Genomic DNA, 55,812 nt, shown 5'->3' with positions numbered 1-55,812 from the left:
ATCTGCAGGTTGGCCGGCAGGTTCACAGTGACCGGTTGGCCGAGCATGTGGTCGAGCAACAGCGCGGCAGCCGTTGGGGTGGTGGTTCGTTCGACTAGACATCCGTTGCCAAGACAACCAATAGGCCCCGCCGGTGACAGGAGTCATTCCGCACCGGAGGACACACACCCTACCTGCCTGCTGACCGAGAGGTCGGCAGGCTTTTGTTTTTCCGGCCTAATCTCGTCTGATTTCTCCGCCATCAATGGCGAACTGGCGGAAAGTTCAAGCTTCCCGCGGCGGGCCTGTTTTGTGTCTTGAGATCTCGTCGCAGACAGGCTGTTTTTGCTTCCGTCACCCAGGGTATATCTTTGTTTGGTCACCTGTCCGATCACAAAACACCTAGAACCAACATCGTGCTCATGCCTCTCTTCTCGACCTCCACGCGTCGTGGCGCGGCCCTCATCGAATACGGCCTGCTCGTCGGCCTTGTGGCCGTCGTCGCAAACGGCTCAGTCAGCACCCTTGGTGAAGAGATCGACGGGACATTTGCGAACGTGACAGCCGAGCTTTCTTCGAACACGGCAGGCGCCTCGACCGAGGCTCCGGCCCGCACGCCGGTTGCCATGGCGCACGGGACCTAACCCCCAGCCTGTGCGATAAATGTTGAAATATCGCGTCGCTTAAAGTCGACGTGCGACCTTCATAGGGTGTGAAGAAGTCGGGTCGTTGCGAAGATTGATGCCCTAGCATCCAGAAGTAATACTGCCGCTTTTTTTAAGAGGCCGAGCGCTAACAGCCCCCAGCCATATAGGACCCAAGGAGCTTGCCCTCTTTATGCTTGAGGCTCATGCTAGCGGCAGAGCCGCAACCGATTAGAACCAATGTGAATGCACCGATAAATTCGGCGATAGGCTTTTGCATAGTATTCCCTTCCCCGATCCGACACGCTGGCCGTTTGGTTTGAACAGGCGCAATATGCAGAGGATTGGCCGGTAAAATCATGGGAAAAAGTATGGCTGGGTTCCCGAAACGCCTGTCTAAAGCGTTTTTGACCAATTGCCGGACATAGCCCGACCCACAAAAAAGGCCCCGCTGTTTCCAACGGGGCCTGATTTGAATTCTTTAGAAGGGTTTAGTCCTCGGACTTCTTCTCTTCTGTGATCTCTGCGCCAGTTTCCTGATCGACAACTTTCATCGACAGGCGAACCTTGCCGCGGTCGTCAAAGCCCAACAGTTTGACCTTGACCTCTTGGCCCTCTTTGAGGACGTCCGATGGGTGGTTCAAGCGGCGGTTTTCGATCTGGGAAACGTGGACGAGGCCGTCACGCTTGCCAAAGAAGTTCACGAATGCACCGAAGTCGACGATCTTGACGACTGTACCGGTGTAGACTGCGCCTTCTTCTGGCTCGGCGACGATCGAGTGGATCATCTCGTATGCCTTGGCAATCGAATCTGCGTTGGCCGAAGCGATCTTGATGATGCCGTCGTCGTTGATGTCGACTTTGGCGCCGGACACTTCAACGATTTCACGGATCACTTTACCACCCGAACCGATGACTTCGCGGATTTTGTCGGTTGGAACCTGCATCGTTTCGATACGTGGTGCGTGTGCCGAGAATTCGCCAGCCGAGCTGATCGATTTGTTCATCTCACCCAAGATATGCAGACGGCCTTCTTTGGCTTGAGCCAAGGCTTTCTCCATGATGTCTGGCGTGATGCCTGCGACTTTGATGTCCATCTGCAGCGATGTGATACCAGCTTCGGTACCTGCTACTTTGAAGTCCATGTCGCCGAGGTGGTCTTCGTCACCAAGGATGTCTGTCAGGATCGCATAGTCGCCATCGTCTTCGAGAACGAGACCCATCGCAACACCAGCAACTGGTGCTTTGAGCGGCACACCTGCGTCCATCATGGACAGCGAGCCACCACAGACCGACGCCATCGAGGACGAGCCGTTGGATTCTGTGATCTCGGACACCAGACGGATGGTGTATGGGAAATCGGTGGCTGCTGGCAGAACGGCCTGAAGGGCGCGCCATGCGAGTTTACCGTGGCCGATTTCACGACGGCCGGGAGGGCCGAAGCGACCAACTTCACCAACCGAATAGGGTGGGAAGTTATAGTGCAGCATGAAGTTCGAACGATACATGCCCTGAAGCGCGTCGATCATCTGTTCGTCGTCGCCGGTACCCAGAGTGGCCACAACGAGGCCCTGAGTTTCGCCGCGTGTGAACAATGCCGAGCCGTGTGTACGTGGCAGGAGACCTGTCTCGCAAACGATGTCACGAACTTCGTCAGTCTTGCGACCGTCGATACGCTTGCCGTTTTTCACAACGTCGCCGCGCAGAACGCCGGACTCGAGCTTCTTGAGAGCGGAACCGAGGTTCTCGTCTTCGAGCTGCTCTTCTGTGAGGGCTGCTTTGATCGCGTCTTTGGCAGCGGCAACAGCGGATGTGCGTTCTTGCTTGTCAGTGATCGCATAGGCATCGCGCATTGCGTCTTCGCCAGCAGCCTTAACCGCAGCAAAGAGATCAGCGTAGTCCGGTGCTTGGAAGTCGAATGGCTCTTTGGCGCATTCTTCTGCCAGAGCGATGATGAGGTCGATCGGTGTCTGGATCTGCTCGTGAGCAAATTTAACAGCGCCGAGCATCTCTTCTTCGGTCAGCTCATACGCTTCGGATTCAACCATCATCACGGCATCTTTGGTGCCGGCAACAACAAGGTCGAGACGCTGCTCTGGCTTGTTGCGCAGATCGTGCATGTCGTCGAGCTCTGGGTTCAGGATGTATTCGCCATCTTCAAAGCCAACACGGCAAGCCGAGATTGGGCCCATGAACGGAGCGCCCGAAATTGTAAGAGCGGCCGATGCTGCGATCATCGCAACCATGTCAGGGTCGTTGACGAGGTCGTGCGACAGAACGGTACAGATGACCAGAACTTCGTTTTTGAAGCCGGGCACGAACAGCGGGCGGATCGGACGGTCGATCAGGCGGCTTGTCAGTGTCTCTTTCTCGGTAGGGCGTGCTTCGCGTTTGAAGAAGCCACCGGGAACTTTACCAGCTGCGTAATATTTTTCGTTGTAGTGCACGGTGAGGGGGAAGAAATCCTGACCGGGCTTTTGCTTTTTCGCAAATGTGACGTTGGCCATAACGGACGTCTCACCATAAGTGGCGATAACCGAACCGTCTGCCTGACGCGCAACTTTGCCTGTTTCGAGTGTCAGGGTTTCTTCGCCCCACTCGACTGACTTTTTCACTTCTTTAAACATCTATCGTTTCCTGTTTGGGCCATGCTCGGCGTTCCGAGTGCCCTATAAATTGGCGGCCCCATTGCCGCCGATCCCTGTCCTTTGCACGGCGTCGGGATCGAACGCCACGTCTCAGATATGTGGCGCATACAGCAGTTTGATCGTTTTGGAAAGCGTTGCGTGATTCGGGCCTAGGGGGCGGTCGCGAGATCAAGAAGCGCGCTGACAGTGACAAATTCGTAGCCGTTGTTTTGCAGCCCAGTCAGGATCGCGGGCAATGCGTCACGGGCCGTTTGGTTCGTGCTGAACATCGTGTGCATCAAAAGGATCGATCCGGGGCGGGCCGTCTCAATGACATGTGCTGCGTAGGCGTCCGGATCATTGGCCAGATCGGCATGCCCGTCGGGTTCCATATCCCACATGATCGTCGGGCGGTTTTCAGAAGCAAGATAGAGCGGCAGCATGACCAGTTTTTTGCCAAAGGGTGGACGAAACGGGATGGGCCCTGTGTAGCCTGCGTCACGAATGGCTGTGTCGGTTCTTTCGATCTCTGATTTGATACGACTGCGAGACATCAGCATCAGGCGAGGGTGCGACCACGAATGGTTTCCGATCTCGTGGCCAGCATTGATGATGGCGCGGGTTTCAGACTGTTGTGCATCGATGCTTTGGCCGACCAAAAAGAACGTGGCTGTGGCCTCTGCGTCTCGGAGCATTTGTAACGTGGCAGCCGTATGGGCGGCTGTGGGTCCATCATCAAACGTCAGGGCAATGACCTTTTGATCCGTTTCAACCCAAGCGACAATTTCACCAAAGAGCTGAAAGCTGCGCGAACGGCTGACCTGATACGCAGCCGCAGCGACGATCAAAGCGCCAAGGACAATGCAAAAGATCCATGTTTTCCACATGCCTTAGTTTAGCGTGGGGCGGTGCAAGCTGTCGAGATTGTCAGAGCGGCTTGGTTTGCCATAGGCGGACTTTGATCCCGCCGTGCGCGACAACTGGCCCAGCCGGTAGGAACGGCAGGCCTGTGGCCTTGGCGAGGCTGGGTTCCGAGGTGACAATGGCGACGCGCCAGCCGCAGAATTCTGATTTCATTCGCGTGCCAAAGGACGCGTAGAGACCGTAAAGTGGTTTCTTGTTTCCAATGCGCCCGCCGTATGGTGGGTTCGAAATGACGAGGCCCGGCTGATCGGTCGGGGGGGTGATGTCGCTGATCGGCTTTATGTCGAACTGGGCGGCGACGCCTGCACGCTCGGCATTGGCGATGCTCATTCGGATGGCACCGGCGTCGCGGTCACTGCCGAATGTCGGCGCGGTTTGCGGAACGGCTGTGCCGTGCAATGCGTCGAATTGATCGGGGTCGTAGTTTTGCAGGTTTTGGAAGGCGAATTCGCGTGAGCGGCCCGCGTCCATTTTTGACGCGATCTCGGCGGCCTCAATGGGAAAGGTGCCAGAGCCGCACATCGGGTCATACATCGGTGCCGTGCCATCGTAGCCCGCGGCCCGCAGAAACAGGGCGGCGAGGGTTTCGCGCATTGGTGCCTTGTTCACTTGTTCCTTGTGACCGCGTTTGTGCAGGCTCTCGCCCGAGGTATCGAGGCTAAAGGTACACAGATCGTCTTCGATCCGAACGCGAATGGTAAAGTCGGCCTCTTTTGCGATGGTTGCGCCAATGGTTTCGACCAGCGCTGTTTCAACCCGCTGTGTCGCGGCCTTGGCGTGGTAAATGCGTGATTTGCGGCATGTCGCATCGACACGGACGCTGGCCCCTTGGGGGAGCAACTCTGTCCAAGGAATTTTGTGGCTGCGTTTGTCGAGCTGGGCAAGGTGCATTGCACGGAATTCGGCAAAGCGGGCGAGGATGCGCGTGGCACCGCGCAGGTGCAGGTTGGCGCGCCAAACGGTCTGCCAGTCGCCGTTGACTGTAACGCCGCCAGGGATGGCTGATGTGACATCTAGCCCAAGTTCGGTTGCCTCGTCGGCGAGCAGAGTTTCAAGGCCGGGGGCGGTGATCAGAAAGATGTCAAAGCTGTCCATGGGCGCGGTGTATAGGGTTTTGTTAGAATGGGAAACTGTGCGCTGGGGGTGAAACGCAAAACGCCCGCCATAAGGGCGAGCGTCTCGATGTTCGTTTCAAACGGGGTAGTGCACTTAGCGGCGCAGGCCCAGACGTTTGATCAGGTCTTGGTAGCGTGCTTCGTCTTTACCACGTGTGTAGTCCAAGAGTTTGCGGCGAAGTGCGACCATTTTCAACAGACCGCGGCGACCGTGGTTGTCTTTTTTGTGTGTCTTGAAGTGCTCTGTCAGAGTGGCGATACGCGAGGACAGAATTGCGATCTGTACTTCGGGTGAGCCTGTGTCGCCTTCTTTGATGGCGAACTCTTTCATGAGGCGCGCTTTTTCTTCAGCTGTAATCGACATCGGGGTCTCCTTTAAAGGTTAGAGGAATGGCGCAAGCCGGGATGTCGTCCAGCAGGGCCCATGGAGGTGCACCCGTCCCGAGATGGGGCAGATGCGCGCGTATAGGATTGATTCTATAAAAAGGGAAGCGTTTTCAGCGTTCGTTTGGTTGCTAGGCCACCAGCGGGTCATTGATATCGAGAATTTGGATCGCCGTGTCGGGCAGTTTTTGGACACCATTCAATGTAGCCACGATCTGACCGTTGAGCAGAACCCCGAGATTGCCGTTGGTTGTTGCGACCGCAACATCGGGCAGACCTGTCGAAAGATCGTAGGCGATGATCAAAGAATCCTCGGTGGTATCAAAGTCTTTGATGGTGGCGTTTTGTCCTTTTGAAATCCAATCGCCAACGACAAAGTTATCATTGCCTGAGCTGCCGTGGGCGATGTCGTCGTTGGACGCAATCAGCGTATCGTCGCCACGGCCGCCATTTAGAAAATCCTGCTGCGCGTCTGATGTTTCTTCGCGGCCGTCAATGGTGTCGTCCCCAATTCCTCCTTGGAGCGTGTCATTGCCAACCCCGCCGATCATGATGTCATCGCCAGATCCGCCGAGCGCCATGTCGTCGCCTCCGCCGCCGATCATTGTGTCGTGCCCATCACCACCATTTAGTGTGTCGTTGCCAGCGCCGCCATCGAGATGGTCGTCCTGCATATGTCCGTAGAGCGCATCGCCGTCTTCGCCCCCGATCAAGGTATCGGTGCCGAGACCGCCGTGCAGCACGTCCATTCCGGTGCCGCCAATCAACGTATCATCGCCGCCCTCGTCATCGAGGTGATCATTGCCTGCGCTGCCGTCGACAGTGTCGTCGGTGTCGCCAGAGTAGATGATATCGCATTCATCGGTTCCGTATTGAATGGTGTCTGTTTCTGGAGTTTCAGCGGCTGGCTCTGGATCAGGGTCGTCTGGATCGGTGGTGCTGCTGTCTGGATCAGCCTCGGTCCCGATTTGTGTGCCAACCTCTGGGTCGTCCGTCTTGGTGTCTTGGGGCACGACGTCGTCGGCTTCGGCGCCAGTGGTCATCGACAGGCTGGTTACAGCCGCGCCTGCCATGGCGATACCGAGTAATCCAAGAATGGCGAACATCAAGCGCCCCTTTTGCTAAAAAAACACTACCCAGACGTCGCGCGATCAAGGCGCGGGGTAAGAGGCGCAAGGGCCACCACAGTCAGATCGATTTCTAGTTGGAAAACGGTGGGTATGGTTAACGAGCCGCTAAGGGTTTGCCCAAGGGCGCGGCTGTTCGGTGTATGCGATGTAGAGCGGATGTTTGGGGTGGCCGGCCTTGGTCAAACCAAGGTGAAAGAGCGGCAACAGCGTGTCTCGGAGCAGTTTTTCGACCGTGCGCCCGCGATCAAGATGTTCGCCGTGCGCGCCCCATGCGGTAATGATTTGATCGGCCCAAGCGGCACCGTCGAGCAAGGTAGCATCGTTGTGGAGGCCAATGGGCTCGGCGGCGGCGCGCATGTTGCGCGGGTCTGTATCGCGCCACGCAAAGATGTTGGTCACACGAAAGCTGCCAAACCCAAGCGTGCGCGCACGACGTTCGCACCGCTCGACCGTGGGGTCGTTTTGCACTTCGGTCGCGGTTGATGGGTTCAACATAACAAAGAGCGCGCGCTTGCCGGTTTCGTCCCATGTGCGGGTTAAGGCGTAGCGGTATCGTTCACAGTCTGAATAGAGTGCGGTCGACGGTGCGTCGTCTTTGATATGTGTGCGTGTGATCATCGTCAGAGCCTCCGGCAGGAGTGTTGCGGAAAGAGACTAGAGGTTGAACACGCGGGTCGGGTGGATTTCGCCGGACTTGAATGTCCCGACGGCGATGGGCGTACCGTTGTGCGAGGTCCAGATCGTGTCGCCGTAGTCGGCGTCATTGGCAAAGACCAGCGCAGGGTTGCCGTTTTTCAAGCGCGCGACACTCGCCTCGGGGCAGGGCGCATGCATCAGGTCGGTGAGGCCCGCCTCAAGGGGCAACAGGCGGTCATCCATATCCGTCGTCTTGGCATGCTCGTCGAGCATTTCGAACGGCATCGTGTCCGTCAGGTCAAAGGGGCCGGACCAAACGCGACGCAGGGATTGAACGTGACCAAAGCAGCCCAAGCTGGCGCCTAGATCACGTGCGATTGCGCGGACGTAGCCACCTTTGCCGCACACGAGGTGTAGAATTGCGGTGTCGGTGTCTGGGCGGTCGATGAGCGTGAGTTCTTCGACATAAAGCGGACGAGCGGCGATTTCGAATTCTTCGTCATCGCGGGCGCGTTTGTAGGCGCGTTCCCCGTCGATTTTGACGGCAGAGAACTTGGGCGGAACTTGTTGGATGTCGCCAATGAATGCACCCAGCGCGTTTTTGATGTCGTCATCTGTCGGGCGATGGGCCGAGGTGTCGATGATTTCGCCTTCGGTGTCGTCAGTATTCGTGGCCGCGCCTAGGTTGATGGTGAAATCATAGGCTTTGGTCGCGTCGGTGATGTAGGGGACGGTTTTAGTCGCCTCGCCCAGCGCCACAGCGAGAATGCCCGTCGCGTCAGGATCGAGCGTCCCCGCATGCCCCGCCTTTTTAGCGTCAAAGGCCCATTTGACTTTGTTCACGACGGCTGTGGACGTCATGCCTGCGGGTTTATCAAGGATGAGCCAGCCGGAGATGTTCCGACCTTTGCGTTTGCGTGCCATGTGGGTGATTTACTCGGTTACTGCGACGATGGGGCCCATGCGGGGGCCACGGTCGGATCGGTTGAGGTCAGTGGCATGAAGGCGGCTGACGCGGCCATCAAAGTAAAGTGCGTTGGGCAGGTTAAGCCGGTCGCGAAACAGCGTGCCAAAGTCGTGGAAATTGACCGTGTCGTTAGAGATCGCGAAAACCGCGCGGTCACCGTTGGCTGTGGCGCCAACGCCGTTGCGGATATTTTTCGATGTGCCGTCTGGCAGAAAACGCGGGTGAAGATCGCCGTCGATTACCAACATAGGCCCTGATTGGGTGCCGCTGGGGCAGTCTGGCTGGTCTGCTTCGAAGGCAAGTGTTTCGTAAACCATCGCGCGAGTGTCGGTGATGCACAGCAACCCGTTGGGCAAGAGGCCAAAGTTACCAGGGCCAGGGTTTGTGATCAGGCGCATCCGGTCGGCGCCGTCTTCGCGGTAAAAGCCGACGGGCGCGCGGTTGTCGTGATACATGCCCGCGTTCATAGCAAACACCAGCGATTGAACATCCAGCGACGCTGCGATATTGGCAAAGCTGCCGTAAGGCGTGCCAGTGGCATCATCGAGATAGAGCGACAGGTTTTCTGTCGTCGCATCAACGGTACAGATTGAATAGCTCGAACCCTTGTGGTCGATATCTTCGCACGTGACCGCCGCAGCAGGGGCGGCAAGCATGGCGATGAGGATCGACCAGAGCGGCTTCATTCCGTGTCGTCCGGTTTGATGAGATCAGCCTGAACCCGCGCGTCGGCGAACATCGCAGCCGTCGCGTCCATTTGGTCGTAGGTTTTGTCGATCAAGAACCGCAGATCGGGCGTCATCTTGAGCTTGGTCACTTTGCCGACAAGGCGGCGCAGTTCGTATTTGTTGCGTTTCAGAGCTGCGATCGCTTCGTCACCGCCTTTGCCGCCCAAGGGCAGGACAAAGCAGGTCGCGATTTGCAGGTCGGGCGTCACGCGCACCTCGCCTACGGTGATCGACATGCGGTTGAGATCGGGATCATGAATGTCGCCACGCTGCAGCGCATCGGACAAGGTCCGGCGGATCAATTCACCAACACGCAGCTGACGAGTGGAAGGCGCGCGGCCTTCGGGGGATGAGTTCTTAGCCATTTGCGTGATTTAGGGGGGAATCGCGCATTTGCCAAGCGAGGCTTTGCCAATGAGGCGAGGCTTTGCTAGGGGAACGGGACGTAATGGAGAGATAAGATGACGGATTTGCCGGGTGTTGTGATCACGGGTGCCTCTGGCCGGATGGGTCAGATGCTGATTCAAACAGTCACGCAGAACGACGCAGTTCGGCTGGTTGGGGCTGTAGAACGCAGCGGTCACGACTGGGTTGGGCGCGATGTTGGGGCCGCTATGGGCGGCTCTGATCTGGGTGTTGTTGTGACGGATGATGCGTTGGCCGCGTTTTCCAAGGCGCAGATTGTCATCGACTTTACGGCACCGGTGGCGACGATCGAATTTGCGGGTCTCGCAGCGCAGGCGCGCGCGGTACATGTGATTGGCACCACAGGCATGACGGACGACGACATTGCCAAGCTGGAGCCCGCATCCCGCCATGCCGTGATCGTACGTGCCGGAAACATGTCGCTGGGTGTTAATCTGTTGGTGCAACTGACCAAAAAGGTTGCGGCGGCGTTGGACGAAGATTTCGACATCGAAGTGATCGAAGGCCACCACAACATGAAGGTCGACGCCCCGAGCGGAACGGCCTTGATGCTGGGCGAGGCTGCGGCCGAGGGGCGCGGTGTTGCCCTCAATGATGTGCGCGACAGCGGACGCGATGGGATCACTGGTGCCCGCAAGCGGGGAGACATTGGCTTCACTGCTATTCGTGGAGGAGATATAGTAGGCGAGCATGATGTGCTTTTTGCTGCGGCAGGCGAGCGGATCGTGTTGCGGCATATGGCAACGGACCGCGCGATTTTCGCTCGTGGTGCTGTAAAGGCGGCGCTGTGGGGGGTGAACCAATCACCGGGCGAGTATGACATGCTGGATGTATTGGGGTTGGCCGAACCCAAGTAGTGCGTCTGCTGTTATGATATAGTGATCTGATACGCGTATTGTGGCGTATCATTATTAGTAAAAAATGGTTGTTTAAGATGTTTCGAACGATCGCATTGGGCGCATTGATCGCCACGACCCCCATGATGGCGCACGCGCTGACCAAGGTTGAGGACAGATCAGAGTTTGTTTCTCTTGTTGAGGGGCGGACACTGGCGCGGTCGTTGATCCAGCTGAATGTTCTACCGAATGGCCAAATTGAGGGCCGTGGTGCAGGGCGCGATGTGACGGGCACTTGGAACTGGGACGGCGGTTATTTCTGCCGCGATCTGTTCTGGGGCAAACGCGAGCTGGGCTATAATTGCCAAGAAGTCAGCGCAGATGGTGGCACTATCCGGTTTCAATCGGACCGTGGTGCTGGCGATATCGCGGATTTTACGTTGAAATAGGTGGACGAGGTCCGAGCGCGCGATTAAAAATCGACCGCGATACCTTTCTTTTCCCAATCACCAAAACGCACAGGCTCTGGGCCGTCCCGACCACCCAGTTCTTTGGGGAGGGCTTGTTTTGCCTCTAAAGCGCGCCGTTCTTCGGCCTCGGCCAGCGCGCGCTGGGCTGCTGGAGGCAGATCGTTGGGTGTGTTAGTCGGAGTGTCGGTCATGACGGTTCCTTGTCTCGGTGATATGTCTGATATACGTCGCAAGCGGACCCCTGCAAGAGGACGGATCACCTGATGGCCCAAACTGGATACGCCCCACGCCGCGCAGCGGTGCATCTGCTCGATCAGATTATTGACGAAGGTCGCCTGATGTCCGAGCTGATTGGCGGCGGTGCGCTCAAGCATTTGGACGCGGGTGACACGGCGCGCGCCCAGCGTCTGACTGTCGAAACCCTGCGGGGATTGGATCGCGCGGACCGGATGCTAAAGCCGTTTCTCAAACGCAAACCCGGCGGTACGGTGATGAACGTCCTGCGTCTGGGGACGGTAGAGATCTGTGCCGAGGGTGCAGCGGCGCATGGCGTTGTGAATTCGGCCGTTGAAATTGTCAGCAAGAGCCAGCGTACGAGTGCGATGAAGGGTTTGGTCAATGCGGTGTTGCGCCGAGTGGCCGAGCAGGGTTCTGAGAAATGGAACCGGCTTCCTGTTCCTAAACTGGCCAACTGGCTGCGCAGCCCGTTGGTTGACGGCTACGGGCGCAAAACAGTCGAGGCGATGGAGGCTGCGCATTTTGCGGGTGCCCCTCTCGATCTAAGTGTCAAAGGTGATATCGCTGCTGTCGCCGAGGCTGTGGGCGGCGTTGTGCTGCCAACGGGTTCGGTGCGCCTGTCAGACTACGGCCAAGTGTCAAAGCTGGCGGGTTTTGAGGCTGGCGATTGGTGGGTCCAAGATGCCGCGGCGGCCATTCCAGCACGCATTCTCGCCCCTCAAAGTGGCGAGCGGGTTTTGGACATGTGTGCCGCACCGGGTGGTAAAACGATGCAAGCGGCGGCAATGGGCGCCCAAGTCACAGCGCTGGATCTGTCCGACAGGCGCATGGCTCGTGTTTCAGAAAACCTATCGCGTACAGGATTGGATGCAGAAATCGTCGTAGGAGACGCGCTGGATTTTTCTGAAGGCGGTTGGGATGCGATTTTGTTGGATGCGCCGTGCTCGGCGACAGGGACATTGCGGCGCCACCCAGATTTGCCCTTGGCCAAGGACGGATCAGAATTTGGCAACCTGATCGACATGCAAGGCGCGTTTCTGGATCACGCGCTGAGCCTGCTGAAACCAGGTGGCCGGTTGGTGTTTTGCACCTGTTCGCTCTTGCCTGACGAAGGTGAAGTGCAGATTGACGAAGCGTTGGAACGGCATCCTGATTTGATTGTGGATCGTGACGCTGTGCTGGTCCAAGGGGTCGATTCTGCGTGGCAAACCCAAGAGGGTGGGTTGCGTCTGAGACCTGATTATTGGGCTGATCAGGGCGGGATCGATGGATTTTACATGGCGTGCCTGCGAAAGCCTGCGTGACTCAGCGCCGTTTGGCAGGTATGGTTTCATTAATAAGGTCCTAGACGGGCCATCCCGTGCGAAACGCATAAACGAGGCAAGCAGTGCCCAGATACGACAGTTGGTCCGCCCGCCGAACAGGTTGGATGCACCGCGTTCATGCGTGGCGTGCAAGCCGTGCGCGTGCGGCGACCGGTTTCAAATCACAACCTGAACCGCGCACGATCGGGCATTTTGCCAAAGGGCGTCAGCTAGTTGCGGGTAATTTCCTTTTTGCAGGGCATCTGGTGATTGAGCCGGACGCATCTGTTTGGGACATCGACGTTCCTGACGACGCGTTTGAGCAAGATTTGCACGGGTTTGGCTGGCTGGATGATTTGGCTGCCGTCGGCGATGCCAAGGCCTGTGCTACTGCACAAGATTGGGCGTTCCAGTGGATCGACCGATATGGCCCGGGCAAAGGGCCGGGATGGGTGCCTGATTTGACAGGCCGCCGATTGATGCGGTGGACCCATCATGCGCTGTTCCTGTTGCGGGGACGTGACAAGGTAGACAGCGAAAAGTTCTATCGCAGCCTTGCACAACAAACGATTTTCCTAAGCCGCCGTTGGAAGACCACTCATAGCGGTCTGCCACGGTTTCAGACTCTCACTGGTTTGATCTATGCGGGGCTGTCTCTCGAAGGGATGGACGCGCATGTCGCGCCAGCCGTTGATGCTTTGTCGCGCGATTGTGCAAGCCAGATTGACGAACAGGGCGGAATACTGACCCGCAACCCCGAAGAACTGCTTGAGGTTCTATCGTTGCTAACGTGGGCTGCAGATGCATTGACGGACAGCGGCCAAGAGCCGGCAGCGGCGCATCTTGAGGCGATCCAGAGGATCGCGCCAACGCTGCGGGTGCTGCGACATTCGGATGGCGGGCTCGCGCGGTTCCACGGTGGTGGTCGCGGTTTAGAGGGGCGTTTGGACCATGCGCTGGCGGCATCCGGTGTCAAAGCGACACGTGCCGAAGGTTTGAGCATGGGATACGCGCGGATCAGCGGTGGGCGCACCAGCGTTGTCGTTGATGCAAGTGTCCCGCCAGCAGGGGCCGCGTCATACAATGGCCATGCGTCGACCACAGCGTTCGAGCTGACGTCTGGTCGCAGGCCAGTGATTGTAAATTGCGGATCGGGTGCTGTGTTTGGTGAAACATGGCGGCGTGCGGGACGTGCAACGCCTAGCCATGCGACATTGGGCATCGACGGGTTTTCTAGCTCGCGTCTCGGGCCGTCGCGCTGGGTGCTGGGCCGCCAGCAAGAGCTGTTAGTAGATGCCCCGAGCGATGTTCCGGTGGAATGGAGCGATGTCCCTGATGGTGTACGGCTTGAAGTGGCGCAGGACGGTTACCGCAAGACGCACGGCTTTACCCATGCGCGGACATTCGAGCTGACCTTTGATGGACGGGCGATCGCGGGTGAGGAATTGCTGGCCACGCTTGATGATCATGACGAGCGGATTTTTGACACCCGGATGGACGAGGTGCAGCTGCAAGGCATTCCGTTTTCTATCCGCTTTCACCTGCATCCAGACGTTGATGCGACACTGGATCTGGGCGGGACTGCAGTTTCGATTGCCTTAAAAAGTGGCGAAGTTTGGGTTTTTCGGCAGGACGGAAGCGCGGAAATGACGCTTGAACCGTCAGTTTATTTGGAAAAAGGCCGATTAAGGCCCCGTGGATCGCAACAGGTGGTTTTATCCTCGCGCGCAATGTCCTATGCGACGCGCGTCCGTTGGTCGTTGGCCAAGGCACAGGAGACGCCAAATGCGATCCGTGACTTGCACCGCGACGACGAGTTTGATCTAGGGGACCCACATGGCTGATCTGCACACCATCTCTCGCGCGTTGCTTTCTGTATCTGACAAAACCGGACTGGTTGAGTTGGGCAAGTCCTTGGCGGCACGCGGGGTCGAGCTTTTGTCGACTGGCGGATCGGCCAAGACATTGCGTGAGGCTGGTTTGGACGTTCTGGATGTGGCCGAGATCACAGGGTTCCCTGAAATGATGGACGGTCGGGTCAAGACACTGCACCCGATGGTGCATGGCGGTCTGTTGGCCCTGCGCGATGACAAAGGCCATGTCGCAGCGATGGAAGAGCACGGCATCGGTGCCATCGATCTGTTGGTTGTGAACCTCTATCCGTTCGAGGCGACCGTTGCGGCGGGTGCGGATTATGACACTTGCATCGAAAACATCGACATTGGTGGCCCCGCGATGATCCGCGCAGCAGCCAAGAACCACGGATTTGTAAGTGTTGTGGTGGATGTCGAGGACTATGACGCGCTATTGGCCGAACTCGATGCCAATGACGGCGCCACGACATTGGCGTTCCGTCAGGGTCTGGCACAGACTGCTTATGCCCGCACAGGAGCCTATGACGCTGCGGTGTCCACATGGATGGCGAACGCCATTGGCGAGGCCGCACCGCGCCGCCGCGCTGTTGCTGGCACGCTGGCACAGACATTGCGCTATGGCGAGAACCCACATCAGGCAGCGGCCTTCTACCTAGATGGAACGGACCGCGCCGGTGTCGCGACTGCGGTTCAACATCAGGGCAAAGAGCTGTCTTATAACAACATCAACGACACTGACGCGGCGTTTGAACTGGTAAGCGAATTCGCACCCGAAGACGGGCCTGCAGTTGCGATCATCAAGCACGCAAACCCATGTGGCGTGGCCCGTGGTGCGACATTGATCGACGCTTACAAAGGCGCGTTTGACTGTGACCGGACCAGCGCGTTTGGCGGGATCGTTGCGCTGAACATGCCGCTGGACGCCGAAACGGCAGAAGAGATGGCCGGAATTTTCACCGAAGTTGTCATCGCACCCGGTGCGACAGACGAAGCGCGTGCGATTTTTGCCGCGAAAAAGAATTTGCGCTTGCTGACGACAGACGGCTTGGTCGATCCAAAGTCTGCGATGCTGACAGTCCGTCAGGTTGCTGGTGGCATGTTGGTTCAGGACAAAGACAACGGACACATCGGTCTGGATGACCTCAAGGTTGTGACCAAGGTCGCACCGACTGATGCGCAGTTGGCCGACATGCTGTTTGCATGGAAGGTCGCCAAGCACGTCAAATCAAACGCGATTGTCTACGCCAAAGACGGCGCAACTGTGGGCGTTGGTGCCGGACAAATGAGCCGCGTCGACAGTGCGTTGATCGCCACGAAAAAGGCCGAGCGTATGGCCGAAGGTTTGGGGCTGGCACAACCGCTGACGATTGGGTCGGCTGTTGCGTCTGACGCGTTCTTCCCATTTGCGGATGGATTGATGGAAGCGGCGGCTGCGGGCGCGAGCTGTGTCATTCAACCGGGTGGGTCAATGCGTGACGATGAAGTGATTGTAGCAGCGGACGAGGCTGGTCTTGCGATGGTATTTACAGGTATGCGCCACTTTCGGCATTAATTGACGACGCCCTCTGGGGGGAAGAAAGGGCAGGCCATGCGGCTGACATTTTGGACAGGTTTCTGGGTGTTCCTTGTGGATCAGATCAGCAAATATGTCGTGGTGCATATGATGGAGCTTCAGTCGAAGCTCTCGATTGATGTATTTCCACCGTTTCTTAATCTGCGGATGGCGTGGAACGAGGGCATCAACTTTGGCTTGATGGCGAATGAGAGCGAATGGTTGCCTTGGGCGTTGATCGCGCTGGCGCTGGCGATTTCGGGTGCTGTGCTGATTTGGGTGTATCGTGAGAACGGCAGCCGATGGACCTTTATTTGGGCGGGCGTTCTGGTTGGCGGCGCGATTGGCAACGTTGTTGACCGTATCATCTATGGGGCTGTTGCGGATTTCCTGAATATGTCGTGCTGTGGAATCGACAATCCGTTTGCATTTAACGTGGCAGATGTGGCTATTTTCGTTGGAGCCGTCGGTCTGGTTCTCACCACTGGCGATGGCAAGAAGAAACCTAGCAGGTGACGGGCCTCTCACCTTGCGTTAGAGAGGGTCAGGGTAAGGAGACGCAGTGATGTTCGGCAAAGCAATTTTGGCACTGACAGCCTGTTTGGTTTTGACTGCTTGTGGCGGGGGCGATCGTGGTTTGCGCACGTTGTCTGGCACAGAGGGTCCTGATGAATTTTCTGTCCAACCTGCGCGGCCTTTGGAACTGCCAACAGACGCAAGCCTAGCTGCACCTACGCCGGGTGCTGCGAACCGCACAGATGCGTCGCCACGTGCTGACGCGATTGCGGCATTGGGCGGAAATCCCGCAGCAGTGTCACGGGGCGGTGTTCCGTCGTCTGACAGTGCGCTGGTCGCACGCGCAAGCCGTTATGGCGTGACCCCCGGCATTCGGTCAGAACTGGCCGCAGCCGATGAACAGTTCCGCAAACGTCGTGGTCGGGTCAGTCTATTTGGCTTTGGCCGCGATCGTTATTTCAAAGCCTATGCGCGCCAGTCGCTCGACGCCTACGCCGAACTGCAACGTTTTCGGAACCTCGGGGTTCGGACGCCTACAGCGCCGCCCCAGTAAACCTGTTCTCACAAGCGCGTAAGATCACTTGAACAAGTGGGTCTGTGACGTAGGTTAGTCACAGGACAACAAAGGATGATCCATGAAGCGTTTGATTGCGGGTGCCGCCGCTCTGTTGGCAATTGCGACCGTTGGGCAGGCGGATGAAGCCGTCACTGACTATGTTCTAGACAATGGGATGCAAGTCGTCGTGATCGAAGATCACCGTGCGCCAGTTGTGGTGCATATGGTGTGGTATCGGACCGGATCAGCAGACGAGCCGGTAGGCGCATCAGGCGTTGCGCATTTTCTAGAGCACCTGTTGTTCAAGGACACCGAGAACCTAGCTGATGGTGAATTTTCGGCAGTGGTCAGCGCCAATGGCGGCAGCGACAATGCCTTTACCAGCTACGACTACACCGCCTATTTCCAGCGGGTTGCGGCGGATCGGCTCGAATTGATGATGACGATGGAGGCGGACCGCATGGTCAACCTGCGTCTGGATGAGAATGACATTGCGACAGAGCGAGACGTCATTCTGGAAGAACGCAACCAACGCACAGACAGCAGCCCCGGCGCGTTGTTCAATGAACAGCGCCGCGCGGCCCAGTATATGAACCACCGCTACGGTGTGCCGGTGATTGGCTGGCGCCACGAGATGGAAACGCTGTCGTTGCAAGACGCGCAGGATTTCTACGACACCTATTATGCGCCCAACAATGCGATCCTCGTGGTTGCAGGTGATGTGGAACCCGAAGAGGTAAAGGCGCTGGCTGAGACCTACTATGGTGTGCTGCCTGCAAACGAAGCGATCCCCCAGCGTGAACGCCCATCCGAGCCGCCACAGCGATCCGAACGCCGTTTGGTGTATGAGGATTTGCGTGTGTCGCAGCCCTATGTGACCCGTACCTATTTGGCGCAAGAGCGCGACAGCCGCGTCCAAGAGGAGGCCGCAGCCCTTACCATTTTGGCGCAATTGCTGGGTGGAAGTAACTTTACCTCGGTCTTGAACAACAAGCTGCAGTTTGAGGACCAAAAGGCGGTCTACACCAGCGCGTTCTACACAGGCATGTCGCTGGATGCGACGACCTTTGGTCTGGTTATCGTTCCGGCCGAAGGTGTCAGCTTGCAAGAGGGCGAAGATGCGTTGGACCAAGCGGTGGCTGAGTTCATCGAAGAAGGTGTCGACGCAGATCAACTTGCGCGGATCAAGATGCAGCTGCGCGCGGGTCAGATTTATGCACGTGATGATGTGAACGCGGCGGCGAACCGCTATGGCTCGGCATTGACCCAAGGGTTGACCATCGCCGATGTTCAAGAGTGGCCCGATGTGTTGCAGGCGGTGACAGCAGACGACCTGATCGCCGCGGCAAAGCGTGTTTTTGACCGCAAGGCTGCTGTGACAGGCTGGATGATCAAAACCCAAGAGGACCTGAACTGATGATGATGCGTTTTATTGGTGCGGTATTTGCCGCTGTGATCGCGCTGCCTGTGGCGGCTGAAACCGAAATCCAAGAGGTCGTGTCGCCCGGCGGAATTACGGCGTGGCTGGTTGAAGAGCATTCGATCCCTTTCACCTCGATCGAAATCAGGTTCCAAGGTGGTGCATCTCTGGATGAGCCAGGCAAACGTGGTGCGACCAATCTGATGGTTGGCCTTCTCGAAGAGGGAACGGGCGATATGGATGCCCAAGCCTTTGCCGAGGCACGCGAAGCATTGGCGGCGACCTATATCTTTGGCGCCTATGACGATTCGTTGACGATTGGGACCAAGTTTCTGAGTGAGAACGCGAATGAAGCTGTAGCCCTGTTGAAACAGGCCGTTGTGTCCCCACGGTTTGACGAGGTCGCACTAGAGCGGGTTCGTGCGCAGGTCATTGCTGGCATCAAATCAGATGCTCAAGACCCAGATGCGATCGCGCGGGTTCGGTTCAATGGGGCGGCCTTTGGTGACCACCCTTACGGCACGGATAGCAGCGGCACGATTGAAAGCGTCGAGGCGCTGACCCAAGAGGATTTGTTCACGGCACACCGCAATGTTCTGGCCCGTGATCGGCTGTATGTGGCTGCGGTTGGCGATATCACCCCTGCGGAATTGGGCGCGATGTTGGATGATCTGTTGGGAGATCTACCCGCAACAGGTGCACCAATGCCAGAGCCGGTTGAATTTGCATTGGACGGCGGCGTGACAGTGGTTGATTTTAAGACACCGCAATCCACCGCGTTGTTTGGTCATTCAGGCATTGCGCAAGAGGACGATGATTTCTTTGCCGCATATGTCCTGAATACCGTTTTGGGCGGTGCTGGGTTTGAGAGCCGGTTGATGAACGAAGTCCGCAAGAAGCGCGGCCTGACCTATGGGGTCGGCAGCTATCTCTTGGCCAAGGATTACTCTGCGACGGTGTTGGGTTCTGTTCGATCGTCGAACGACCGCATTGCCGAGGCCATCGAAGTGATCACAGCCGAATGGGGGCGCATGGCAACCACGGGTGTGACGCCAGAAGAGCTGACCAATGCCAAGTTGTTGCTGACGGGTGCCTATCCGTTGCGATTTGATGGAAACACCCAGATTGCGATGATTATGGTCGGTATGCAGATGCAGGGATTGCCAATTGATTATATCGCCACGCGCAACGAGCGTGTCGATGCTGTGACGCTAGAAGATGTGAACCGTGTGGCCGCAGAATTGCTGCGCGCAGAAGATCTTCATTTCATGGTTGTGGGCGAGCCGGAGGGATTAACGTCAACCAACTAAAGACGTGGCAGAATCGGGGCGGATCATGCTAATTCTTGTGGCATGGCCGCCACTGACCCCAACATAAGCGAAAATCGCCCTGTTATCAGACAGCTAGACGATGCTGCGATCAACCGTATCGCTGCGGGTGAAGTTGTCGAGCGACCCGCGTCCGCCGTCAAAGAGCTGGTGGAGAACGCGGTTGATTCTGGTGCGCGTCGGATTGACGTCAGCTATGCGGATGGGGGTAAATCGCTGATCCGCGTTGTTGACGATGGATGCGGCATCGAAGCTGCCGATCTGCCGCTCGCGTTGTCCCGCCATGCGACGTCTAAAATTGATGGTTCGGACCTGTTGAATATCCACACCTTTGGTTTTCGCGGCGAGGCGTTGCCGTCGTTGGGTGCCGTTGGGCGGCTTTCGATCACCAGCCGTGCGACGGGTGATGCCCATGTGATCAAGGTCGAAGGCGGCACGATGCAACCTGTGCGACCAGCGGCTTTGTCGGCAGGTACAACGGTCGAGTTGCGGGATTTGTTTTATGCGACACCCGCGCGCCTGAAATTCATGCGATCTGATCGGGCCGAAGCGCAAGCGATTGGCGACGTCGTCAAGCGGATCGCGATGGCCGAGCCGTTTGTCGCGATCACCCTGCGCGATGTCACAGGTGGTGGCGAAGGGCGCGTGGTTTTTCGTGCAGACGCGGAACAGGGTGATCTGTTTGATGCCTTGCATGGGCGGCTAGCGCGGGTCTTGGGGCGCGAATTTGCCGAGAATTCGATCCTCGTTGATACAGAACGCGAAGGGTTTCACCTAACCGGGTACGCAGCACTGCCAACCTATTCGCGCGGCTCGTCAGTGGCGCAGTATCTGTTCGTGAACGGCCGTCCCGTGCGAGATAAAATGCTCTATGGGGCGCTGCGTGGGGCCTATTCCGATTTTCTGAGCCGCGACCGGCATCCCGCTGCGGCGCTGTTCATTGATTGCGATCCGACGCTGGTCGATGTGAATGTGCACCCAGCAAAATCCGAGGTGCGGTTCCGCGAACCAGGCATTGTGCGGGGATTGATTGTAAGCGGGTTGCGTCACGCACTTGCGGATGCAGGGCACCGCGCCTCGACCACGGTTGCGGGTGCAACGCTAGGGGCCTTTACCCCCGAACCGACGGGCGCCCGTGTGTATCAAATGGACCGCCCGACCGCAGGTTTTGCGATAGCGGCCCAAATGGCGCCGCAAGTTTTCGAAGAGGCGGCAGCGGTGTTCGCGCGTGTTGATGAGACGCCGCAGGTTGTCGAACAGGATCACCCGCTTGGGGCGGCACGTGGTCAGGTCCACGAGAATTATATCATCGCGCAGACCAAAGATGGCATGGTGATCGTCGATCAGCACGCAGCGCACGAGCGGTTGGTCTACGAGCGATTGAAGAACCAAATGGCGGAGAACGGTGTTGCGGCGCAGGCCCTGCTGATCCCTGAGATTGTAGAGCTGAGCGAGAGCGATTGCACCCGTCTGATGGAGGTCGCTGGAGATCTCGCCAAACTGGGCCTGACCATCGAGCCCTTTGGTGGTGGTGCCGTTGCTGTGCGCGAAACGCCTGCGATTTTGGGCGAGGTGAATGCCGAGGCGATGCTGCGGGATGTCTTGGATGAGTTGGACGATGTGGGCGACAGCCAGCTGGTGCAGGCCAAGATCGAAGCGATCCTGAGCCGCGTTGCCTGTCATGGATCCATCCGATCGGGGCGCTGGATGCGCGCCGAAGAGATGAACGCGCTGTTGCGCGAGATGGAAGCGACGCCGCATTCGGGTCAATGCAACCACGGACGGCCGACCTATGTAGAACTCAAGCTGGCCGATATTGAACGGCTCTTTGGACGGACATGATCGAGATTTCTGGAACAGTTTACGCGTGGGATGATCCCGTCGTGATCGCGGCTTTGATCGGTGCAGCGATTGTTTTGCTGGTTCTGGTCTTGCTGACCCTCGCAGTACGGCGCGCAGGACGGTCTGCCGAGGCTGTCAATTTCGTAGCAAGCCAAATGGGGCGTTTGGGCCAAGATGTTCAGACCTTAGGGCAGGGGCAACAGACCCTCGCGGGTAGCCTGCAAACAGTCAGCGACACGCAGGCCCAAGCACAGGTCAACGCAATGCAGACGATGGAAGCGCGGCTGGCACAGGTTCAGGCGCAGATGGCTGAGCGGTTGGCGGACAATGCAATGCGGTCTCAGCGCGCGATGACCGAAATGCAAGAGCGCATGAAAGAAAGCCTGCATGGCAGTTCGGTGAAAACCACTCAGAGCCTGACCCAACTGCAAGAGCGTTTGGCGACGATTGATAAGGCGCAGACCAACATTGAAAAGCTGTCGGGCGATGTGCTGGGGCTGCAGGATATTCTGTCGAACAAGCAGACCCGCGGTGCCTTTGGTGAAATTCAGCTGAATGATATTGTCAGCAAGGCGCTGCCGTCGGATGCCTATGCGTTTCAACACACGTTGAGCAATGGCAAGCGGGCTGACTGTTTGATTCATTTGCCGAACCCTCCGGGGCCGATTGTGATCGATGCGAAATTCCCGCTTGAGGCGTACGAAGCGTTGGTCGCTGCTGAGACAAAAGATCAACAAGTGCGCGCATTACGTGACCTAAAGACTGCGGTGCAGACACATATCAAAGCGATTTCGACCAAGTATCTTATTGAAGGCGAGACCGCCGATGGCGCGTTGATGTTCCTGCCGTCCGAGGCCGTATACGCCGAACTTCATGCGCGTTTGCCCGAGGTCGTGCGCGAAGGGTTTGCAGCGCGTGTTTGGATCGTGTCACCGACCACCTGTATGGCGACGCTGAACACGATGCGCGCCATTCTCAAAGATGCGCGGATGCGTGAACAGGCTGGTGAAATTCGCAAGACGCTGGCGTTGGTCAACCGAGACGTTGAAATGGTGTCCGAGCGGGTCGGAAAACTGCAAACTCATTTCCGTCAGGCGAGCGAGGACATCGAAGGGATCGGTGTGGCTGCAACCCGCGCCGGCAAGCGGGCCAAGCGGTTGGACAACTTTGATTTTGAAGAGCTGCAAGACGATACCGTCGTTCCGATGGTCACAGCCAAGGATTGAGTTGCCCCGCCCCAAGCGGCGCGATAGCGTGAACCCATAGTTAACAGGAGTTGCTCCATGACGTATCGTTCGACCAATTTGATCGCCCTTGGGTTCTGCGCGCTCGCAATCGCGGGCTGTGCTGATCTAAAGGCGCAAATCGCTGCCGATGCGAAAGAGGTGCAGGTCGCGTCACAGCGTCCGATCGTGGACCTCTACTATGAAGCGCAGGGGCGGCCTTTTGACAATGGGCCGATCTCGATCGTGGCGGATGATGACGGTCAATTGGATTTGATGCAGGTCTATCCCTGCGGTGGTAGCACAGCCTGTTTGAACGGCCCACGCGGGCGTCGCCTGAGCGTGAGCCAAGGGCTAGAATACACCGTCATTCGCGGGATCGAACCGGGGCACGACTATTACCTGTCTCCGGGTGGAGACGGATTTATCAATGCACATGGCCGACGCCAGACGTCGCTGGCGTGGGAATAAGATTTAGATTTTCAGGAATGGCTGCGCGATACGGGGCAAGAAACTCTTGAACCGCAGTGGCGCGTCGGTTGCAGCCAGACAGATGCATGGCTCGCCGTCTTCTGCGATGGGCTTGTGATGCATCTCTTCGTTTGCGACCTCGATGTCACCTGCGCCAAAGCGGTCCTCTTCGTCTCTGAACGCACCCTTTAGAACCAGTGTCAGTTCTGTACCGCGGTGACCGTGATCAGGCAGTTTTGTCCCCGCAGGAATGCGCAGCAGACGCACAGACGCCGTTTTAGACGTCTTGATGATCGCCTGAGATACACCTCCGCCGACGCGGCGCCATTTCACATCGTCGAGCGAACCGACATAGTCGTGCAACGGTGCGGGCAAATCCGACTGTTTCGCCAACCGCTTGGGTGTGGCGTCCATCTTGGCAATACGCGCCATCGTCTCAGCGAGGCTGGACTGGTTCATTTGGACCGCATCGACGGTTTCCATCACGTCGCCGCCGACCGCATCAAACGCCGCCAGGCGCGCGCGACATTCGTCGCACATAGATACATGTGTTGCGACAACGAGGTTGAATGCCTCGGGGAGGGTGCCTGCGGAATAAGCCATCAGCAGGGCATCGGTCAGGTGGTGCTTAATCTCGGTCATTCTCGGTTCACTTCATTGCGTGGCGCAGGCGTTCCAGCGCTAACCTAATTCTCGATTTGATCGTGCCAAGCGGCAATCCGGTTTCTTCCGCGATTTCGCTATGTGACAAATCGCCAAAGTAGGCGCGTTCGATCAGTTCTCTTTGTTTGGCGGGCAGCTTGGCCAAGGCCGCGCTGAGTTGGTCGGTCTCTTGTTGTAGCGATAGAATATCGCTCTGGTCGGGTTCCGCTTCTGGACCCCACCATAAATCTTCGGGCTCTGGCCTGCGCTGTTTGCGCAAGGCGTCGATCTTGCGGTTTCGCGCAATCGTAAAGATCCAAGTCGACACACTGGCGCGGCCGGGATCAAACATATGAGCCTTGGTCCAAAGGGTAGCCATGACCTCTTGGGTGGTTTCCTCTGCCAAAGTCGCATCGGCACCTGATTTCATCAGAAACGCTTTGACCCGTGGCGCAAAGTGGGCAAACACCTCGGCGAACGCAGTTTGATCCTGATGGCTTTTGATACGCTCGATCTGAGCGACCCATTGCATCCGTGCTGCGGCCTGCGGCTTTTGCTTTTGTGGGTTCACGGCTTCGGCTTCGTCTTTCTTCATTGAGTCCAACGTGAGCTGGGCGATCACCCCCGAGGGTGTTTCGCGTTCAGGCTGGGTATTCGTTGTCGTCAACATGCATTGTTTACGGCTGCTATGCGAGGTTGGATCAAAATTTATGAGAAACTTTTCTAGCATTTAATCCGTGACTGAACTTGGGCCGTAAGACTATAAAGACGAACGCGCCAAAGGAGCCGCTGAATGCCATTTGAGACCGGGACGACTGCGCCTAAGAGAATTGCAGTGATCGGAGCGGGGATCTCGGGCATGGGGGCGGCGCATATGTTGGCGCAATCCCATACCGTCGTTCTGTACGAGGCCGAACCGATGATTGGGGGCCATGCCCGCACGCGTCTGGGCGGGCAGAACCGCGACCAACCGGTCGATACCGGCTTTATCGTCTTTAACTATGCGAATTATCCACATCTGGCCGCATTATTTGCCGAGCTGGGCGTGCCAGTGGTCAAAAGCAACATGAGCTTTGGCGCGTCGATTGATGGTGGCCGGCTGGAGTACGGTTTGGCGGGTCTCGGCGCGTTGTTTGCGCAAAAGAAAAATGCGCTGGATCCGCGGTTCCTGCGGATGGTCCGCGACATTCTACACTTTAATAAGAACGCCCTGTCGGTTGCACAGGATCGCAGCCTGACGATCCGTGATTTTCTGGCCAAGCTGGGAACGGGCCCGTTTTTCCGCGACTACTATTTGTTGCCGTTGACCGGCGCGATCTGGTCGACCCCGACTGAACAGATCATGGAATTTCCTGCACATGCGATGATGCAGTTCATGGAGAACCATGCGCTGTTGAGCGTCACGGGACAGCATCAATGGTACACTGTTGATGGCGGCTCGATTGAATATGTTCGCAGACTTGAGGCCGCTATGATCGCGCGCGGCGTCGATATTCGGTGTTCCACTCCGGTCCAAGAGATTACGCGTAATCCCTCAGGTGTTTTGGTGAAAACCTTTGGCGCCGAAGCCGAGCCGTTTGACGAAGTGATCTTTGCCACACATTCGGACGATAGTCTGCGTATGCTTGGCGATCCGACCGTGGAGGAGCAGGCGGCCTTGGGGGCGGTTAAATATCAACCCAATGACGTGGTGTTCCATTCGGACGCGGGCATCATGCCGAAACGTAAACAGGTATGGTCGTCGTGGATGTATACCGAGGCGGGTGAAAAGACGACGGGTCAGATCGACCTGACCTATTGGATGAATTCGTTGCAGCCGTCGTTGGTCAAAGACGATTTCTTTGTCACCTTGAATTCAACACGTCCGATCCAAGAGGATTTGATCTGGGATCAAGTTACGCTGCGGCACCCCGTCTACGATCTTGGCGCGTTGGCTGCACAACAGCAGGTCGTCGAGATGAACGGTCAAAACAGAACGTGGTTTTGTGGAGCTTGGATGAAGAACGGTTTTCACGAAGATGGTCTATCGAGCGCGGTTGATGTGGTTGAAGGGATCAATCTCGCAGCGTCGATGGCCGTGGCTGCGCAATAAACGGCTGTGGTGTCGGGCGTCGATCATATCTCGGGTCGGACCTTTCACGGGCGACGCGGTGGGATTGAGAACGCGTTCACATATTCTATCGATTACGTTTTGCTGGATGCCGAGGCCGAGTTGGTGACGCCGTCCATGTTCGCACGCAACACGGGCGCGATGATGTCCGTTCAAGACGTGGATCATGGTGGCCCTTGTGGCGATGGCCGTGGTGCACCTTGGGTCCGTGATGTTCTCGCCGCGCATAAATTGGACGCGCCCGCGCGTATTATGTTGTTGGCCCAACCGCGACTGTTGGGACATGTATTTAACCCAGTTAGTTTTTGGTTGTGCTACTCGGACGAGGGTGCACTGAGTGTTGTCATTGCCGAGGTTTCAAACACCTTTGGTGATCGGCATTCCTATTTGTGCTACCACGATGACCAGCGCCCGATCGTGCGGATGGATACGTTGACTGCGGCCAAAATTTTCCATGTCTCGCCATTCCAAGATATCGAAGGCGGCTACGAATTCCGCTTTGATATTCGAGAAGACAAAATCGGGATCTGGATTGACTATAGCCGTGGAAATGGCGGGTTGATTGCGACGTTGACTGGCGAACGAGCCCCGCTAACCAACCGCAGCATTTTGTGGGCCGCATTGCGCAGGCCCTTTGGATCGCGGCGGGTCTTGGCATTGATCCATTGGCAGGCGCTCAAAATCTGGGCCAAAGGTGCGCGGTATCGCCCCCATCCAAAACCACCCAGCGACGAGGTTTCGCGGTGAATGCGTTGCGCGCGGCATGGGGCGAACGCCTGCCTGCTTATACGCTATTTGCCGCAATTTTGTCCGGTGCAGGTTTGCCGATCTACATCTACGCCCCCAAGTTCTATTCGGATAGCTATGGCGTCAGTCTGACCAGTCTCGGGGTGATCTTATTCGGTTTGCGTTTGTTTGATGTGATCCAAGATCCGTTTCTGGGATGGGTCAGCGAACGCATTCGACACACCCGTAAATTGTGGACAACGGGCGTCGCATGCATTCTGGCCATTTCGATGATCGGGCTCTTTGCCATTGCGCCGCCGATCAATCCCGCCGTTTGGTTTGCGATCACGATCACAGGGCTGTTTTCGGCATTCTCGTTTCTGACCATCAATTTCTATGCCCAAGGTGTATCCAAGGCAGGAAGGGCCAAAGGGGGGCATGTGCGGCTCGCGGCTTGGCGCGAAACAGGGGGCCTGTTTGGTGTCTGTGTGGCTGCTGTTGTCCCAACGCTGTTGATCGATGTGACCGCCTGCCCGTTTGCGATGTTTGCATATGGATTTGCTGTGGTGACGTTGATCGCGGCAGTTTTCATGTGGCGCGAATGGACCGCGCCGCCGGTCGCCGAGGCGACGCCGGTCAAGGTGATCCTAGCGGACCGGTTGGCGCGGCGTTTGCTGATCCTTGCGCTGGTCAATGCGACCCCGTTGGCTGTGTCGTCGACGCTGTTCCTGTTTTATGTCGAGGGACGGCTCAAAGCTGTTGGATGGGAAGGGCCGCTGTTGGTCTTGTTCTTTCTTGCGGCGGCAGTGTCGGCGCCAATTTGGTCTGCGCTGGCCGCTCGATTTGGCGAAAAGCGTGTTTTGCTGTCGGCCATGGTTCTTGCCGTGCTTTCGTTTGGGGTTACGCTGACCTTGGGGGCTGGCGATGTCGAAGCCTTTGCCGTGATCTGCGTGCTGTCGGGCGCGACGATTGGTGCGGACCTCACATTGCTGCCTGCGCTCTTTGCGAAACGTATGGCGGCTGTGGCCCCGAATGGTGGCCAAGGGTTTGGTCTATGGTCGCTTGTGTCGAAATTCACACTCGCCTTTGCAGCTGCGACACTTTTACCAATATTAGAATGGTCTGGTTTTCAATCCGGCACGAATAACCCTGTGAATGCACAAACGATGCTAACGCTGCTTTATGCGGGTGCGCCGTCTATATTGAAACTTGTGGCGATTGGGTTGCTGGCCGTCACATCACTCGAGGATTGAATTGATGACTGTATTTTCATTTGTCTTGGGTGCGGTAGCTGCGGCGGCAATGGTCATGATCGTGCTGCGTCTTGCCTCGTTCAAATCTCAATCGCCGGATGACTACGCGGCTGAGGCAAATCAGTTTGATTTGCGCACCCACCTCAATGGCCCTATCCAATGCGAAGGCATGATTTATGGCCCGCTTGGGCGTGTCACATCGCGGTTCGTCGCGGACATGGACGTGACGTGGGAAGGTAACGTTGGAACGATGACCGAAACGTTTCGGTATGACAGCGGCTCGACCCAAGACCGTATGTGGAAACTAACGCTGGGCAACGATGGTTCGATCAAAGCCGAAGCACCTGATGTCATAGGCGTAGGGCGCGGTATGCAAGAAGGTTCGGCGGTTCAGCTGAAATATAAGATCAAGCTGAGCGACGATGCAGGTGGTCATGTGCTGGATACGACCGATTGGATGTATCTGCTCGAAAACGGTACGATCATGAACCGCAGCCAGTTCCGCAAGTATGGTATCAAGGTTGCCGAGCTGGTGGCGACAATGCGGCCCAAGGTGGCGGCGTAAGGCAAGGCTGACATGAAAGACTGGACAGGAAAACGCTACTGGCTTGTTGGAGCAAGCGAGGGTTTGGGGCGTGAGTTGGCGTTGACCATGTCGCGTGCTGGCGTTGAGGTGATCGTAAGCGCCCGTTCCGAGGACCGCTTGAAAGACTTGGTCGATGAACTGCCGGGCAAGGCGAGCTATGTAACTGTTGATGTGACCGACCGCGCGGCCGTAGAGGCGGCGGCCAAGGATGTCGGGCCGATCGACGGCATGGTCTATCTTGCGGGTGCGTACTGGCCGATGAAGTCCGGAGAATGGGACAACGAAAAGGCCGAGATGATGGCAGAGGTCAATTATCTGGGCGCAAGTCGCGTCGTGGGATCTGTCATCAATGACATGGTTGCGCGAGACGCGGGGCACATTGTTTTGACGGGCTCCCTGTCCGGTTTTCGCGGTCTGGCTGGTACGATTGGCTACGGTGCATCCAAAGCGGGGATCATGTATCTGGCCGAAGGGATGTATGCGGATCTGCGCAAAACAGGCGTACAAGTCCAGTTGGCAAACCCCGGATTTATCAAGACACGTCTGACCGACAAAAACGAATTCAACATGCCGTTCATAATGGAGCCCCAAGATGCGGCCCAAGAGATGTTCGAGCACATGAACGATGACGCGTTCAAAAAGAGCTTTCCCCGCGTATTTTCGTGGTTATTCCGCGGCAGTCAATTTCTGCCTGACTGGCTATACTATCGGATTTTTGGAGCGTAATCCGCGCATCCGTTTCGTTTTGGAAACGCATTGGCGGTTTTGGAGCCTGTCCTGTCGCAGTTGGCTGACTGGATTTTGAACAGAACTGGTTTAGACTTGGGCCTCTAAAGGGAGCCCTTACTATGTCTGACGTGATTCAATTTACCCTAGATGGTGAACAGGTAACTGCCGAGCGCGGTCAGACAATCTGGGAGGTTGCCAATGGTCGTGGCCTGATCATCCCACATCTGTGCCACAAGCCTGCACCGGGGTATCGCCCTGATGGTAACTGTCGCGCATGTATGGTCGAGATCGAAGGCGAGCGTACGTTGGCAGCATCTTGTATCCGCGAACCCAGTGACGGCATGGTCGTCGTGACCAACAACGAACGCGCCACAAATGCACGTCGGACTGTTGTCGAGATGTTGGTTGCTGACCAGCCAGAGCGCGATGTCGCCCATGACAAGTCGAGCCACTTATGGGACATGGCCGACATGAATGGCGTCAGCGAGAGCCGTTTCCCGAAGTTGGAAAAGGGGCGCATTCCCCTGCTGGATGACAGCCACGTTGCGATGAGCGTGAATTTGGATGCGTGTATTCAATGTGGTTTGTGCGTGCGCGCCTGCCGCGAGGTTCAGGTGAACGACGTGATCGGTATGGCGGGTCGTGGTCATGACGTCTATCCGACATTCGACATGGCAGACCCAATGGGTGCCTCGTCTTGCGTGGCGTGCGGTGAATGCGTTCAGGCCTGCCCAACGGGCGCGTTGATGCCCGCTACTGTGACTGACGAAAACCAAGTCGGCGACAGCATGGATTTCGACAAAGAAGTCGAAAGCATTTGCCCGTTCTGTGGTGTTGGTTGTCAGGTCAGCCTCAAGGTCAAAGACGACCGTGTGAAATACGTCGAAGGTATCAATGGCCCCGCCAACGAAGGTCGCTTGTGCGTTAAAGGGCGCTTTGGCTTTGACTACATCCACCACGAGCACCGTTTGACCAAGCCGCTGATCCGCCGTGACGATGCGCCTGCAAAGGGGCTGAATGTTGATCCGGGCAACTGGGGTGACACGTTCCGCGAGGCGACGTGGGATGAGGCATTGGATTTTGCAGCAGGTGGTTTGGCCAAGCTCAAGCAATCCAAAGGTGGCGCTTCGGTTGCGGGATTTGGTTCGGCCAAATGTACCAACGAAGAAGCATATCTGTTCCAGAAAATGATCCGTCAGGGCTTTGGCCACAACAACGTCGATCACTGCACACGTCTGTGTCACGCGTCGTCAGTTGCGGCATTGATGGAAAACGTTGGATCGGGTGCTGTGACCGCGACGTTCAACGAGATCGAGAACGCCGATGTGGCGATTGTCATCGGGGCGAACCCGATTGAGAACCACCCTGTTGCGGCGACCTATTTCAAGCAGTTCACCAAGCGCGGTGGCAAGCTGATCGTTATGGATCCACGCGGTCAGGCGCTCAAGCGTTTTGCCTCACACATGCTGCAATTCCGTCCGGGTGCGGACGTGTCGATGCTGAACGCGATCATGCATACGATCGTCGAAGAAGGTCTGTACGACCAGCAATACATCGACGCCTACACGGAAAACTGGGAGGCTGAAAAAGCCCACCTTGCTGATTTCACGCCAGAGAAGATGTCGGATATTTGTGGTATCGAACCTGAGTTGTTGCGCGATGTTGCGCGTACCTTTGCTGGTGCAAAGGCGGCGATGATTTTCTGGGGTATGGGTGTGTCACAGCACATTCACGGCACGGACAATTCGCGCTGCCTGATATCGCTGGGTCTTATGACCGGTCAAATCGGTCGCCCGGGTACGGGTCTGCACCCGCTGCGCGGTCAGAACAACGTCCAAGGTGCGTCTGACGCGGGCCTGATCCCGATGTTCCTGCCAGACATGCAGAGCGTTGTGGATGACGGTGTTCGTAGCGCCTTTTCCGAGATTTGGTCCAAAGAGGACGGCGTCAACGAGATACTGGATTCGAACAAAGGCCTGACCGTGACCGAGATCATGGATGCGGTCCATGATGGCGACATTGATGGCATGTATATTCTGGGCGAGAACCCAGCGATGTCGGACCCCGATGTGGAACACGCACGGGATGCGCTGGCAAAGCTCGAGCATCTTGTCGTCCAAGATATTTTCCTGACTGAGACTGCGAACTATGCAGATGTGATCCTGCCAGCGTCGGCGTTTGCCGAAAAGACGGGAACGGTGACGAACACGAACCGTCAGGTTCAAATGGGTCGCCCTGCGGTGTCGCCTCCGGGTGAGGCCCGCGAGGATTGGTGGATCGAAGTTGAATTGGCCAAGCGTCTGGGTCTTGGGTGGACATACACGCATCCATCCGAAATCTTTGCTGAGATGGGTCAGTTGATGAAGTCGTTCAACAACATCACGTGGGAGCGTCTCGAATGTGTCAACGCAGTGACCTATCCGTCGCTGACGCCGGATGATCCGGGCCAGCCGATTGTGTTTGGGGATGGTTTCCCGCGCACCGATGGTCGGGCGAAATTTACGCCTGCGTCGGTCATTGCCCCTGATGAGGCTCCGGATGCGGACTATCCCATGATCCTGACAACAGGTCGTCAGCTCGAGCATTGGCACACAGGTTCCATGACGCGCCGTTCCAAGGTTTTGGATGCGGTTGAGCCCGAGGCAAACTGTTCGCTGCACCCGTCAACACTGCGCAAATTGGGCGTCGCTCCAGGTGAGCATGTAACGTTGAGCACACGGCGTGGGTCGGTGATGATCATGGCGCGAGAGGATCGTGCAGTGGCGCCGGATATGGTGTTCTTGCCCTTTGCCTTTGTCGAGGCGGCCGCGAACATCCTGACCAACCCTGCTGTTGACCCCTATGGCAAAATCCCTGAATTCAAATTCTCGGCTGTAAAGGTTGAGGCGGCGACACAAATCGCAGCTGAGTGATCGGCGGCCTTTGGCGCGGCTTGCACTTGGTTAAAGACAGGTTGCGTTTCGCTGGCTAGGCTTAGTCCCGACAAAAGGGAGTGAGTGTTATGCGTGGGTTTTTGACAACCTCGGCTTTGGTGATGGCAATGGCCGCACCGGCGGTCGCCGATGATGCGGCGTTCTTGTTGGGCGTCTCTCGGTACGACAACTATGATCGGGTGGCGCGCGCGACGTCCATTCTGGGTTCGGTTGACGGTCTCAAAGATCAGGGTTTCGAGATATTCCAGCTGGGCAACGGCGATTGGACTGATGTGCGTCGCAATTTGCGGGGCTTCGCAGCAGAGGCCGAAGATGCATCGCGTTTGGTCGTGATCCTAGCGGGTCAATTTGTGACCGACGGAAATCAAACATGGCTGGTGACCAAAGAGGCAAGCAAACCTGCAACGTCGGTGTTGGCGGGGCAGGATGCGATCCCTATCGAAGCATTGATGCAGGTCATTTCTCAGACAGCGGGTGATGCCGTGATGGTTCTGGGGCATGATGGCCAAACGGACGAGGTGACCCGAGGGTTACGCGAGGGTCTTGGTCCTTTGGACATCCCTCAGGGGGTGACTGTGATCAAAGGTGACGTGCGCAGTGTCGCGCGATTTGTCACCAATACGCTGCCTCAGTCCGGTGCGAATCTGGATCAGGCGATAGCGAGTGATGATGCACTGTCTGCTGAGGGGTATCTGCCGCGCAACTACACTTTTCTAGAATTGGTGTCCGAGGGGTCCGAAGATGGCGGGCGTGATCCGGTGGTTGTGCCGACGACTGATCTGACCGAGCTGGAAGATGCCCGTTGGGGTGAGGCGCAAAACCTCGACACAGAAGACGCGTACCGGACGTATCTGCGTCTGCATCCCCAAGGCCGCTACGCGGTCCAAGCGCGAATTGCGATCGACAAGATTGTAAGCGAGCCGTTCCGCGATGCGCGATTGGCCGAAGAGGCGCTGACCCTTTCACGCGACCAGCGGCGCGACATTCAAAGAGATCTGACGATCCTCGACTATAACACCCGAGGCATTGACGGTATTTTTGGTCCGGGATCACGCCGTGCGATTGCCAATTGGCAGCAACAAAACGGGTTTGAGCAAACAACATATATGAATGCCGCGCAGATTCGGAGATTGGACAACCAAGCGAGCCGTCGGTCAGCCGAGCTAGAGGCCGAAGCCGAGCGCAAACGCCAAGAGCAATTGCGCGCTGATCGGGCGTATTGGAACATCACAGGCGCGCAGGGCGACGAGATCGGATTACGGTCCTACATCGAGCGGTATCCAGACGGTGCGTTTTCCGAAGAAGCCAAAGAGCGGCTGGCTGCAATCGAAGAGGACAAACGGGATCGGGCAGATCGCGAAGATCGTGCGCAATGGAACCAAGCCCGCAGCAGCCACACGGTTGCAGCATATCAAACCTATTTGCGGAGATTTCCGGGCGGCGCGTTTCGCAATGAAGCCCAAGCACGGATCGCCGAATTGCAGCGGGATGACAGTGGCGAAGAACGCCGCAGGCAGTGGATCGCCCAAGAGCGTGCGCTGGGTCTGAACGTGATTACCGCACGATTGGTAGAACGTAAGTTGGCAAGTCTGCGGCTAGAACCCGGTCGGGTTGATGGCCGGTTTGATGGCAACACCCGTCGCGCGTTGCGTCGCTATCAACAGGCACGTGGATTGCCAGTAACAGGGTATATGAACGAAGCAACGGCGGTGCGGTTGCTTGCGGATAGTGTAGGCGGGATCGATTGATCCTGCCGACGGTCCCCGCCCATCAAAGTTAGCCACGAAAAAAGCCGCCCCAATCAGGAGCGGCTTTTTTAAGCTTGGTACGCTGCCCGGGACTTAGCCCTGACGTGCTTTGAACCGGCGCTGTGTCTTGTTGATAACGTAGACACGACCCTTGCGGCGAACAACGCGGCAATCACGGTGCCGGTTTTTCAGCGAGCGGAGCGAGTTTCTGACCTTCATAACGGTCTCCTTGGCTTCGCGGCGCGGCGGGGCGCCTGTTTCGGTTCGACCCCAAGCGGGGCCAGTGAAATTCATGGTGGGCACTACTGGGATTGAACCAGTGACCCCTTCGATGTCAACGAAGTGCTCTACCGCTGAGCTAAGCGCCCATGAACACCTGATCGACCACCCTGTCCTACATAAATAGGACGCGGAGAGCCGCGTCGGTAGCGGCGTCTATAATTAGAGTCGGGATGGGGATCAAGAGCTTTTGGTGGTTTGTTAGTTTGCGTTATATAAGAGACAGGTAAGGAGTCCTGAATGACCAAGTTCACCTATGATTTGAGACGGCCAGACGCAAGAACGACATCCGTTGTTTTTGCATCACCTCATAGTGGGCGTGACTATCCTTGGACGTTTGTTCGTAAATCAATTTTAGATGAACGAGAGATACGGTCGTCAGAAGATGCATATGTCGATCGGGTGTTTGATCGTGCACCGTCTTTTGGTGCGCCGTTCCTCGTTGCGGGTGCGCCGCGGGCCTATGTTGATTTGAACCGCGCGGCGGACGAACTGGACCCAGCTGTTGTAATGGACGTTAGGCGCGCCACTCATAACCCGCGGATCGCCAGCGGGTTGGGCGTGATCCCACGTGTCGTCGCCAATGGTCGTGCGATCTATCGGGGCAAGCTTAAGCTGGACGAGGCGCATTACCGCATCTCTACCTATTGGCGCCCATATCATGACGCGCTCCAATTTTTGTTGGATCAAAGCCGGAACCTTTTTGGGCAGGCTATCTTGATCGACTGCCACTCAATGCCGCACGAAGCGTTGGATAATGGTGTGCCCCAAAGTCAGCCGCGTCCTGACGTGGTTCTAGGTGACAGGTTCGGCGCAGCAGCATCGCCTGAAATTGTCGACCGGGTCGAGGCAGCGTTTGTTGCCGTGGGGCTAAACGTGGCGCGCAACATGCCGTTTGCGGGGGCCTACATCACCCAGCACTATGGTCGCCCCACGAAAAACCAGCATGCCGTTCAAGTCGAGATTGATCGGTCTTTGTACATGAACGAACAGACGATCCGCCCTAACGCAAATTTCGAGACGTTCCGCGCGCAGATGCAATCGGTCATGGCCGAGATTGTTCAGATTGGACAAAACGGCATCAAAGTGGCTGCGGAATAGTCACCGCAGCGAACGACCTTTTACAATCGCATCGACCCCAAATTTTTCGCGGATTTTATCGGCCGCGCGTTCGGCCTGACCCCGTTTGTTGGCATCAGGATCTAGCAAGTCACCGGTGAGATCGGCCCCATCTTCGGAAACGAGATCGGAAATGCCGACACCAAGCAACCGGTAAGGTCCCTGATCCCCAACCTGATCGAATAAATCCCGCGCTGTCCGGTAAATCCTATCCGCCATTTGCGTCGGGCTGCGCAGTGACAGCCGTTTCGACAACAGCGTGTGGTTGGCGCGTTTCAGTTTCAGGTTCACGACGCGCCCCGCCTTGCCCTTGGCCTTGGCGCGGGCAGATACTTTTTCCGCCATGCGCCAGATATGGCCGTCTAGGATGTCGACGTCATTGGTGTCATCGTGAAACGTGGTTTCGTTGGACAGCCCTTTGACAGGGGTATTGGCGGAAACCGGACTGTGATCTTGGCCGCGCGCGAGGTGCCAAAGCCGCACACCCATCCCGCCGAAACGGTCGGAAAGATCACGCCGATCCCATCGGTGCAGATCGGCAAAGGTTCGAATGCCACCCTTTTCCAGCTGAGCCTGTGCAGCGGGACCAATGCCCCAAATCAGGCGGACGGGCTTGTCCCACAAAAACTCTTGGGTCTCGGCCTTGCCAATAATTGAAAATCCGTGTGGCTTGTCCAAGTCGGATGCGACCTTGGCGAGGAATTTATTGTGGCTGAGGCCAATTGACCCTTTGATGCCAACTTCTTCCTTCATGCGTTTGACCAAACGGGCGAGCATTTTTGCAGGGGGCGCTCCGTGCAACTTTTCGGTGCCAGAGAGATCCATGAATGCCTCGTCCAAGGACAATGGTTCGATCGAGGGGGTGAGTTCCTCCATCAACGCGCGAACCTGTTTGGAAACCTCGACATAGACATCCATGCGGCCGCGTACGACGACAGCCTCTGGGCATAGTTTGAGCGCTTGGAACATTGGCATGGCGGACCTGACGCCACGAATTCGGGCGACATAGCAGGCCGTTGAAACAACGCCGCGCCGTCCACCGCCGACAATGACAGGCTTGCCCTCAAGCGCTGGGTTGTCACGTTTCTCGACACTCGCATAGAAAGCATCGCAATCCATATGAGCGATCGACAGGTCATAGAGTTCGGGATGTGCCAAGATGCGTGGGCTGCGACAAGTCGGGCAGCGGGCGGCATCCTCAAAGAGGGCAAGACAGTCGCGGCAGAGTGCTGGCATGATAGCAAGGTATGCCATTTGAACGCGCACATCAATTGCTCGCAATCGGGAAGGGGATCAAATGACCGAACCAAAAACACCGTGCCGCACGCCTGCCGAGGGTCGTGATGGCGTCACAAACATCCCAACATGGAAGTTTGAATTGATCCGCGGTTATATCCTCGATCTTGCGCGCGAGGCTGGCGATGCGGGGGCCGCATTTTCAGATCTCAAGGATGCAGTAGCGAAGCGCCTGACAGATGACGAACGTGCGCGACTTGGGTCTGTTGGCTGGTATGCCACGACCGTCAAACTCGAGATGGAAGTCGCGGACGATATTGAACGGATCGCCGGTGTGTCACCGCAGGGATTTCGGATCGCCTAAGCGCAGTGTTTGTTTTGAGCAGCGACAGACGGTAAGCACGGCAGATGAGTTCCGATCCGACACGTCTCTTGCGCCCTATTCTAATCGTCGTCCTGTTGGCCGTCGCTGGGATTGCATTGTTCTGGGCGAGCGTTGGGTTTTTCCGTGCCGAAGAGATCACGCGCGCTAACGCCCGTGCGACGCTATACCAGTCGCAGGTGGTGTCTGAAATCGAACGGTTCGAGCATTTGCCGTTCATTCTATCCCAAGATCCTGCCGTTCGTGCGGCTGCTGCGGGTCGGGGTCGTGTCGCGCTGAATGATCGATTGGCGGGTTTTGCAGACCGCGCTGGGCTAGAGGCCATCTATCTGATGGACCGGACGGGCGAGACGGTCGCGGCGTCGAACGCGGGACGGACTACATCCTTTTTGGGACAAAACTATGGGTTCCGCCCGTATTTTCGCGCAGCGTTGGATGGGGATCAGGGCGTGTTCTACGGCATCGGTGCAACCACACTGCGTCCGGGGTATTTCATCGCGGCCCCGGTACCTGAACCAACCGGTGATGTGGCGGGTGTCATCGCGATCAAGCTGGACCTCGGGCGATTGGCCGAGACATGGGCAGATGGTGGCGAACGGGTTCTTTTGGCCAATGCTGACGGCGTTGTTCTGCTCGCGTCTGATCCTGCGTGGCAATACCAAACGCTGACGTCGTTGACCGAGGGCAAAATCGCAACCATCCGCGCGGCCCGTCAGTTTAGTGACCAACCTCTGGATCCATTGGGGTGGGACCGTGATGGGTTGACTGCAACGTTTGAAGGTCGCGAATATTATCTGGCCGAGGTTTCGATCCCCAATCGAGGCTGGCTGCTGATTTATCTTGCCGATGAGCGGGCCGTTTTGTTGCGAGCGTCCTTTGCAGTGGTCGCGGCATTGGCGGTTGTTCTGTTGATGCTGGCGCTGTGGCTTGCGCAGCGATCACAACGGACGATGGTGGCGTTGCGTGATGTCCAGCAGATCAACGCGCAGCTGGGACAAGAGATTGAAGAACGGCGCGCCGCCGAGAGGCGCCTGAAACGAACCCAAGGTGAATTAGAGAGAGCCAGCAAACTCGCGGCTCTTGGCCAGTTGGCCGCGTCTGTCACCCATGAGTTGGGGCAACCTATTGCGGCGATGCGAAATCATTTGATCGCGGCTGAAATCGGTGGGCGGGCTGTTCCGCCTGCGCTTGGCGGTTTGGTCACGCGCATGCAAAAGACGACCGAGCAGCTAAAGTTCTTTGCGAGGTCTGGATCCGATGAAATCGTCGAGGTTGATCTCAGGAACGTGGTTGAGGCCGCGCTAGAACTGTTGGCGCCAAACGTCGCGGCCAGCGGCGCAACGGTCGACGCCCAATTACAGACTGCCTTGGTCCGTGGAAACCAGTTGCGGCTGGAACAAGCGGCGACAAACATTCTGCGCAATGCGCTGGATGCGATCGCGGATGGGATTCTCGAGATTAGGGTCGAAGCGGGTGATGTGGCTCAGATCGTTGTGCGTGACGATGGTCCGGGTTTGGGTGATGTCCCGCTCGAGGATTTGACAGAACCCTTTTACACCACCCGTGCGTCGGGCGAAGGTATGGGGCTGGGTTTGGCGATTTCAGTTGAGATTGTACGCGAGCATGGCGGGCAGATCACTGCTCGCAATCGGGACGAAGGTGGCGCCGAATTCACAATCAACCTGCCCCTAGCTGAGGATATCACATGAGTTACCGCGTTGTTGTGGCCGATGATGATCGCGAAATGCGTGCCTCTCTCGAGGACCTGCTCGAATCTGCGGGATGGGACGTTCGAAGCGTTAACCGCGCCGAGCGGGTCGCAGAGATGGCCAAGCAGTTTTCACCGGATGTTATTCTGACGGATGTTCGGATGCCGGGGCAGGGCGGTCTGTCGCTGCTCGACGTGCGGCCAAGTGATGCGCCGCCCGTTGTCGTCATAACCGCGCATGGCGATATTCCTATGGCCGTGGATGCGATCCACGCTGGTGCCTATTCATTTCTGGAAAAGCCATTTGATCCAAGGCGTCTATTGACGATCCTAGATCATGCCGCCGAACAGCACCGGCTGAGCCATCAAAGTGCACGGCTTCGGCTTCGTTTGTCTGAGTTGTCGGGTCTTGATCGCGTGTTGTTGGGGGAAACGCCCGAGGTGCGGGATTTGCGCGAGGACATTCTAGACCTCGTTGATGTGCGTGGCCCTGTGATGCTGCGCGGTGAGACGGGTACTGGCAAAGAGCTGGTCGCGCGTGCGCTGCATGATTTGGGGCCAAACGCTGTGGGCCCGTTTGTCGTGGTCAATTGTGCGACCCTGCCACCGGATAAGTTTGCGACGATCATGTTTGGCGACACCGCGTCCCAAGGTTTGATGGCTGTGGCTGATGGCGGCACGCTGTTTCTAGATGAAATTGGTGCATGCCCATCGATTGTGCAGGCGCAACTGCTGCGGGTCATTGAGGCGTCCGAGGTGTTGCCAGTTGGCGCAACCCAAAGCGTGGTGGTCGATGCACACATCATTTCGGCAACCAACACCGACCTAGAGGCGGCCGTGCGCGCCGAGACGTTTCGCGCCGACCTGCTGTTTCGGTTGAACACGCATCAGGTGTCGCTGCCGACCTTGCGAGATCGGCGTTCCGACATCGCACTTCTTTATACACATTTCGCGGCACAGAGTGCGGCAGTCTATGAAACCAACCCACCGACGATCACACCCGAGGACATGAGCGCGCTGTTGGCGCATGATTGGCCCGGAAATGTCCGTGAACTGAGGCATGTTGCCGAACGGCGGGTTCTTGCGGCGCGTCGAGGACGCGGATCCGTGGCCCAAGCGCTGTCTGGAGATGAAAGTGTAGAGGATTTACCGGGCACATTGCGCGAGGCTGTGGCGGCATTTGAGCGTCAAATGATTGGAAATGCGATTTCTGCGCATTCTGGTCGTATGGATGCGGTCGCTGAGGCACTTGGAATCGGGCGCAGAACGCTAAACGAGAAGATAGTTAAGCTTGATTTGGATAAAGACGCGCTTTTGTAACGCTTTGAATGTGACAAACCGCTCACGCGTGGTCGTGGCGGATCGCGCAGCCGAGAGAGGCTGAAACAAAACTCTCACATGGGCGCGATGGCGTGAAATACTTGGGCGCTCACGTCTTTGCGCGTCGGTTTTTTCCGTGAGCGATGTTGCAGCAAATTGGCCCCAAAACGGGGTTTTATGTGCATTTGTGTTGCGCGGTCTGTGCAGAGCCACACCGAACCCCCGACCTGTCAAACATCCCCGCTGTGTCAAGGGGGGTATGGGGTCACGAGGGGGTCGTTTTTTCGTGATCGTCCCGACCTTTCACTGAGCCGGTTTGTGCCCCAAATTCAATTCATCTCAGCGAGCCAACGAGGTTCGGAACAGCCAAGAGCACCGGATCGAGTCGCTGCCCTAACATACTTAAACGTAACCAAATCAAAGGACTAAAATCATGACTGAGACATTTGCAATCGCTCTCGCTGCCGTTCTGGGTTCCGTAACTTTGGCATCCGCTGACGTCTCTTACTTCTCTTTGGACCGTGTCCACAGCGACAATGCACGGGTTGAATTGGGCGTCGTTCGCTCGGCAACTGACGGCGTGATCGAGCTTTATGACTATAACAACGACGTTGTTGGCGAGCTGCTCGGCACAACCACAGTACACGCTGGTGCAAACTCTGACGTTGCAGTCATTGCCGGTCCACGTCTGATCAACGACGTCTACGCTGTGCTCAAATCGAACAGCGGTGAAATTCTGGCCGACAAAGAGATCGACGTCGACCGCTTCTAAGTACTGAACTCTCTGTTTCCCCCAAACAGGAAAGGGTCGCCCAATCGGGTGGCCCTTTTTGCTATGCGGATTTCCGCAGGTGAATGCGCAGGTGACGCGCGGTTTTCTTCTGTTTGGGAATCCAATGCGCTGGGCTAGCCTACGTCCAAGGATCGATTCCGGTCCGTTTCTGGGAGGAATACAATGAAAAAACTTCTGAGCCGTACCGCGGCGACTGCAATCTGTGTGGCTTTTGCTGGTGAAGCGATGGCAACCGAGTGGAACGTTTCCCTATGGGGCAAGCGTCGCGCCTTTACCGAGCACGTAGAAAAGCTGGCCGAATTGGTAAGCGAAAAGACCGGTGGCGATTTCACATTGAACATCAGCTATGGCGGTCTGTCCAAGAACCGTGAAAATCTTGACGGTATTTCCATCGGTGCATTCGAGATGGCACAGTTCTGTGCGGGCTATCACCGTGACAAGAACCCATCGATCACAGTGATGGAGCTTCCGTTCCTCGGAGTGAGCAGCCTCGAGATGGAGCGCGACATTGCGATGGCCGTCTATCAGCACCCTGCTGTTGTTGAAGACCTTGCGCGTTGGAACGCGACACTGTTGATGCCGTCGCCTCTGCCACAGTACAACATCGTGGGTGTCGGTGATGCGCCTGCAACGCTGGCCGATTTCGAAGGCATGAGCGTACGTGCAACCGGTGGTATCGGTGCTGCGATGGAAACTGTTGGTGCGGTACCAACATCGATGTCCGCAACCGAAGTGCGTCAGGCGATGGACAGCGGTGTGGTTAAGGCAGTGAGCTTTGCCCCCCACGCGCACATGTCGTTCGGCACAGTTGAGAACGCCGAGTGGTGGACCACAAACCTGAACCCCGGCACAGTGAACTGCCCTGTTGTTGCAAACTCGGACGCACTTGCTGATCTGAGCGACGCGCACCGCGAAGCCCTGACATCGTCCATTGATGAGGCGCTCAACTATTACATCGAGTCCTACAACACCAAAACGATGGATGCTTGGGGCCCGCTGCTCGAAGAAAAAGGCATCACTCAGGTGACGTTCACTGACGGCGAGATTGCTGCGTTCAAAGAGGCTGCTGCGGCGCCTGCTGCGAATGCGTGGATCGAAGCAAACACAGCTGCAGGTCTGCCTGCACAAGAGTTGTATGACCTCGTGACCGGAATGGTTGCCGAAGGCATGTAATCTCCCTTCGCCGTCCCGACTGAGTTTGGGGCGGCAATCTCTCTTTCTCCTACAGGAGTGGTCCCATGGCGGGTGCTGCATCGGTGCTAGAAGATAGCACGCGGCTTAGCCGACTGGATCAAGTGCTGCACAGGTTAGAAACCGTGTTTGCCTTGCTCAGTGGCTTTGCTGTTTTTTCGTTGATGATCTTGGCTGTTATTCAAGTCACAGGGCGCAATCTGTTTGGCAATCCGTTGCCCGGCTATGTGGATTGGATTGAACAGGCGATGCCGCTGATCGCGTTCATGGGTGTTGCATATACCCAGAGAAACGGTGGCCACATCCGCATGGACATCCTCGTCGGTGCCTTGCGCGGGCGAGTGTTGTGGCTCGCTGAGTTCATCACGACACTGGCCGTGTTCATTCTGATGGTTTTGCTCGTGTGGGGCACTTGGTCCCACTTTCAACGATCCTTCGATTTTGGTGCTGTTTTGTGGAGCCGCGACAGTTCGATGGACATCAATCTGCCGATTTGGCCAGCCAAGTTGTTGGCGCCTGTCGCGTTCAGTGTGTTGGTGATGAGGTTGGCATTGCAGCTGTGGGGTTACGGCCGCGCATTCGTGCTGGGACTAGACCGACCTGTTGCTGTGCCATTGGTCGAAAGTGCTGCTGAACAAGCGGCCCGAGAAGCGCAATCCGTGTCGGGGGGACGCGACTAATGGAACCTATTGATATCGGTATCGCCGTCTCTGTTGGGATGTTGGCGCTTGTTGTGTTGGGCATGCGCGTGGCGTTTGCTGCGAGTCTCGCTGGCCTCGTTGGTTTGGTTTGGATTTTCTGGGCCAAAAAGGACTATGGTCTGGATGACTTTGGTTGGGCGCTGACAGTGGCCACCAAAACGGCGGGGCAGGTGCCCCATTCCAAGGTGTCGTCACAGGCGCTGTCGTTGATCCCGACATTCATTATGATTGGATACCTCGCTTACTACGCAGGTCTCACCAAGGCGCTGTTCGAAGCGGCGAAACGGTGGGTCGGCTGGTTGCCTGGCGGTCTCGCAGTATCGACCGTTTTTGCGACGGCGGGCTTTGCGGCGGTGTCTGGTGCATCCGTTGCGACGGCGGCGGTGTTTGCGCGTATCGCGATCCCCGAAATGCTCAAGAACGGCTACGACAAACGCTTTGCTGCGGGTGTTGTTGCGGCAGGTGGCACGCTGGCCTCTTTGATCCCACCGTCTGCCATCCTCGTCATCTACGCGATCATTGTGGAACAAGACGTGGGCAAGCTGTTGCTCGCAGGTTTTATCCCCGGTGTTTTCTCAGCCATTGTTTATGGTGCATTGATCGTAGCCTTGGCTGTGGCACTGCCCAAGTTCGGACCACCCGTGCGCGGCTTTACTTGGGGCGAGCGGTTTACGTCCCTTTTGCCCGCCTTTCCGATTTTCTTTGTCGTCGTGACGATCCTGTTCTTTGTCTACAATCCCATCCCGCAGACGATCAGCCTGTTTGGAGCCGAGATTGATACGATCATCGGGGGCGACGCGTGGGGCACACCGACTGAGGGTGGCGCATTGGGCGCGTTTGTTGTCCTGCTTATGGCGCTCTACCAAGGGATGCGTTGGCCACAACTCAAGTCAGCCTTGCTCGAGACGGCCAAGTTGTCAGTGATGATCTTTACCATCATCTGGGGTGTTCTGATTTACGTTCGGTTCCTCGGCTTTGCAGACCTGCCGGGTGCGTTTTCTGATTGGATCACCTCGCTGGAACAATCGCCGATGCTGACGCTTGTGATGATCCTGTTGGCCTATGCGGTCTTGGGGATGTTCATGGATGCGATTGGAATGTTGTTGCTGACCTTGCCTGTCGTTTATCCAGCTGTGATAGCCTTGAACGGTGGCGATGCGGTCGCTGCGGCTGACAGTGCGTTTGGGATGTCGGGGCCAATGTGTGCAATTTGGTTCGGTATCTTGGTCGTGAAAATGGCCGAGTTCTGTTTAATCACGCCACCCATTGGCCTGAATTGCTTTGTTGTTGCTGGTGTGCGTGATGACCTCAGCGTGCAGGACGTGTTCAAAGGTGTGACACCGTTTTTCATCGCCGATGCGATTACGATTGCGCTGCTTGTTGCGTTTCCCGCGATTGTCCTGTGGCTGCCGAGTTTGGTGGGGTGATCTTGCGATAACACTTCAAATCCGCGTGAACTGTTCCTATATGTTGTGCATAGAACGAGGGGACAAACACTATGGACATTGAGCAGTTCGCATTAAATTTCTTGTCGCAGAACGGCGTTTTGCTGTTGCTGGCGGCGTTCATCATCATTTGTATTTTTGCCGGTGTTCGCATCGTGCCTCAATCGCAAAAGTTCGTTGTTGAGCGGTTTGGGCGCCTACGTTCGGTGCTTGGGCCTGGCTTCAATGTTATTGTGCCGTTCTTGGACAAGGTGGCGCACAAGATCTCGATCCTTGAGCGGCAGCTGCCGACAATGACGCAGGACGCGATCACGTCGGACAACGTGTTGGTGCAGGTTGATACATCGGTGTTCTACCGCATCACCGAGCCGGAAAAGACAGTGTACCGTATCCGTGATGTAGATGCGGCGATTTCGACGACTGTTGCTGGCATTGTGCGTTCTGAAATTGGCCGGATGGAATTGGACCAAGTTCAGTCAAACCGGTCACAGCTGATTTCCGCGATTCAAACCCAATTGGCCGCACAGGTTGACGATTGGGGGATCGAGGTGACACGCGCCGAAATCCTAGACGTGAATCTGGATCAGCAAACGCGTGCAGCCATGTTGCAGCAGTTGAACGCCGAACGTGCGCGTCGTGCGCAAGTGACCGAGGCTGAAGGTAAGAAACGCGCAGTCGAATTGCAGGCTGATGCTGATCTCTATGCCGCCGAGCAAACGGCCAAAGCGCGCCGCATCCAAGCGGACGCCGAAGCCTATGCCACCGAGGTTGTCGCGGATGCGATCGCCGAGAACGGCCTAGAGGCTGCGCAGTATCAGGTTGCTCTTAAACAGGTCGAAGCGCTGACAGTGTTGGGCAACGGTTCGGGCAAGCAAACAATCGTAGTACCTGCCGATGCAATCCAAGCGTTCGGCAACGCGTTTAACATGTTGAAGGGACGGTCGTAATGACACTTTGGACAGAATGGTGGGCGTGGGCCAGCCTTGCGTTGATCCTTGCTATTCTTGAGGTGCTGGCACCGGGTTTCTTTGCTCTGGGTTTTGCAATTGGTGCCGCATTCATGGCGATCGTCGTCGCAGCGACAGGCGCTGGGCTATCGCTCGCGTGGTCGATCGTCTTGTTCGCCGTGGTGTCGTTGGGTGCCGTGCTCTTGCTGCGCCGCTTTTTCCGACTGGAAAAGGGTCAGGTCAAATTGTGGGATACGGACATCAACGACTGATGCATCGGGATATGTAACGACAAAGGCCGCTCTGATCAGAGCGGCCTTTTGTTTTTAGATGCTGGACATCAGATCGGCACTGACACCCGATTGCGGCGCGCCATGGCGTGCCAAGGCTGCGGTCACCTGAGCCGGCTCCATTGTCATCGGCCCCCCGACGCTACAGGGATAGCGGTAAGTTGTGCCGTCTTTGACGATATCCACACCGGCCTCAAAGGCACCTGCGCGGGCGTTGTAACGAATATCACCTACTTTATATGCACTCATTGGTCTTGCTCCATCATTTGATCTGAACGCGACATCCGCGCGTGTCATTACAAATCAACTTAGGAACAGGTTGTCTGAACGGGAGAAGGCCGCACGGACCTGTGATATTTCGTTGATGAATTGGTGAAGTGTGGATCAACTATTCAGTTCGGCGACGATCGCCTCAGCCGCAGCGCGCGGATCGTCAGCTTGCCAAATGGGGCGCCCTACAACGATATGATCGGCCCCGTTCGAGATCGCGTGCGCAGGTGTCGCCACCCGCTTTTGATCATCCAAATCTGCCCCTGCGGGCCGAACACCCGGAGTGACGATCAGTTTTTCCTCGGCTTCGGGGAGGGCGCGGATCAACGCGGCCTCTTTGGGGGACGCGATGACGCCGTCTGCACCATTTGAAAGGGCCAGACCCGCGCGTTCTTGAACGAGGTCAGTGATCGCGCCGTCCTTGATCAATGCGCCGTCCAAATCGGCACGGTCGAGCGAGGTCAGAATCGTGACGGCTAGGATCTTGGTGTTTGAACCGGCTGCACCCTCTTGGGCCGCGCGAACCACATGAGGATCGCCATGAACGGTCAAGAAATCGAGATCAAATTGCACGAGGCCACGCACCGCGGCTTCGACTGTGGCACCGATGTCAAAGAGCTTCATGTCGAGAAAGATCTTCTTGCCGTGTTCGTGCTTGAGCTCGTTTGCGAGAGCAAGACCACCGCCTGTCAGCATTCCAAGGCCAATTTTGTAGAATGAAACAGCATCGCCCAAGCGTTTGGCCAATTCGAGACCTACAATCGCGTTTGGTGTGTCTAGTGCTAGAATGAGACGATCGTCAGCCATATCAAAGTCCCCTTTTGAACGTTGATGGGGGTCTATCTGCTGATCTGGGTAGACGCAAATATTGCCTCTACAAATTTAGGTGAAAGGCGCAGCCGATGGGGAAGACTGCGCCTTTCTGTGTCCCGATGGGTCAGGACGCGCGCCGGAACATACTCAGAAAACCTGAGGGGTTTCGGCGGGTTCGATATGGCGTGTGGCGGATTGGCGCGGAATTACATGCGGCGCTGGATAGGATCCCCGTGGCTGCGATCCGCGCGCGACGCTGCGATTGCGGCGCGCATCATCAACAAGACCGCGGGTCGCGTCTTTAAACTCTGTTCCAAGAGACGCTGCATAGGATGCGGGCACGCGCACGGAATCGCTGGATGTGTAAAACACAACAATCGCTTCAAAGGACTGTAGCGCTGCATTGTACGAGACGTTCTTCACTTCAACTTTGGCATTATTCATTTTTGTTACCGCTCTGTTTCAGTTGTCTTGTGAACGAATGTGGATCGAAGGTTTGATGAAATCAGGGGGAATCAGATTCGGTGGTTCCCCGCGCTGTTTCTTGCGCTTCTGTTTCGTTGGATATCGCGCGGTCGTGGGCGAGCAGAAGTTGAATGGCAGCAGGGCTCAACAGGAACATTGGCCGCAGTGTGCCTTCGTCATCTTCTTTGATATAGGTCATTTCAGTCCCCTCGTTCATCCTAGGTGCTTTATGCTGCTTTGTTGGGGGTTTGACTTGGGGAGAGTTTGGGCCGCTTTCCCCCCCCCCTTTTGCGTCGGGTCTTGAACGACGGCATATTGCACCCCATTTCCAGTGCAGAGGCCCAGACCCGGGTGTGCCGCCAAGCGGGCACTCATATGAACAGGGCGCTTGTAATAAGGAGAGACCTATGAACTTGGATAAGTTCACTGAGCGGTCGCGCGGCGTTCTTCAAGCTGCACAGACGATCGCGATGCGCGAAGGCCACCAGCGCCTGATGCCAGAACATTTGTTGAAATCCCTGCTCGATGACCCAGAAGGGCTCGCTTCGAATTTGATCGTCCGTTCTGGTGGTCGACCTCCTCGTGTTGTCGAGGCGGTTGATCTTGCGATGGGCAAGATCACCAAGGTCGGCGGTGATGCTGGCCAGACCTATATGGACCAAACCACTGGCAAGGTGCTGGCCGAGGCCGAAAAGCTTGCCCAGAAGGCGGGTGATAGTTTTGTCCCCGTCGAGCGAATTTTGATGGCGTTGGTGATGGTCAAATCCAAAGCCAAGGATGCGCTGGACATCGGTGGCGTCTCTGCCCAGTCGCTAAATTCGGCGGTCAATGACATTCGCAAGGGCCGTGCGGCCGATAGTGCCAGTGCCGAAGACAGCTATGACGCGCTCAAGAAATACGCGACTGATCTGACCAGCATGGCCGAAGACGGCAAGATCGACCCAATCATTGGTCGTGACGAAGAAATTCGTCGCGCGATGCAGGTGTTGTCCCGCCGGACCAAGAACAACCCAGTTCTGATCGGTGAACCGGGTGTTGGGAAAACCGCGATTGCTGAGGGTCTTGCCCTGCGCATCGTCAATGGTGACGTGCCCGAGAGCCTTCGCAACAAGCGCCTCATGGCCTTGGATATGGGTGCGTTGATTGCAGGTGCAAAATACCGCGGTGAATTCGAAGAGCGTCTCAAGGCGATCTTGAACGAGGTCACAGCCGCGGCTGGTGAAATCTTGCTGTTTATCGACGAAATGCACACGCTGGTTGGCGCGGGCAAATCAGAAGGTGCTATGGATGCTTCTAATTTGTTGAAGCCTGCTCTGGCGCGGGGTGAATTGCACTGTATCGGTGCAACCACTTTGGACGAGTTCCGTAAACATGTCGAAAAGGACGCGGCTCTTGCACGGCGTTTTCAGCCATTGGTCGTCGAAGAGCCAACGGTTGAGGACACTGTCAGCATCTTGCGAGGCATCAAAGAGAAATACGAATTGCACCATGGTGTTCGCATCTCAGACAGCGCGCTTGTGTCAGCGGCGACGCTCTCGCACCGCTATATAACGGACCGGTTTTTGCCGGACAAGGCCATCGATCTGATTGATGAGGCGGCCAGCCGTTTGCGGATGGAAGTCGATAGCAAGCCCGAAGAGCTGGACGCGCTGGATCGTGAGATTTTGCAAAAGCAGATCGAAGCAGAAGCGCTTAGGCTCGAGGATGATGCAGCGTCCAAGGACCGTTTGGGTGTCATCGAAAAGGAATTGGGTGATCTGCAGGATCGCTCGACTGAGATGACAGCCAAGTGGCAAGCTGAACGCGACAAGTTGGAAAGCGCGCGCGATCTCAAAGAGACGTTGGACCGTGCCCGGGCCGAACTGGATATCGCGAAACGCGAGGGCAATCTCGCTAAGGCAGGTGAGCTGTCGTATGGGGTTATCCCCGAGCTTGAAAAGCAGCTTGCCGATGCGGAAGGTGCCGAGACTGATGCGATGGTGGCCGAAGCGGTGCGTCCAGATCAGATCGCAAGTGTGGTCGAGCGTTGGACCGGAATTCCGACCAGCAAGATGTTGGAAGGTGACCGTGAAAAGCTGCTGCGCATGGAAGACGAGCTAGGCAAACGTGTCATTGGTCAGCATGGTCCGGTTCGGGCTGTGTCAAATGCTGTGCGCCGTGCGCGTGCGGGCCTGAATGACGAAGGACGGCCGTTGGGCAGCTTTCTGTTTCTGGGGCCGACTGGCGTGGGTAAAACTGAGCTGACCAAGGCTGTGGCCGAGTTCTTGTTCGACGACGACAGCGCAATGGTGCGTATCGACATGTCCGAGTTCATGGAAAAGCATGCGGTGGCCCGCCTGATTGGCGCGCCTCCGGGCTATGTGGGCTATGATGAGGGTGGTGTTCTGACCGAAGCGGTCCGACGCAGACCCTATCAGGTCGTGCTCTTTGACGAGGTGGAAAAGGCGCATCCGGATGTGTTCAACGTGCTTTTGCAGGTTCTGGATGATGGTGTCCTGACTGATGGTCAGGGCCGCACGGTGGATTTCAAGCAGACGCTGATCATTCTGACATCGAACCTTGGGGCGCAGTCGCTGAGCGAGCTTCCTGAAGGTGCGGATGTTGCGGATGCCAAGCGTGATGTGATGGATGCCGTGCGCACCCATTTCCGGCCCGAGTTCCTGAACCGCCTGGACGAGACGATCATTTTTGATCGGTTGGCACGCGCAGATATGTCGGGGATTGTTGATATCCAACTGGCGCGGCTCGAGTGTCGGTTGGCCAGTCGCAAAATCGCGCTCGAGCTTGATGACGCCGCACGCAAATGGCTGGCTGATGAAGGGTACGATCCAGTCTTTGGCGCGCGCCCCCTGAAACGAGTGATCCAACGTGCGTTGCAGGATCAGCTGGCAGAAATGTTGTTGGCTGGTGATATCTTGGACGGTGCGACTGTTGTGGTCAGCGCCGGTGCAGATGGGTTGCTGGTGGGGGATCGGGTTTTGGCCTCGAACAGAACGCCATCTGACGATGCCGTCGTCCATTAAATTAAAAAGGCCGGGAGAATATCCCGGCCTTTTTTGTCGTGATGTCAGAATACTTAGTAGTAGCTGTATGCAGTGACGGTGAAGACCTCTGGCTCTTCAGGAACGATGATGTCGTCGATGAGCTCTTCAAAGATAAAGTCGTCCAAGCCAAGATCGAAGACCGAGACGTTTTCGAGGATCACTTTGTCGCCGTTCCCAAAGTTGATGATCGTGTCGCTGCCCGCAAGCTCGAGCGCCGCGAGGGCATCAGAAATTGAGATGGTGCCAAAGTCGGTCACATCCAGTTTGTCCACGCCGAGCTCAAAGTCCTTGATCGTGTCGACATTGCCGCCTTGGGTGAAGACAAAGACGTCATTGCCATTGTTGCCATAGAGCGTGTCGTTGCCCTTGCCGCCAATGATCGTGTCGTTGCCTGTGCCGCCGCTGATGTTGTCGCCTTGGTCGCCACCGTCGATCACGTCGTCGCCGCGTTTACCACGGATCACGTCAGCGCCGGTGCCACCTCCGATGGTGTCGTTGCCCGAACCGCCATCAATGTCGTCCTGACCGCCGCCACCAAAGATAAAGTCGTTGTCCGCACCGCCACTGATGATGTCAGCGCCGTCGCCGCCTTCGATCGTATCATTGCCAGCGCCACCATTAAGGATGTCGTTGCCGATGTCGCCCTGCAAGCTGTCGTTGCCTTCACCACCGTTCATGATGTCCCCGTCGTTGCCGCCGCTCAGGTCGTCATCGCCGTCGCCGCCATTGATCAGGTCCGAACCGTTGCCGCCTTGGATCGTGTCGATCCCGTCGCCGCCGTCGATGATGTCGGCACCTTTGCCGCCATCATAGGTGTCGTTGCCGGCAAGCAGATCAATGGTGTCTGCGTTATCTGTGCCCATCAGGACGTCATCGTCAGGTGTTGGCCCTGTGACAACTGTTGTGGGGGCAAGCTTGGGACCGGCGGCAGAGCGGTGTCTGAGATCGTAAAGGCATAGCTCGCCTCGAGGCTTTCGGAGTATCGGTGTCTAAAGGTCAACCCATAAGCCCCGTCGGTCGGGACAGTAAATTCAATATAGTCCCCAGACGCGTCGGATTTGACCTCCATGGTTGGCCCGTTGGCATAGGTCAGGTCAGATCCAGACGATCCCGCGAACAGTGCAAAGCCCGTATATGTTGGTGTGAAAATAAACTGGTAACCGCCGTTCAAAACGAAATTGGCAGAAGCCCCAGTGGCGAGGTGCATGAAATAGGTTGTCCCTGCCACCAAGTCGACAGAGTAGGCATCCTAACTTGCGAGGTCAGGACCTGTTGTTTCCAATGTGCCAAAAACAGTGCTGTTGATGTCGATTGTTGGTGTAAAGCTGGTTGTGCCAAAACTGCTGCCATAACCCGTGTAGTCTGTCTCTATATAGTCCGCCATAAATGCGTCCCCCCAAAAAAATTACTGCGCCGCAAACGGCCGCAGAGAAAAGCGCTCTGAAAAAATTCCCCAGTCGTCGGGTGCCCTGTTTTAGTCATAAGGCTGCCCAGCTTGTGCCACATTACGTTTGGGAAACGTTTTGACGCAATCCAAATGCGTGATTGAGGCGCGAATTCGTAACAATTCTATCCTTACGGGTGGATTTGTGGGGGCGTCGAAACGAAGCTTCGCTAAATGCGTGTTTTTGCTCGCGCTATCAGGGTGTTTGGCGTGGATTCGGGCTTGAACCTATTGCTGCTGCGCAGGCTCGATGCAAATAAGGAACCGATATGCCCATTATGGAATTTACCTCATCCGTTGTTCAGTACCTCGTGTTGATCTTTGTCTTTTTGATTGGGCTAGCTGTTCTCGGGATCATCATCCTCGCAGTGTTGGACATGACCCAAACGGGCGATGCGATCCGTAGAAACTATCCGGTCATCGGACGGTTTCGGCATTTGTTCTCGACGTTAGGAGAGTTCTTTCGCCAGTATTTTTTTGCAATGGACCGCGAAGAGCTGCCGTTTAACCGCGCCCAGAGGGAATGGGTTAAGCGCGCAGGCGAGGGGCATGGGAATACGGTTGCCTTTGGTTCGACTCGCAACGTCAGCGTTGTCGGCACACCTATATTCGTAAATGCTGCGTTTCCCCCATTGGACAACCAGTTCGCCCGCTCTGAACCACTGGTCATCGGTGCGACTGCGCGGGTGCCGTATCACGCACCCTCGTTCTTTAATCTGTCTGGGATGAGCTATGGCGCGATCTCGCGTCCTGCTGTGACGGCGTTGAGCAAAGGCTGTGCCAAGGCAGGTGTCTGGATGAACACGGGCGAGGGTGGGCTGAGCCCCTATCATCTAAAAGGGGGATGCGATGTCGTTTTTCAATTGGGAACGGCAAAGTACGGCGTGCGGGATGTCGACGGAAATTTGGATGACGCAAAGCTGCGCGAGGTCGCGGGCCATGACGCCGTCAAGATGATTGAGATCAAGCTGGCCCAAGGTGCAAAGCCGGGCAAAGGCGGCATCTTGCCAGGGACCAAGGTCAACGCCGAGATCGCGAAGATCCGTGGCATCAAAGAAGGTGCTGATAGCCTGTCGCCCAACCGGCATGATGGTGTGGATGATTGGGATGACCTGTTGAATCTGATTGAACACGTCCGCGAGGTTTCGGGCAAACCAACGGGTATCAAGACAGTGATGGGCGACGGGGCAGGGATGGCCGGCCTTTTTGATGCGATAGTCAAACGCGGTGAGGCCTGCGCGCCTGACTTTGTTACAATTGACGGTGGCGAGGGCGGAACTGGTGCTGCGCCGATGCCATTGATTGATCTGGTGGGCATGTCGATCCGCGAGGCGCTGCCGCGCCTTGCGATCCTGCGCAAAGACGCGGGACTAAAGGACTGCATCCGAATTGTTGCCAGTGGCAAGCTGGTCAATCCGGGTGATGTGGCTTGGGCATTGGCGGCGGGCGCGGACTTTGTGACGTCAGCGCGTGGGTTCATGTTCAGCCTCGGCTGTATCCAAGCGCTGAAGTGCAACAAGAATACCTGTCCGACGGGGATCACCACTCATGACCCTAGTTTTCAAAAGGGGCTGGTTGTCGAAGACAAATACAAGCGCGTTGCAGCCTATGCCAAAAGCATCGTTAAGGAAGTTGAAACAATTGCCCATTCTGTTGGTGTGGCCGAACCGCGTTTGATGCGCCGTAGTCATGTCAGGATCGTTCAGCCCGATGGCGGGTCCGTGTCATTGGAAGAGATCGCCGCGAACTATCAGGTGCACAAGTGAAATCTCGGCTTCGGGTTCTGCTCGATGACTACGAAGAGAGCCACCAGCATCCAGTCAACATCGCGATCCACTGGGTGGCGGAACCATTGGCGATCTGGGCCTTGATGGCTTTGATCTTTCCCATCGAGATCTTCGGGGTCACTGCGCTGGGGCTTTTTGTGTGGGCGCCTATCTATTATTTCGCAAACCTTTCACCGCGTATCACGCTGATGTTTGCTGCAGTTGCCTTGGTCTTTACCGCAATCATCATTGTGGTTGACCGTATGGTCGTGCCGATGTGGCCGTGGGCATTGGGGCTCTTTGCGGTGTCGTGGGTCACTCTTTTGATTGCTCACCGGATAGAAGGGCGCGCGCCAAGTGTTTTTCAAAACCCCGGTTTGATCATCATCGGTCCGTTGTGGTTGGCCGAACGGATTTTCCGCCGATTTGGCTGGCGCGTCTGAGATTTCAAAACATTACAGTTTCTAAACGTTGTCGTGAGAAGCCCTCGAGAAACTTTCGTGACGGCCTTACGTGGCTCATAACGACGCAAACGAGATGTTTAGGAGACGACGCAATGGCAAGCCGCTGGAACAAAGACCTGACGTGGAATGATGTAACGCCCAAGGCCGCATTCCTCAATCGCCGCCAAATCATGGCGGGTGCAGTTGGGCTGGGGGCCGCGTCGATCGCGGGACCTGCCTTGTCTCAAGAGCTTGAGCCTAACAGCTTCGAAGACATCACCTCGTACAATAACTTTTACGAGTTCGGCACGGGCAAGTCCGATCCCGCAAAGAACGCGCATGCGTTGGATACGTTAGATTGGAAGATCACGGTCGACGGTATGGTCGACAACGCGGGCGAATATACCTTTGCCGAGCTAATCGAAGGCTTGACCGAAGAAGAACGCATCTACCGGTTCCGCTGTGTCGAGGCATGGGCGATGATCGTGCCATGGAATGGCGTCGAACTTGGCGGTATCTTGAATAAGATCGGCGTGCAGTCGGGCGCAAAATACGTCGCCTTTGAAACAGCGGTCCAGCCTGAGAATATGATTGGCGTTCAGCGCCGCGTCTTGGACTTTCCATACCGCGAGGGTTTGCGCCTAGACGAAGCGATGCATCCGCTGACGCTGATGGCGACAGGAATTTACGGTGAACCGATGCCGAACCAGAACGGCGCACCGATGCGTTTGGTCGTTCCTTGGAAATACGGCTTTAAGTCTATCAAATCGATTGTGCGGATCACTCTGACTGACCAAGAGCCGCCGACAAGCTGGAATATGCAGAACGCGCGCGAGTATGGGTTCTACAGCAACGTAAACCCGCAGGTCAGCCACCCGCGCTGGTCCCAAGCGTCACATCGTTTGATCGGTGGGGGTCTGTTTAACAGACGCGAAGACACGTTGATGTTCAATGGCTATGAAACCGAAGTCGCAAGCCTCTATGACGGCATGGATTTGTCGGAGAAGTTCTGATGGATATCGTCGGTAATTTGAACAGCGCCTTTCGCGAGATCCCAGCGTGGACGATCTATGTTGTTGGTGCCGTTTGGGCCTCGTGGCTGTTTTATCTTGGCCTGACGGGTGGTCTTGGCGCTGAACCGATCAACGCGCTTGAACGTGAATACGGTGAGGTTGCTCTCAAGCTGATGGTGGTGGGCTTGGTTGTTACGCCGCTGCGAAAATACACGGGCGTGAACCTACTGAAGTTCCGTCGTGCAATTGGCGTCACGGCGTTCTTCTTTGTCTTGGCGCACTTCTCTGTCTGGGCGGTGCTGGATATTGGATCGCTTGGCCGTGTCTGGGTGGATATATTGAAGCGGCCCTATGTCACCATCGGTATGGCGTCGTTCCTGATGCTCATTCCATTGGCGATCACGTCAAACAATACGATGGTAAAACGGTTGGGCGCAGCAAGCTGGCGTCAACTGCACAAGCTGACCTATCCGGCCGCATTGCTGGGCGCGATCCACTATATTTGGCTCGTAAAAGGCTTCCAGATCGAGCCTTTGGTCTATTTGGCGATCATTCTCGGCCTTCTGGCAGTGCGGTTCAAAGCGTCACAAAGGCTTAGAACTGCCTAAAATGGCGGCATATTCTGCCTAGATCGGGCATCGTTCCTGGGAAAACGAAGCAAAAAGGTCGGGAAACCACTCGTGAGGCCGCTGATACAGCGGCCTCATTGCGTTCTTAGACCTGAGTCTTGGGGCTGTTCCTGTGGATAAGTCTATATCTGGGGTGCGTTCAAATATTGCCGACTAATATAATTACAAAACACCTTAGGATCGGCGTATCAAAATTTCGCTAACCTGCCGAAAACAAACAAAAAAAAAGTATTCTGACAAAAAATGCAGATTTCCGAAAAAAAGGGGTTGCGGGTCTGCGGTACTGACCGTAGAACCCCCCTCACCGGCAGCGTTGAACGGCGCGGTTGGGAGAGCATCACAGATTGCAGGCGGGGCGCGCCACTAAGTTAGGGCGCATCTGGTCTGGTTTTGTCTCTCGCGTTATTTGAAATTGATAGACACTGAAGAGATATGTGGGCGGTTTGGTTCATTCGATGGATCAACGTCTGTATATCGCGCTAGTAGGATTTCGGTCCGATGATCTAGTGTCAGCTTCACTGTTTGAACGGCCTTCGGTTACTTTGGTAACTGAAAGCACAACAAACAGATGACTGTCCCGTTTGAACAACGGGACGAT

General features: G+C 56.5%; 58 protein-coding genes and 1 tRNA gene (1 of these 59 only partly in view). 36 read left to right on the top strand and 23 right to left on the bottom strand.

The features are described 5' to 3' along the window. Both TR2A62_RS10895 and TR2A62_RS10890 read left to right on the top strand, forming a co-directional pair. A protein-coding gene (locus tag TR2A62_RS10895; protein WP_009159586.1) for a hypothetical protein crosses the window boundary here: on the top strand, positions 1 to 98 show its final stretch. The gene continues 103 nt to the left of window position 1, outside the view; the window shows 98 of its 201 coding nt (coding positions 104-201); its start codon lies beyond the left edge, outside the window; its stop codon occupies positions 96 to 98. A 303-nt stretch (positions 99 to 401) separates the two neighbouring features. Continuing rightward, positions 402 to 623: a Flp family type IVb pilin gene (locus TR2A62_RS10890; protein ID WP_150103587.1), complete on the top strand. Its 222-nt coding sequence runs from the start codon at positions 402 to 404 to the stop codon at positions 621 to 623. A 148-nt stretch (positions 624 to 771) separates the two neighbouring features. Here the strand turns inward: TR2A62_RS10890 and TR2A62_RS19390 are convergent, their stop codons facing one another. The 10 genes from TR2A62_RS19390 to rbfA form a co-directional block, all read right to left on the bottom strand. Continuing rightward, positions 772 to 903, bottom strand: coding sequence for an aquaporin Z, major intrinsic protein (locus TR2A62_RS19390; RefSeq protein ID WP_009157496.1), 132 nt, complete (start codon positions 901 to 903; stop codon positions 772 to 774). 211 nt (positions 904 to 1,114) lie between these two features. After that, complete coding sequence (gene pnp, locus TR2A62_RS10880; RefSeq protein WP_009160904.1) at positions 1,115 to 3,250, bottom strand: polyribonucleotide nucleotidyltransferase; 2,136 nt, start codon at positions 3,248 to 3,250, stop codon at positions 1,115 to 1,117. Positions 3,251 to 3,420: 170 nt separating this feature from the next. Continuing rightward, the gene (locus TR2A62_RS10875) at positions 3,421 to 4,137 is read right to left on the bottom strand and encodes a polysaccharide deacetylase family protein (RefSeq protein WP_009160110.1); all 717 of its coding nucleotides are present in this window, start codon (positions 4,135 to 4,137) and stop codon (positions 3,421 to 3,423) included. Between the two features lie 40 nt (positions 4,138 to 4,177). Continuing rightward, the gene (locus tag TR2A62_RS10870) at positions 4,178 to 5,269 is read right to left on the bottom strand and encodes a class I SAM-dependent RNA methyltransferase (RefSeq protein WP_009159323.1); all 1,092 of its coding nucleotides are present in this window, start codon (positions 5,267 to 5,269) and stop codon (positions 4,178 to 4,180) included. A gap of 114 nt (positions 5,270 to 5,383) precedes the next feature. Then, a complete protein-coding gene (rpsO, locus tag TR2A62_RS10865) occupies positions 5,384 to 5,653 on the bottom strand; it encodes a 30S ribosomal protein S15 (RefSeq protein WP_009158460.1) in 270 nt (89 codons plus the stop codon). Positions 5,654 to 5,804: 151 nt separating this feature from the next. Continuing rightward, positions 5,805 to 6,779, bottom strand: a complete 975-nt coding sequence (locus TR2A62_RS10860) for a calcium-binding protein (RefSeq protein ID WP_009157544.1) — start codon at positions 6,777 to 6,779, stop codon at positions 5,805 to 5,807. A gap of 129 nt (positions 6,780 to 6,908) precedes the next feature. Further along, positions 6,909 to 7,421, bottom strand: coding sequence for a DUF1643 domain-containing protein (locus tag TR2A62_RS10855; RefSeq protein ID WP_009160239.1), 513 nt, complete (start codon positions 7,419 to 7,421; stop codon positions 6,909 to 6,911). A gap of 36 nt (positions 7,422 to 7,457) precedes the next feature. Next, positions 7,458 to 8,363, bottom strand: coding sequence for a tRNA pseudouridine(55) synthase TruB (gene truB, locus TR2A62_RS10850; RefSeq protein ID WP_009159178.1), 906 nt, complete (start codon positions 8,361 to 8,363; stop codon positions 7,458 to 7,460). 9 nt (positions 8,364 to 8,372) lie between these two features. Then, the gene (locus tag TR2A62_RS10845; RefSeq protein ID WP_009158968.1) at positions 8,373 to 9,092 is read right to left on the bottom strand and encodes a phosphodiester glycosidase family protein; all 720 of its coding nucleotides are present in this window, start codon (positions 9,090 to 9,092) and stop codon (positions 8,373 to 8,375) included. Further along, entirely contained in the window at positions 9,089 to 9,499 is a 411-nt protein-coding gene (gene rbfA / locus TR2A62_RS10840; protein ID WP_009157975.1) for a 30S ribosome-binding factor RbfA, read from the bottom strand. The genes TR2A62_RS10845 and rbfA overlap by 4 nt, the downstream gene beginning before the upstream one ends. 96 nt (positions 9,500 to 9,595) lie before the next feature. Here rbfA and dapB point away from each other — a divergent pair, with 96 nt between their 5' ends. After that, entirely contained in the window at positions 9,596 to 10,417 is an 822-nt protein-coding gene (gene dapB / locus TR2A62_RS10835) for a 4-hydroxy-tetrahydrodipicolinate reductase (RefSeq protein WP_009160643.1), read from the top strand. 77 nt (positions 10,418 to 10,494) lie between these two features. Continuing rightward, positions 10,495 to 10,845, top strand: coding sequence for a hypothetical protein (locus TR2A62_RS10830; RefSeq protein WP_009159951.1), 351 nt, complete (start codon positions 10,495 to 10,497; stop codon positions 10,843 to 10,845). Positions 10,846 to 10,868: 23 nt separating this feature from the next. Here the strand turns inward: TR2A62_RS10830 and TR2A62_RS10825 are convergent, their stop codons facing one another. Continuing rightward, positions 10,869 to 11,057 carry a DUF1674 domain-containing protein gene (locus tag TR2A62_RS10825; RefSeq protein WP_009158591.1) on the bottom strand — a complete coding sequence of 63 codons (189 nt, stop codon included), beginning with the start codon at positions 11,055 to 11,057 and terminating at the stop codon, positions 10,869 to 10,871. A 72-nt stretch (positions 11,058 to 11,129) separates the two neighbouring features. Between TR2A62_RS10825 and TR2A62_RS10820 the strand changes: the two genes are divergently transcribed. From TR2A62_RS10820 to TR2A62_RS10775, 10 genes are all read left to right on the top strand, one after another. After that, the gene (locus tag TR2A62_RS10820; protein ID WP_009157545.1) at positions 11,130 to 12,407 is read left to right on the top strand and encodes an RsmB/NOP family class I SAM-dependent RNA methyltransferase; all 1,278 of its coding nucleotides are present in this window, start codon (positions 11,130 to 11,132) and stop codon (positions 12,405 to 12,407) included. A 125-nt stretch (positions 12,408 to 12,532) separates the two neighbouring features. Continuing rightward, a complete protein-coding gene (locus tag TR2A62_RS10815) occupies positions 12,533 to 14,251 on the top strand; it encodes a heparinase II/III family protein (RefSeq protein ID WP_009158070.1) in 1,719 nt (572 codons plus the stop codon). Continuing rightward, positions 14,244 to 15,833: a bifunctional phosphoribosylaminoimidazolecarboxamide formyltransferase/IMP cyclohydrolase gene (gene purH / locus TR2A62_RS10810; protein ID WP_009159257.1), complete on the top strand. Its 1,590-nt coding sequence runs from the start codon at positions 14,244 to 14,246 to the stop codon at positions 15,831 to 15,833. Before TR2A62_RS10815 ends, purH begins: the two co-directional genes overlap by 8 nt. 36 nt (positions 15,834 to 15,869) lie before the next feature. Continuing rightward, a complete protein-coding gene (gene lspA / locus TR2A62_RS10805) occupies positions 15,870 to 16,349 on the top strand; it encodes a signal peptidase II (protein ID WP_009159865.1) in 480 nt (159 codons plus the stop codon). Positions 16,350 to 16,398: 49 nt separating this feature from the next. Further along, a complete protein-coding gene (locus TR2A62_RS10800) occupies positions 16,399 to 16,902 on the top strand; it encodes a DUF3035 domain-containing protein (RefSeq protein ID WP_009159067.1) in 504 nt (167 codons plus the stop codon). 82 nt (positions 16,903 to 16,984) lie between these two features. Next, the gene (locus TR2A62_RS10795; RefSeq protein ID WP_009157825.1) at positions 16,985 to 18,322 is read left to right on the top strand and encodes a pitrilysin family protein; all 1,338 of its coding nucleotides are present in this window, start codon (positions 16,985 to 16,987) and stop codon (positions 18,320 to 18,322) included. Further along, on the top strand, positions 18,322 to 19,635 hold the full coding sequence (locus TR2A62_RS10790) for a pitrilysin family protein (RefSeq protein ID WP_009160737.1): 1,314 nt from the start codon (positions 18,322 to 18,324) through the stop codon (positions 19,633 to 19,635). Before TR2A62_RS10795 ends, TR2A62_RS10790 begins: the two co-directional genes overlap by 1 nt. A 42-nt stretch (positions 19,636 to 19,677) precedes the next feature. After that, positions 19,678 to 21,495: a DNA mismatch repair endonuclease MutL gene (gene mutL, locus TR2A62_RS10785; protein WP_009159486.1), complete on the top strand. Its 1,818-nt coding sequence runs from the start codon at positions 19,678 to 19,680 to the stop codon at positions 21,493 to 21,495. Further along, positions 21,492 to 22,721, top strand: coding sequence for a DNA recombination protein RmuC (locus TR2A62_RS10780; protein WP_009158700.1), 1,230 nt, complete (start codon positions 21,492 to 21,494; stop codon positions 22,719 to 22,721). The genes mutL and TR2A62_RS10780 overlap by 4 nt, the downstream gene beginning before the upstream one ends. A 57-nt stretch (positions 22,722 to 22,778) precedes the next feature. Further along, positions 22,779 to 23,189: a hypothetical protein gene (locus tag TR2A62_RS10775; protein ID WP_009157904.1), complete on the top strand. Its 411-nt coding sequence runs from the start codon at positions 22,779 to 22,781 to the stop codon at positions 23,187 to 23,189. 3 nt (positions 23,190 to 23,192) lie between these two features. Here the strand turns inward: TR2A62_RS10775 and TR2A62_RS10770 are convergent, their stop codons facing one another. Further along, on the bottom strand, positions 23,193 to 23,831 hold the full coding sequence (locus TR2A62_RS10770) for a ChrR family anti-sigma-E factor (protein WP_009160287.1): 639 nt from the start codon (positions 23,829 to 23,831) through the stop codon (positions 23,193 to 23,195). Positions 23,832 to 23,838: 7 nt separating this feature from the next. Continuing rightward, complete coding sequence (locus TR2A62_RS10765) at positions 23,839 to 24,363, bottom strand: sigma-70 family RNA polymerase sigma factor (protein WP_040821442.1); 525 nt, start codon at positions 24,361 to 24,363, stop codon at positions 23,839 to 23,841. Between the two features lie 261 nt (positions 24,364 to 24,624). Between TR2A62_RS10765 and TR2A62_RS10760 the strand changes: the two genes are divergently transcribed. The 7 genes from TR2A62_RS10760 to TR2A62_RS10730 all read left to right on the top strand — a co-directional run bounded on the left by TR2A62_RS10760 (position 24,625) and on the right by TR2A62_RS10730 (position 33,916). Beyond that, the gene (locus TR2A62_RS10760; RefSeq protein WP_009158841.1) at positions 24,625 to 25,923 is read left to right on the top strand and encodes an NAD(P)/FAD-dependent oxidoreductase; all 1,299 of its coding nucleotides are present in this window, start codon (positions 24,625 to 24,627) and stop codon (positions 25,921 to 25,923) included. Positions 25,924 to 25,929: 6 nt separating this feature from the next. Then, positions 25,930 to 26,688 carry a DUF1365 domain-containing protein gene (locus tag TR2A62_RS10755; RefSeq protein ID WP_040820630.1) on the top strand — a complete coding sequence of 253 codons (759 nt, stop codon included), beginning with the start codon at positions 25,930 to 25,932 and terminating at the stop codon, positions 26,686 to 26,688. After that, on the top strand, positions 26,685 to 27,920 hold the full coding sequence (locus tag TR2A62_RS10750; protein WP_009160433.1) for an MFS transporter: 1,236 nt from the start codon (positions 26,685 to 26,687) through the stop codon (positions 27,918 to 27,920). The genes TR2A62_RS10755 and TR2A62_RS10750 overlap by 4 nt, the downstream gene beginning before the upstream one ends. A 4-nt stretch (positions 27,921 to 27,924) precedes the next feature. Then, the gene (locus tag TR2A62_RS10745; protein WP_009157274.1) at positions 27,925 to 28,485 is read left to right on the top strand and encodes a DUF3833 domain-containing protein; all 561 of its coding nucleotides are present in this window, start codon (positions 27,925 to 27,927) and stop codon (positions 28,483 to 28,485) included. Positions 28,486 to 28,497: 12 nt separating this feature from the next. Beyond that, positions 28,498 to 29,232, top strand: a complete 735-nt coding sequence (locus TR2A62_RS10740) for an SDR family oxidoreductase (RefSeq protein ID WP_009159137.1) — start codon at positions 28,498 to 28,500, stop codon at positions 29,230 to 29,232. Between the two features lie 122 nt (positions 29,233 to 29,354). Then, positions 29,355 to 32,147, top strand: a complete 2,793-nt coding sequence (fdhF, locus tag TR2A62_RS10735; protein ID WP_009160205.1) for a formate dehydrogenase subunit alpha — start codon at positions 29,355 to 29,357, stop codon at positions 32,145 to 32,147. Positions 32,148 to 32,236: 89 nt separating this feature from the next. After that, a complete protein-coding gene (locus tag TR2A62_RS10730) occupies positions 32,237 to 33,916 on the top strand; it encodes a peptidoglycan-binding protein (protein ID WP_009160778.1) in 1,680 nt (559 codons plus the stop codon). 93 nt (positions 33,917 to 34,009) lie between these two features. Here the strand turns inward: TR2A62_RS10730 and ykgO are convergent, their stop codons facing one another. Both ykgO and TR2A62_RS10720 read right to left on the bottom strand, forming a co-directional pair. Continuing rightward, the gene (gene ykgO / locus TR2A62_RS18815; RefSeq protein ID WP_005850168.1) at positions 34,010 to 34,135 is read right to left on the bottom strand and encodes a type B 50S ribosomal protein L36; all 126 of its coding nucleotides are present in this window, start codon (positions 34,133 to 34,135) and stop codon (positions 34,010 to 34,012) included. 74 nt (positions 34,136 to 34,209) lie between these two features. Then, positions 34,210 to 34,284, bottom strand: a tRNA-Val gene (locus TR2A62_RS10720). Positions 34,285 to 34,435: 151 nt separating this feature from the next. On the opposite strand from TR2A62_RS10720, the gene TR2A62_RS10715 reads away from it, so the two are divergent. Further along, positions 34,436 to 35,296 (top strand): N-formylglutamate amidohydrolase, encoded by an 861-nt coding sequence (locus tag TR2A62_RS10715; RefSeq protein WP_009159929.1) that lies wholly within the window; start codon positions 34,436 to 34,438, stop codon positions 35,294 to 35,296. Here the strand turns inward: TR2A62_RS10715 and TR2A62_RS10710 are convergent, their stop codons facing one another. Next, positions 35,297 to 36,550: a DNA polymerase IV gene (locus TR2A62_RS10710; RefSeq protein WP_040821434.1), complete on the bottom strand. Its 1,254-nt coding sequence runs from the start codon at positions 36,548 to 36,550 to the stop codon at positions 35,297 to 35,299. It lies immediately after the preceding gene. A gap of 61 nt (positions 36,551 to 36,611) precedes the next feature. On the opposite strand from TR2A62_RS10710, the gene TR2A62_RS10705 reads away from it, so the two are divergent. The 9 genes from TR2A62_RS10705 to TR2A62_RS10665 all read left to right on the top strand — a co-directional run bounded on the left by TR2A62_RS10705 (position 36,612) and on the right by TR2A62_RS10665 (position 45,309). Beyond that, positions 36,612 to 36,914: a hypothetical protein gene (locus TR2A62_RS10705; protein ID WP_009160432.1), complete on the top strand. Its 303-nt coding sequence runs from the start codon at positions 36,612 to 36,614 to the stop codon at positions 36,912 to 36,914. Between the two features lie 44 nt (positions 36,915 to 36,958). After that, a complete protein-coding gene (locus TR2A62_RS10700; protein ID WP_009157379.1) occupies positions 36,959 to 38,641 on the top strand; it encodes an ATP-binding protein in 1,683 nt (560 codons plus the stop codon). Continuing rightward, a complete protein-coding gene (locus TR2A62_RS10695) occupies positions 38,638 to 39,960 on the top strand; it encodes a sigma-54 dependent transcriptional regulator (RefSeq protein WP_009158788.1) in 1,323 nt (440 codons plus the stop codon). The genes TR2A62_RS10700 and TR2A62_RS10695 overlap by 4 nt, the downstream gene beginning before the upstream one ends. 433 nt (positions 39,961 to 40,393) lie before the next feature. After that, the gene (locus TR2A62_RS10690; RefSeq protein ID WP_009159372.1) at positions 40,394 to 40,732 is read left to right on the top strand and encodes a hypothetical protein; all 339 of its coding nucleotides are present in this window, start codon (positions 40,394 to 40,396) and stop codon (positions 40,730 to 40,732) included. Between the two features lie 183 nt (positions 40,733 to 40,915). Further along, on the top strand, positions 40,916 to 41,926 hold the full coding sequence (dctP, locus tag TR2A62_RS10685) for a TRAP transporter substrate-binding protein DctP (protein WP_009157793.1): 1,011 nt from the start codon (positions 40,916 to 40,918) through the stop codon (positions 41,924 to 41,926). Positions 41,927 to 41,991: 65 nt separating this feature from the next. Then, positions 41,992 to 42,624 (top strand): TRAP transporter small permease subunit, encoded by a 633-nt coding sequence (locus tag TR2A62_RS10680; RefSeq protein ID WP_009158854.1) that lies wholly within the window; start codon positions 41,992 to 41,994, stop codon positions 42,622 to 42,624. Continuing rightward, on the top strand, positions 42,624 to 44,072 hold the full coding sequence (locus tag TR2A62_RS10675; RefSeq protein WP_009158345.1) for a TRAP transporter large permease: 1,449 nt from the start codon (positions 42,624 to 42,626) through the stop codon (positions 44,070 to 44,072). The genes TR2A62_RS10680 and TR2A62_RS10675 overlap by 1 nt, the downstream gene beginning before the upstream one ends. Before the next feature lie 71 nt (positions 44,073 to 44,143). After that, the gene (locus TR2A62_RS10670; RefSeq protein WP_009160906.1) at positions 44,144 to 45,037 is read left to right on the top strand and encodes an SPFH domain-containing protein; all 894 of its coding nucleotides are present in this window, start codon (positions 44,144 to 44,146) and stop codon (positions 45,035 to 45,037) included. Next, a complete protein-coding gene (locus TR2A62_RS10665; RefSeq protein ID WP_009159191.1) occupies positions 45,037 to 45,309 on the top strand; it encodes an NfeD family protein in 273 nt (90 codons plus the stop codon). Before TR2A62_RS10670 ends, TR2A62_RS10665 begins: the two co-directional genes overlap by 1 nt. Before the next feature lie 54 nt (positions 45,310 to 45,363). Here TR2A62_RS10665 and TR2A62_RS10660 read toward each other — a convergent pair whose 3' ends face one another. The 4 genes from TR2A62_RS10660 to TR2A62_RS18810 all read right to left on the bottom strand — a co-directional run bounded on the left by TR2A62_RS10660 (position 45,364) and on the right by TR2A62_RS18810 (position 47,074). After that, positions 45,364 to 45,576: a hypothetical protein gene (locus TR2A62_RS10660; protein ID WP_040820615.1), complete on the bottom strand. Its 213-nt coding sequence runs from the start codon at positions 45,574 to 45,576 to the stop codon at positions 45,364 to 45,366. Between the two features lie 135 nt (positions 45,577 to 45,711). Further along, positions 45,712 to 46,404, bottom strand: coding sequence for an orotidine-5'-phosphate decarboxylase (gene pyrF / locus TR2A62_RS10655; RefSeq protein WP_009160891.1), 693 nt, complete (start codon positions 46,402 to 46,404; stop codon positions 45,712 to 45,714). Between the two features lie 153 nt (positions 46,405 to 46,557). Then, complete coding sequence (locus tag TR2A62_RS10650) at positions 46,558 to 46,854, bottom strand: hypothetical protein (RefSeq protein ID WP_009159875.1); 297 nt, start codon at positions 46,852 to 46,854, stop codon at positions 46,558 to 46,560. Between the two features lie 61 nt (positions 46,855 to 46,915). Then, complete coding sequence (locus tag TR2A62_RS18810; protein ID WP_009158304.1) at positions 46,916 to 47,074, bottom strand: hypothetical protein; 159 nt, start codon at positions 47,072 to 47,074, stop codon at positions 46,916 to 46,918. Positions 47,075 to 47,282: 208 nt separating this feature from the next. Here TR2A62_RS18810 and clpB point away from each other — a divergent pair, with 208 nt between their 5' ends. Then, a complete protein-coding gene (gene clpB / locus TR2A62_RS10645) occupies positions 47,283 to 49,898 on the top strand; it encodes an ATP-dependent chaperone ClpB (RefSeq protein WP_009157285.1) in 2,616 nt (871 codons plus the stop codon). Positions 49,899 to 49,951: 53 nt separating this feature from the next. Here clpB and TR2A62_RS10640 read toward each other — a convergent pair whose 3' ends face one another. From TR2A62_RS10640 to TR2A62_RS19385, 3 genes are read right to left on the bottom strand one after another with little or no spacing between them, the layout of a single operon-like run. Continuing rightward, a complete protein-coding gene (locus tag TR2A62_RS10640) occupies positions 49,952 to 50,782 on the bottom strand; it encodes a calcium-binding protein (protein WP_009159420.1) in 831 nt (276 codons plus the stop codon). Beyond that, the gene (locus TR2A62_RS10635) at positions 50,782 to 51,147 is read right to left on the bottom strand and encodes a hypothetical protein (RefSeq protein WP_223296098.1); all 366 of its coding nucleotides are present in this window, start codon (positions 51,145 to 51,147) and stop codon (positions 50,782 to 50,784) included. The genes TR2A62_RS10640 and TR2A62_RS10635 overlap by 1 nt, the downstream gene beginning before the upstream one ends. Before the next feature lie 21 nt (positions 51,148 to 51,168). After that, the gene (locus TR2A62_RS19385) at positions 51,169 to 51,303 is read right to left on the bottom strand and encodes a hypothetical protein (protein WP_009158859.1); all 135 of its coding nucleotides are present in this window, start codon (positions 51,301 to 51,303) and stop codon (positions 51,169 to 51,171) included. Positions 51,304 to 51,641: 338 nt separating this feature from the next. Here TR2A62_RS19385 and TR2A62_RS10630 point away from each other — a divergent pair, with 338 nt between their 5' ends. The 4 genes from TR2A62_RS10630 (at position 51,642) to msrQ (ending at position 55,193) form a co-directional block, all read left to right on the top strand. Continuing rightward, positions 51,642 to 53,129, top strand: coding sequence for an FMN-binding glutamate synthase family protein (locus TR2A62_RS10630; protein WP_040821426.1), 1,488 nt, complete (start codon positions 51,642 to 51,644; stop codon positions 53,127 to 53,129). Beyond that, complete coding sequence (locus tag TR2A62_RS10625) at positions 53,126 to 53,572, top strand: Mpo1-like protein (RefSeq protein ID WP_009157321.1); 447 nt, start codon at positions 53,126 to 53,128, stop codon at positions 53,570 to 53,572. The genes TR2A62_RS10630 and TR2A62_RS10625 overlap by 4 nt, the downstream gene beginning before the upstream one ends. A 113-nt stretch (positions 53,573 to 53,685) precedes the next feature. After that, positions 53,686 to 54,585 (top strand): protein-methionine-sulfoxide reductase catalytic subunit MsrP, encoded by a 900-nt coding sequence (gene msrP, locus TR2A62_RS10620; RefSeq protein ID WP_009160896.1) that lies wholly within the window; start codon positions 53,686 to 53,688, stop codon positions 54,583 to 54,585. Further along, positions 54,585 to 55,193, top strand: a complete 609-nt coding sequence (msrQ, locus tag TR2A62_RS10615; protein WP_009159207.1) for a protein-methionine-sulfoxide reductase heme-binding subunit MsrQ — start codon at positions 54,585 to 54,587, stop codon at positions 55,191 to 55,193. Before msrP ends, msrQ begins: the two co-directional genes overlap by 1 nt. Positions 55,194 to 55,812: the final 619 nt, after the last annotated feature.

The sequence above is a fragment of the Thalassobium sp. R2A62 genome (assembly GCF_000161835.1).
In the GTDB taxonomy this organism is placed as follows: Bacteria; Pseudomonadota; Alphaproteobacteria; order Rhodobacterales; family Rhodobacteraceae; genus Thalassobium.
The sequence above is the reverse complement of the archived record's forward strand: the minus strand, read 5'-3'. Positions and strand labels throughout refer to the sequence as shown.

Coding starts and splice junctions, on each gene's coding strand:
- TR2A62_RS10890 (WP_150103587.1), top strand. CDS start 402: ATGCCTCTCTTCTCGACCTCCACGCGTCGTGGCGCGGCCCTCATCGAA.
- TR2A62_RS19390 (WP_009157496.1), bottom strand. CDS start 903: ATGCAAAAGCCTATCGCCGAATTTATCGGTGCATTCACATTGGTTCTA.
- pnp (WP_009160904.1), bottom strand. CDS start 3,250: ATGTTTAAAGAAGTGAAAAAGTCAGTCGAGTGGGGCGAAGAAACCCTG.
- TR2A62_RS10875 (WP_009160110.1), bottom strand. CDS start 4,137: ATGTGGAAAACATGGATCTTTTGCATTGTCCTTGGCGCTTTGATCGTC.
- TR2A62_RS10870 (WP_009159323.1), bottom strand. CDS start 5,269: ATGGACAGCTTTGACATCTTTCTGATCACCGCCCCCGGCCTTGAAACT.
- rpsO (WP_009158460.1), bottom strand. CDS start 5,653: ATGTCGATTACAGCTGAAGAAAAAGCGCGCCTCATGAAAGAGTTCGCC.
- TR2A62_RS10860 (WP_009157544.1), bottom strand. CDS start 6,779: ATGTTCGCCATTCTTGGATTACTCGGTATCGCCATGGCAGGCGCGGCT.
- TR2A62_RS10855 (WP_009160239.1), bottom strand. CDS start 7,421: ATGATCACACGCACACATATCAAAGACGACGCACCGTCGACCGCACTC.
- truB (WP_009159178.1), bottom strand. CDS start 8,363: ATGGCACGCAAACGCAAAGGTCGGAACATCTCCGGCTGGCTCATCCTT.
- TR2A62_RS10845 (WP_009158968.1), bottom strand. CDS start 9,092: ATGAAGCCGCTCTGGTCGATCCTCATCGCCATGCTTGCCGCCCCTGCT.
- rbfA (WP_009157975.1), bottom strand. CDS start 9,499: ATGGCTAAGAACTCATCCCCCGAAGGCCGCGCGCCTTCCACTCGTCAG.
- dapB (WP_009160643.1), top strand. CDS start 9,596: ATGACGGATTTGCCGGGTGTTGTGATCACGGGTGCCTCTGGCCGGATG.
- TR2A62_RS10830 (WP_009159951.1), top strand. CDS start 10,495: ATGTTTCGAACGATCGCATTGGGCGCATTGATCGCCACGACCCCCATG.
- TR2A62_RS10825 (WP_009158591.1), bottom strand. CDS start 11,057: ATGACCGACACTCCGACTAACACACCCAACGATCTGCCTCCAGCAGCC.
- TR2A62_RS10820 (WP_009157545.1), top strand. CDS start 11,130: ATGGCCCAAACTGGATACGCCCCACGCCGCGCAGCGGTGCATCTGCTC.
- TR2A62_RS10815 (WP_009158070.1), top strand. CDS start 12,533: ATGCACCGCGTTCATGCGTGGCGTGCAAGCCGTGCGCGTGCGGCGACC.
- purH (WP_009159257.1), top strand. CDS start 14,244: ATGGCTGATCTGCACACCATCTCTCGCGCGTTGCTTTCTGTATCTGAC.
- lspA (WP_009159865.1), top strand. CDS start 15,870: ATGCGGCTGACATTTTGGACAGGTTTCTGGGTGTTCCTTGTGGATCAG.
- TR2A62_RS10800 (WP_009159067.1), top strand. CDS start 16,399: ATGTTCGGCAAAGCAATTTTGGCACTGACAGCCTGTTTGGTTTTGACT.
- TR2A62_RS10795 (WP_009157825.1), top strand. CDS start 16,985: ATGAAGCGTTTGATTGCGGGTGCCGCCGCTCTGTTGGCAATTGCGACC.
- TR2A62_RS10790 (WP_009160737.1), top strand. CDS start 18,322: ATGATGATGCGTTTTATTGGTGCGGTATTTGCCGCTGTGATCGCGCTG.
- mutL (WP_009159486.1), top strand. CDS start 19,678: ATGGCCGCCACTGACCCCAACATAAGCGAAAATCGCCCTGTTATCAGA.
- TR2A62_RS10780 (WP_009158700.1), top strand. CDS start 21,492: ATGATCGAGATTTCTGGAACAGTTTACGCGTGGGATGATCCCGTCGTG.
- TR2A62_RS10775 (WP_009157904.1), top strand. CDS start 22,779: ATGACGTATCGTTCGACCAATTTGATCGCCCTTGGGTTCTGCGCGCTC.
- TR2A62_RS10770 (WP_009160287.1), bottom strand. CDS start 23,831: ATGACCGAGATTAAGCACCACCTGACCGATGCCCTGCTGATGGCTTAT.
- TR2A62_RS10765 (WP_040821442.1), bottom strand. CDS start 24,363: ATGCAATGGGTCGCTCAGATCGAGCGTATCAAAAGCCATCAGGATCAA.
- TR2A62_RS10760 (WP_009158841.1), top strand. CDS start 24,625: ATGCCATTTGAGACCGGGACGACTGCGCCTAAGAGAATTGCAGTGATC.
- TR2A62_RS10745 (WP_009157274.1), top strand. CDS start 27,925: ATGACTGTATTTTCATTTGTCTTGGGTGCGGTAGCTGCGGCGGCAATG.
- TR2A62_RS10740 (WP_009159137.1), top strand. CDS start 28,498: ATGAAAGACTGGACAGGAAAACGCTACTGGCTTGTTGGAGCAAGCGAG.
- fdhF (WP_009160205.1), top strand. CDS start 29,355: ATGTCTGACGTGATTCAATTTACCCTAGATGGTGAACAGGTAACTGCC.
- TR2A62_RS10730 (WP_009160778.1), top strand. CDS start 32,237: ATGCGTGGGTTTTTGACAACCTCGGCTTTGGTGATGGCAATGGCCGCA.
- ykgO (WP_005850168.1), bottom strand. CDS start 34,135: ATGAAGGTCAGAAACTCGCTCCGCTCGCTGAAAAACCGGCACCGTGAT.
- TR2A62_RS10715 (WP_009159929.1), top strand. CDS start 34,436: ATGACCAAGTTCACCTATGATTTGAGACGGCCAGACGCAAGAACGACA.
- TR2A62_RS10710 (WP_040821434.1), bottom strand. CDS start 36,550: ATGCCAGCACTCTGCCGCGACTGTCTTGCCCTCTTTGAGGATGCCGCC.
- TR2A62_RS10705 (WP_009160432.1), top strand. CDS start 36,612: ATGACCGAACCAAAAACACCGTGCCGCACGCCTGCCGAGGGTCGTGAT.
- TR2A62_RS10700 (WP_009157379.1), top strand. CDS start 36,959: ATGAGTTCCGATCCGACACGTCTCTTGCGCCCTATTCTAATCGTCGTC.
- TR2A62_RS10695 (WP_009158788.1), top strand. CDS start 38,638: ATGAGTTACCGCGTTGTTGTGGCCGATGATGATCGCGAAATGCGTGCC.
- TR2A62_RS10690 (WP_009159372.1), top strand. CDS start 40,394: ATGACTGAGACATTTGCAATCGCTCTCGCTGCCGTTCTGGGTTCCGTA.
- dctP (WP_009157793.1), top strand. CDS start 40,916: ATGAAAAAACTTCTGAGCCGTACCGCGGCGACTGCAATCTGTGTGGCT.
- TR2A62_RS10680 (WP_009158854.1), top strand. CDS start 41,992: ATGGCGGGTGCTGCATCGGTGCTAGAAGATAGCACGCGGCTTAGCCGA.
- TR2A62_RS10675 (WP_009158345.1), top strand. CDS start 42,624: ATGGAACCTATTGATATCGGTATCGCCGTCTCTGTTGGGATGTTGGCG.
- TR2A62_RS10670 (WP_009160906.1), top strand. CDS start 44,144: ATGGACATTGAGCAGTTCGCATTAAATTTCTTGTCGCAGAACGGCGTT.
- TR2A62_RS10665 (WP_009159191.1), top strand. CDS start 45,037: ATGACACTTTGGACAGAATGGTGGGCGTGGGCCAGCCTTGCGTTGATC.
- TR2A62_RS10660 (WP_040820615.1), bottom strand. CDS start 45,576: ATGAGTGCATATAAAGTAGGTGATATTCGTTACAACGCCCGCGCAGGT.
- pyrF (WP_009160891.1), bottom strand. CDS start 46,404: ATGGCTGACGATCGTCTCATTCTAGCACTAGACACACCAAACGCGATT.
- TR2A62_RS10650 (WP_009159875.1), bottom strand. CDS start 46,854: ATGAATAATGCCAAAGTTGAAGTGAAGAACGTCTCGTACAATGCAGCG.
- TR2A62_RS18810 (WP_009158304.1), bottom strand. CDS start 47,074: ATGACCTATATCAAAGAAGATGACGAAGGCACACTGCGGCCAATGTTC.
- clpB (WP_009157285.1), top strand. CDS start 47,283: ATGAACTTGGATAAGTTCACTGAGCGGTCGCGCGGCGTTCTTCAAGCT.
- TR2A62_RS10640 (WP_009159420.1), bottom strand. CDS start 50,782: ATGGGCACAGATAACGCAGACACCATTGATCTGCTTGCCGGCAACGAC.
- TR2A62_RS19385 (WP_009158859.1), bottom strand. CDS start 51,303: ATGGCGGACTATATAGAGACAGACTACACGGGTTATGGCAGCAGTTTT.
- TR2A62_RS10630 (WP_040821426.1), top strand. CDS start 51,642: ATGGAATTTACCTCATCCGTTGTTCAGTACCTCGTGTTGATCTTTGTC.
- msrP (WP_009160896.1), top strand. CDS start 53,686: ATGGCAAGCCGCTGGAACAAAGACCTGACGTGGAATGATGTAACGCCC.
- msrQ (WP_009159207.1), top strand. CDS start 54,585: ATGGATATCGTCGGTAATTTGAACAGCGCCTTTCGCGAGATCCCAGCG.